This window comes from Janthinobacterium sp. JF4 (assembly GCF_059617925.1).
In genome coordinates, this window is the sequence record NZ_JCAQAV010000011.1 from 1 (window position 1) to 57,671 (window position 57,671).

Sequence of the window (57,671 nt, forward strand, 5' to 3'; positions counted from 1 at the left end):
GGTCGCGGGTTCGAGTCCCGTCCGCTCCGCCAATAAAAGAAAAGCCCTTTGGTTCTCTGAACCGAAGGGCTTTTCCCATTCTGGGGTCCGACACTCAACACCGCCAACGTCAAGCTCAAAGCTAACTTATCCGGGGGTCTGACCCCTGCTGTTAGAATCAGCGCTACCCTGACTCCGCCCCTGCCCTGATGCGCTTGCCCCGTAGCACGCCTCCCTACCTCGCCCTGCGCTTGCGTCTGGCCCATCATGCGTTGCTGCAATTTGCCGCCAGCCTGGCCAGTTCCATGGAAATTCTTGTGTTCCTGGCCGGTCCCGTCGTGCTGGGCCTGCTCAGCGTCATCGCCCTGCCCGGCTTTCTCGCCATGAGCCTGCCCTGGCCTGCCGCGCTGGGCCTGCTGGGCGCGCAAGCCTTGCTCACTTGCCTGCCGGCCTGGTTGCTGCGTAAGCGGCTGCTGCCGGCCCCCATCGCCGCCTGGCTGCGCCAGCTGCCCTTGCCGCCGCGCCTGCGCTGGCAAGCGGACGTGGCCGTGGCCGGCCTGCTGATGCTGCCGCTGGGCCTCGCCTATGCCGTCTCGGCCACCATCTGGCTGGTGCAGTCGCCGCCCTGGCTACGCCCGATTGCCGCGCCCGGCATCGCCGCCACCATCGCCGTCTGGCTGCTGGCCTGGCTGCTGACGACGCGCATCGTGGCGCAGCGCCTGCGCGCGCCGCGGCCCGCACACAGGGCACGCCCGCCCACGATGACAACGTATATGCCGCAACGGCCCCGCTGGCGCAGCGTGTTTCTGTGGCGCCAGCTATTCTGGCTGCCGTTCTGGCGCAACGAGAATGTGATCGGCCTGCAGCAAAGCATGCTGCTGGCCACGGCTGGCGCCAGCATGCTGGCCTGGCTGCTGCGCGCGCCCCTGGTGCCCGCGCCGCTGCTCGGTTTGCTGGCCAGCGCCAGCCTGGTCATTGTGACGGACCGGGGCGACAAGGCCGTGCGCGAGCAGATCGCCGTACTGCGCCCCACGCTGGACGCCTGGCCCCTGGCCAGCACGGCCTTGACGCGCCTGGCCTGCGCCGCCAGCCTGCTGCCTCCATTTGCCGTGCTGCTGGCAGGCGCTGCCTTACTGTATTGCATCGATCCCGCCGCCTTGCAGCAGCGCGTGACCAGGGTCTACGCCGTCACCGCCAGCGCGGCCCTGCTGGCCATCGTCGGCCTGCCCCGCCTCACGGCCCGGGGCAGAGTAGTCCTCGTCGTCCTGTCCATCCTTGCCTTGAGCGCCATCGGAAGCGAATTATGGAATTGAACCTGTCTTCTCCCACCCTGCACATCGAGCACCTCGATTTTCACTTCTCCACGCACAGCGTCTTCCAGGGCTGCAATCTGCAATTCGGCCCCGGCGTCACCTGGCTGCGCGGCGCGAACGGGGCCGGCAAGACGACCCTGCTGAAGCTGGCGGGCGGCGCCCTGCTGCCCGCGCGCGGCGCCATCCGCCTCGATGACGTCGACAGCGGCGCCATGCCGCTGGCCTACCGCGCGCTCGCCTTCTATTGCGGCGGCGACCTACCCGCCCTGGCCTGGCTGCAAGTGCACGAGTTTCTCGACCTGCACCTGGCCCTGTACCCGGGCAGCGACCAGTCCCTGCTGAACGACGAGCTGAGCGCGTTTGCCCTGACGTCCAGCTTGCAGCAAAGCATCACCGCCCTCTCGCTGGGCCAGCACAAAAAACTGCAACTGGCGCTGGCCCTGGCCTTGCCCGTGCGCCTGCTGCTGATCGATGAACCGTTCAACGGCCTCGACTCGGCAGCCATGGCGCACCTGCGCGCGCGCCTTGCCGATCCCGTTCGCCTGGCGCGCCAGTGCATCGTGCTGACCAGCCACCTGGAACCGCAACTGCCCTTGGCCGCCACGGTAGAAATATAGACAGAAAATACAGCTTTGCAGATCGACCAAGGACAGCTTACGATGCCGTGTTGCAAAATCCGGCGATCCCGGTGCAGCCACTACCCATAAAACGGCGCGCTTATTCACCGCGCCGGGCCTATTCTTGGAGATTAATATGTTGAACACCCACCGCAGCGCCCTGGCCATCCTGTGCGCCATCCTTGCCGGCAACGTCATTGCGGCCGGCCCCACGGGCACGGCCGCCGACTATGGCAGCAGCGCCCCGCACGCCGCCGCCCAGCGCAGCATCGAGCTGCAGCCCGACACGCGCCACATCAACGTCACGCGCGGCGAAACCGTCACCATCGCGCGCGCCGGCCAGCGTTTTACGTGGCATGTGCAAACGTTCAGCAACAAGACCGTCTTCGCCCTGAGCGACATCGCGCCGAAGGACATGCCCGTCGATGGCATCGCCGTGTATGTAGCCGGCAATCCCCTGTACGCGGGCAGCTGATTTGCTCCACGCATAAAAAAACCGGAACCACCTTGCGGCGTTCCGGTTTTTTTACGGCGGGACAGCTTATGCCGTCAGCGCTTCTTTCGCTGCGGCTTCATCGACCACTTCCTCGTCATCCGAGCGGATCAGGTGGTCAAAGGCGGACAGGGCTGCCTTGGCGCCTTCGCCAGTGGCGATGATGATCTGCTTGTACGGCACCGTGGTAACGTCGCCGGCCGCAAATACGCCGGGGATCGAGGTCTGGCCGCGGGCGTCCACTTCGATTTCGCCGTGGCGCGACAGTGCCACCGTCCCCTTCAGCCACTCCGTGTTCGGCACCAGGCCGATCTGCACGAAGACGCCTTCCAGCTCGACCTTCTTCGATTCGCCGCTGTTGCGGTCCGTATAGCTCAGGCCATTGACGATCTTGCCGTCACCGTGGATCTCGGTGGTTTGCGCCGAGGTGATCACGGTCACGTTGGCAAGGCTGTGCAGCTTGCGTTGCAGCACCGCATCGGCACGCAATTCCGCGCCGAACTCGATCAGGGTCACATGTTTTACGAGGCCGGCCAGGTCGATCGCCGCTTCCACGCCCGAATTGCCGCCGCCGATCACGGCCACGCGCTTGCCCTTGAACAGCGGGCCATCGCAGTGCGGGCAGTAGGCGACACCGTGGTTGCGGTATTCCTTCTCGCCCGGCACGTTGATTTCGCGCCAGCGGGCACCGGTGGCCAGGATGACGGTCTTGGCTTTCAAGATGGCGCCATTCGCCGTTTCAATCTCGATCAGCTTGCCTGGCGTCAGCTTGCTGGCGCGCTGGGTGTTCATGATGTCGACGTCATAGGTCTTGACGTGCTGTTCCAGCGCCATGGCAAACTTCGGACCATCCGTTTCTTTGACGGAAATAAAATTCTCGATGGCCATGGTGTCGAGGGTCTGGCCGCCGAAACGCTCGGCCAGCACGCCCGTCTTGATGCCTTTGCGGGCCGCGTAGATGGCCGCTGCCGCGCCGGCAGGACCGCCGCCGACGATCAGGACATCAAAGACGTCTTTCTTGCTCAACGCTGCCGCCTGGCGTGCGCCGGCGTTGGTGTCGAGCTTGGCGAGGATTTCCTCGACATTCGTGCGTCCCTGGCCAAAATGCTGGCCATTCAGGAACATCATCGGCACGGCCATGATCTGGCGTGCTTCCACTTCTTGCGGGAATACGCCGCCATCGATGGTGGTGACCTTGATGCGCGGATTGATCACGGCCATGGCATTCAATGCCTGCACCACTTCCGGGCAGTTATGGCAGGAGAGCGAAATAAACGTTTCAAACTCGTAATCGCCGTCGAGATTGCGGATCTGCTCGATCACGGCCTCGTCGAACTTGATGGTGTGGCCGCCCACTTGCAGCAGCGCCAGCACCAGCGAGGTAAATTCGTGGCCCAGCGGCACGCCGGCGAAACGCACGCCGATATCGGAGCCGGTACGGTTGATGCTGAACGACGGGACCCGTACGCCAGCGTCCATGCGCTCGACCAGCGTGATCTTGTCGCTCAACAGGACTATCTCCTGGAGCAATTCCTTCATCTCGCGGGCTTTTGCGCTGTCATCGAGAGAAGCGACCAGCTCAAGCGGATACACCACTTTTTCCAGGTAGGATTTCAGTTGGGTTTTGAGGGTTGCATCTAACATGATTTTTTCTTCCTTTACAAATATTTAGGCGAATGCCGGGCCGGACGCCCGGTCCGGCATCGCGGTAACTACTTGTTTGCTACGTGCTGCATCGAGACTTAGATCTTGCCAACCAGGTCCAGCGATGGGGTCAGGGTTGCTGCGCCTTCCGTCCATTTGGCTGGGCAAACTTCGCCTGGGTGAGCGGCAACGTATTGGGCTGCCTTAACTTTGCGCAACAGTTCCGATGCGTCACGGCCGATGCCGTTGTCATGCACTTCCAGCACTTTGATGAAGCCATCTGGATTGATGACGAAGGTACCGCGCAGTGCCATGCCTTCTTCTTCGATCATGACTTCGAAATTGCGCGACAGGGTACCGGTTGGGTCGCCGATCAGTGCGTATTGCACTTTCTTGATCGCGTCCGAGGTGTCGTGCCAGGCTTTATGCGCGAAGTGCGAATCGGTCGAGATGCCATAGACATCGACGCCCAGCTTCTGGAATTCAGCGTGGTGATCGGCCAGATCTTCCAGTTCGGTTGGGCAAACGAAGGTGAAGTCGGCTGGGTAGAACACGAATACCGACCACTTGCCTTTCAGCGACGCTTCCGTCAGGTCGACGAATTTGCCATTGTGGAATGCGGTTGCCTTGAATGGTTTAACTTGGGTATTGATGAGCGACATAGTCATTTCCTCTCGTGTGGTGAATCAGTAAGACTCTAGTGTAAGGGGTTTTAACCCATAAGCAAAATTGATTATCGCAATAGTTTCAATTTATTTTAGCTATCGCGACACTATGGGAACTCCATGATAGGCAGTTCCCATAGGATTGGATAGCGGCAGCAGTGGATACCCCTGCCGCCGCCAGGTGTTTAATTCTTGAGTTCTTCAGGGACCTTGCCGCCGTTTTCCGCCAGCTTGATCATCACCTGGCGGTGCAGCCAGATATTCATGCTGGCCGAATCATTGGTGTCGCCCGTGAAGTGCAGCTCTTGCGCCAGTTCCTTGCGCGAAGCCAGGCTGCTGTCGAGTTGAAGCAGTTTCATCAGGTCGACGATGGACGTGCGCCAATTGAGTTTTTCCGCGTTCTTGCTGGCCAGATCGACCAGCACCACTTCCACGTCCACCACCGGCACGGCAGCCGCTGGTGCAGCTGCAGGTGCGGCTGCCGGTGCTGCGGCAGGTGCGGTCGTGGCGGCGGCCGGCGTGGCAGCCGGTGCGGCGTCGGACGAATGGTGGAAGATCTTGTTGTAGATATTGCTGAAAATGCCCATGAGGTCACCTCGCGTTGAGTGAATGGAAGAAGAATTGCCTGCGCACCCGGTGTAAGTACCGGTGACAGCAAAGCCGGGCGCAGGCGCCAGCCTGTCGAGTATAAGCCCGTTCAAGCCGCAAGCCCTGTCCCGCAGGCTTGCGTCAGATCTGGTGGCAGGCGACGCCTGTTTCAAGGATGCAAGGGCCGCTGGGCGTGCAGCAGCGCATCGAACGCTTCGATGGCCAGCGGCGGCGCAAACAGCTCGCCTTGCGCAAAATCGCAGCCGATCTCCAGCAGCCGCGCGCGCTGCTCTTCGGTCTCCACGCCTTCGGCGATAACCTGCAAACCCAGCTTGTGGGCCATGGTGACGATGGCTTCGCACAGCACCAGTTCGCTGGCACCCTCCGCCAGCTTGCGCACCAGCACGCCGTCGAGCTTCAGGTAATCGATGCCACATTGCTGCAATTGCGTCAGCGAGGCCTGGCCGCTGCCGAAATCGTCGAGGGCGATCTGCAAGCCCGCTTCGCGCAAGTGCTGCAGGCGCGGCGCCATGCTGGTACCGCCTGGTAAAAGTACATCTTCGCGCAGGTCGAGCACGATGGCCGAGGCCGGCACACCGAGCGCCATCAGCTGGCGCAGCCAGGTGCCGGGCGCCTCCACTTCGCGCTGCAGCTCCAGCGGCGACTGGTTCAGGCATAGCTGCAGCCCCGGCAAGCCGATGGCCTGGCCCTGCGCGCGCCAGCGCAGCAGTTGCGCGGCCGCCGTGCGCAGCACCCAGTCGCCGATCTCCACGATCAGGCCGCTGCTTTCGGCCAGCGCCAGGAAATCCGGCGGGCATACCACACCCCGTTGCGGATGGTGCCAGCGCAGCAAGGCTTCCGCCTTGGCAAGTTTTCCACTATGCAGCTCGACGATGGGCTGGAAATACAGCTGCATCTGCTGTTCGCGCAGGGCCGTGCGCAAGTCCGCCCCCATGCGCATGCGGTTGACGGCCGCCACCTGCATCGCGGGCGTGAAATAACTGTAGCGGTTGCGCCCCGCGCCTTTCGAGACATACATGGCCTGGTCCGCATGCTTGAGCAAGTCCTCGATATTGCCCGCGTCGTCCGGATACAGGGTGATGCCGATCGAGGCCGAGACGAAGGCCTGTTCCTGACCCAGCAAGAACGGCGCCAGCAAGCCGTCGAGTATCTGCCGCGCGATGCGGTCGACTTGCTGCAGATCGTCGAGGTCGGACAGGATCACCGTGAATTCATCGCCACCCAGGCGCGCCACCGTGTCCGTCTCGCGCACGCCCACGCGGATGCGCCGCGCCGCTTCGATCAGCAAAATATCGCCCTGGTGGTGGCCCAGGGTGTCGTTGACTTCCTTGAAATGGTCGAGGTCGATGAACAGGATGGCCACGCGGCTCGTATCACGCCGGCCCTGGGCCAGCGCCTGGCGCAAGCGTTCGTGGAACATGCGCCGGTTCGGCAATTGCGTCAGCGTATCGAAATTGGCTTGCTGCCAGATCAGCGCTTCCGTTTGACGCTTGTCCGTCACGTCTTCCAGCATGCACAGGTGATGCGGGCCGCCATGGCGCGCCGTGGCGATGGCTGTCACCGAGGCATCGACCCACACCACGCCGCCATCGGGACGCACGATGCGCTTGGCGTGGCGAAAGCCCGGCATGCGCCGCGCCAGCAGCTGCGCCACCTGCTCCTGCTCACCGGCCACATCGTCGGGATGGCTGATCTCCATCCAGCTCGTTTGCTTCATGTGTTCCAGGCTGCGCCCGCTGATGGCCAGGTAGCGCGGATTGATGTCGAGAAATTTCCCGCTCACGGTATCGATCAGGGCAATACCCATGGGCGCTTCCTCGAACATGGTGCGAAAGCGCAATTCCCCCTGGCGGATGGTTTCCTCCGTGCGGCGGCGCTCGCGTGCCAGGTTGTTGAAGTGAAAGGCGGCCGACACGGCCAGCAAGCTGCCCGCCACGCCCAGCGACAGGTACAGCCAGCCCAGGTCGGCGCCCGGCACGGGGCGGTACAGGAAACCCTGGTAGGCGCGGCTGTCCGTGGCATTGCGCGGCAGCACGCCCATCGCCACATACGTGTCGGCGATATGCTGCCAGCGCTGGGGATTCATGTAGCCGAGCTCCACCAGCACGGGCTGCAGCAGCAATTCCATCTGCTGCGCCTCGTACAGCAGATGCGCGTGGTCATGGCGCTGGCTGTATTTGGCATGGATCAGACGCGCCATTTCCTCGCGGTGCGCCATCGCGTATTGCCAGCCGCGCAGGCTGGCCGCGCGGAACGCCTTCACGCGCTCGGGATGGCGACGCAGCTCATACTCGCTGGTAAACAGGTTGTCGCCATAGAAATCGATGCCAGCCGTGCGCGGCGTAAACTGGTAATAGGAAAAGCCCGCCCGGTCCAGATAGTCCGGTTCGTTGGTGGAATACGCGGCAATCGCATCGACCTTGCCATCGATCAAATCCTCGATCCGGTAGCTGGGCGGCAAGTGGCGCATCTGCTGCGGCGCGACGCCCATCTTTCGCAAGAACAGCGATACTTCATCGGAGGCAAGGGCCACATCGTCGGCCGCGCCTATCATCACGGGCGCCCCCACCAGCTTGCGCACGTCCGGCGCGCCGCCATGCTGGCGCATCAGCAGCACGCTGGGCGAATGCTGGAACACCACGGCCAGCACCACCAGGGGCTTGCCCGCCAGGCGGCTGAGCAACAAGGTGCTGTTGCCCACGCCATATTCGGCCTGGCCCGTCAGCACCGCCTCCTCGGCACGCGGCACGCCGCTTCCTTCGACCAGCTGGACCTCCAGTCCCGCCTCGCGGTAATAGCCTTGCTCGATGGCCGCGTAATAGCCGGCAAACTGGAACTGATGCGTGAAATTGAGGTGCAGGGAGACGGTTTCCAGCGCCCGGGCAGGCGTGGCCAGGCACAGCAGCAGGAAGAAAAAGCAGCACCAGCCATGCGCCAGCCTGCCGGCGAGCGGCGAGGCAAAGCGGAAAGCGTCGGGGGCTTTCATCGGCATGGCGGAATACCACAGGAAGCTGCCGAGCTGGCAGGGTACGGCTATTGTAGCCGCCCCTTTTGCCGATGGATAATTATTTCAGTGAGGGCAATAGCGTTGATGTTTTTGGCAAACAATTTCGCGTTTGTTTGCGCTAGAACACGACGCCAGCCACCAAAATGACGTTGGCGTACGGACTGCACTCGCCCGTACGCACGATGGCGCGCGCGCCCTTGCTCAATTGCTTGAACTCGTCGTGCGTCACCTGGCGCGCATCGGGCAAGGCCAGGGCCGCCACCTGCGCCGCCATGGCCGGGTTGTGCTGCGGCAACTCGCTGGCGAGCAAATGGTATTCCACTTGCATTTCGCTCAATACCGTGTTGACGGTATCGATGAAGCCAGGGATGCCGCGCGTCAGGGCCAGGTCGATCAGGGGCACGCCCGGCTGCGACGGCAGGCCCGCGTCGCCGATGACGAGCATGTCGCCATGGCCGAGCGAAGCGATCATTTGCGACAGGGCAATATTGAGCAGCGGATTCTTTTTCATGGTCTCAGAACAGCTCGTGCAAATGGGGGATCGAGGTTTGCGCGCCAGGCTTGGTGACGCTCCAGGCGGCCGCGCGCTGGCCTTGCTGGATCGCTTCGGCCTCGTCCATCCCGGACGCCAGGCCCGCCACAAAACCGCCGATGAAGGTATCGCCGGCGGCCGTCGTGTCGACGGCTTGCACCACTTCGGCAGGGAAGTCGTAATCGCCGCCGTACAGGGCCGCGTGCACGCCCTTGGAACCCAAGGTGATGATGACGTTGTCGCTGCCCAGCTTTTGCAGCGCGGCGGCCAGCGCCTTGGCATCCGCGCCATCCTGGCTGACGCCGGCCAGCATGGCCGCTTCGATTTCATTCGGGATCAGGTAGTCGACCAGTTCCAGCACGCCGTCCGGCAAGCTGGCGGCCGGCGCCGGGTTCAGCACCACGGTCTTGCCCAGGGAGCGGGCCAGCTTGATCGCGTGCACGACGGTGGCCATCGGCGTTTCCAGCTGCAGCACGACAATATCGGCCTGTTCGATCAGCTCTTTTGCCGCGTCGATATGCGCGGGGCTGAGTAAATCGTTGGCGCCGCCGGCAATCACGATGCTGTTCTGGCCATGGTCGTCCACCAGGATGGAGGCGATGCCGGACGCGACACCGGGCAAGGTGGTGATGTGGCTGTCGATGATGCCGTCGCCCACCAGCGCGGAGCGCAACGTCGCGCCGAACGCGTCGTCGCCCACGCAGCCGACCATGGCCACTTGCTGGGCTCCCGCCACTTTGCCGCTCAGGCGCGCGCAGGCCACGGCCTGGTTGGCGCCCTTGCCGCCAGGAATCGTACGGAAAGCGCCTCCCGTCAGGGTTTCGCCGGGGAGGGGCATGCGCGGCACGCGCAAGACCAGGTCCATATTGATGCTGCCGATAACCACGATCATGATGTCATTCCCATCGGTTCAGTTGCAGGTAAAGAAAAAGGGGCTGGCGCGGCGGCCACGCTGGAGCCGCGCACGTGCAGCTCTGGTGCGATGCTGCGCTGCTGGCGCGGCAAGGCGGGGTCGGCGATGCGCGCCAGCAGGCAGGCGGCCGTGATGTGCCCCAGCTCGCGCGTATTTTGCGCCACACTGGTCAAGGCCGGATGCACGAAGCTGGCCAGGTCGATATCGTCAAAGCCGACGACAGCCAGCTCGCCCGGCACGGCAATCCCGCGCTCGGCGGCGGCGCGCAGGGCGCCAAAGGCCATCAAGTCATTGCAGCAGAACAGGGCGTTGGGGCGCTGGCCTGGCGGCAGCGCCAGCAAGTCCAGCGCGGCCGCATAGCCGCCCGCACTCGTGAAATCGCTATGGCGGCACAGGCCATCGGCCAGGGTCACGCCCGCGTCCGCCATGGCGCCGCGCGCGCCATCGATGCGCTCGTTGGAAATGCTCACTTCGCGCGGACCGGCGATGCAGGCGAGGCGCCGGCGTCCCAGGCCCAGCAGGTGGCGCGCGGCCAGCACGCCGCCGGCGCGGTTGTCGACGGCCACGGCGTCGATGGACAGGTCGCTGGGCGCGCGGTCGAGCAGCACGGCCGGCACCTTCATCTTGCGCAGCAATTCGCCGTCGCTGTCGGCCAGCGCGGACAAAATCAGGCCGTCGCAGCGCTTGGTCAGCAGCACGTTCAGGTAGTCGCGCTGCTTGACGGGGTCGTCATCGGAATTGCACAAAATGACGCTGTAGCCGGCCGCGTAGCAGCTGTCCTCGATGCCGCGCGCCACTTCCGAAAAATACGGGTTCGTATTGTTGGGAATGATCAGGCCGATGGTACCCGTGCTGCGGCTGCGCAGGGAACGCGCCAGCGCGCTGGGCACGTAATGCAATTGCTCCGCCGCCGCCAGCACGGCGCGGCGCGCCTCGTCGCTGACGGGGCGGGTATTGTTGAGGACGTGCGAGACGGTGGTAAACGACACCCCCGCCGCCTGCGCCACTTGCTTGATGGTTGCCATGGGCGGTGCCTTCTGTTGCGATTAGGCGCGCTCGCCGCGGCGGCGGTAGGTGTCGAGCACGACGGCGGCAACGATCACCAGGCCCGTGACGATGCGTTTCACGGGTTCGGACACGCCCACCTGCGCCAGGCCCGCTTCCAGCACGGAAATGATCAACACGCCAATGAAGGTGCTGATGACGGAACCGCGTCCACCCATCAGGCTCGTGCCGCCGATCACCACGGCGGCGATCACTTGCAGCTCCATGCCCACGCCGCCGTTCGGGTCGGCCGCTTCCAGGCGCGAGACCTGGAACAGCGCGCCCACGCCGGCGAGGAAACCCATCAAGGCAAACACCAGCACTTTCGACGGCTTCGTGTCAATACCGGACAGCCGCACGGCTTCTTCATTCGTGCCGATGCCGATCCAGTGGCGGCCCAGCACCGTGCGCGTGAGCACCAGGTGGCCGATGACGACGATGGCGATCGAGGCGATGAAGGCGGGCGACAGGCCGAACGCGATCGGCGAGCTGATGCCATCGACGGCGCTGCCGATGTATTCCGTGCGCGAATTGGTTACCTGATACGCCATGCCGCGCGCCATTTCCAGCACGCCCAGCGAGACGATGAACGAGGGTATGCGCCAGCCGACTGAAATCAAGCCCGTGGTGGCGCCGCACAGGGCGGCGACGAACATGCCCAGCAGGGCCGCGCTCCACACGGGCCAGCCCCAGTGCACGACGGCCAAGGACAGCACGGAAGCGGCCAGGGCCATCACGGAGCCGACGGACAGGTCAATGCCGCCGATGATCAGGACAAACGTCATGCCGACGGCCATCACGACCAGGGTCGGGATGTTGTTCGACAGGGTACTCAAGGTCGCCAGGGTAAAGAAGTTTTCGCTGGCAAACGAGAACAGCACGCACATGGCGACCAGGGCGCCGATCAGGCCCGCATAGTTTTTCAGGTCGGCCAGGCTGCGCTGCAGATACGAGGGAGAGGAATGGGTGGTCATGGGAATCTTTCGGCGGATCAGGCCGCAGCTGGGGTGGAAGTGGGGGTCAAATAGCCGGAGAAGGCGGCCGACAGCAGCGCGTCCTGGCTCCAGGCGCCGCGCTCGAAGGTGTCGACGATGCTGCCGGCGCTCATGACGGCGATGCGGTCGCAGATCAGCATCAGTTCGCGCAAGTCGCTGGACACAATCACGAGGCCCTTGCCCTGGCGCGCCTGTTCGGCCAGCACCTGATAAATATCAAACTTGGCGCCGATATCGATGCCGCGCGTGGGCTCGTCGAACAGCATCACGGGGCAGTCGCGGTACAGCCAGCGGGCGATCACCACCTTTTGCTGGTTGCCGCCGGACAGCTCGGCCACCGTTTGCGCGCTGTTGCGCGAGCGGATGCCCAGGCGCTCGATGTAATCGTCGGCCACCGACGCTTCGGCCGCATCGTTGAGCCAACCGGCGCCACTGACGGTGTCGAGCGAGGCCAGGGTCGTGTTGACGGCGATGGACTGGCGCAGCAACAAGCCCTGTCCCTTGCGGTCTTCCGTGATCATGGCGATGCCGGCTTTCACGGCTGCCTGCGGCGAGTGCAAGGCGGCGGGTACCTCGCTGTCGCCGAGGAACACGTCACCGGCGTCGGCGCGGTCGGCGCCGAAGATCAGGCGCAGCAATTCCGTGCGGCCCGAGCCGATCAGGCCGGCGATGCCGAGGATTTCGCCGGCGCGCAAGTCGAACGAGGTCGGGTTGACCACCTTGCCGCGCGCCAGGCCACGCACGCGCAGCAACGGCGCGCCGATGGTGCGCCCGCTCAGGTCGACGGCATCGTCTGCCGAACGGCCCACCATCAGGCTGACCAGGTCGGCGGCGGAGTGGCCCGCGATGTCGTCGTCGCACACGAGCTGGCCGTCGCGCAGCACGGCGATGCGGTCGGCCACGCGCTTGAGTTCTTCCAGGCGGTGCGAAATATAGATGATGCACACGCCTTCCGCTTTCAGGCGTTCGATCTGCAGGAACAGCAATTCCACTTCGCGGTGCGTCAGCATGGCTGTCGGCTCATCTAGCACCAGCAAACGGCAGGCGCCGATCAGGTTGCGCGCGATCTCGATCATTTGCTGGTGGCCGATGCCGAGTTCGCCCACGAGTGTCCACGGGTCGAGGCCGCCCAAGCCCACTTTCTCCATCTGTACACGCGCGTCGCGCTCGAGACGGCTACGGTCGATGAAGCCGAAGCGCTGCGGCAAATTCTTCAGGTACAGGTTTTCCGCGATCGACAGGGTGGGAATCAGATTGAGTTCCTGCATCACCATGCGGATGCCCAGCGCCTCGGCGGCGCCACGCGACGCGGGCTGGTAGGGCTTGCCGTCGAGCAGCATCGTGCCCGTGGTGGCTTGCTCCAGGCCGCAGATGATCTTCGACAGGGTACTCTTGCCCGCGCCGTTCTCTCCCGTCAGCGCCAGCACCTGGCCAGGGGCAAAGCGCAGGCCCACGCCACCGAGGACGGGGCCGACATAGGACTTGCCGATGTTGTCGAGCGTTAACAAAGGGATGGCGGCTGGCGCCGGTGGAATGTCGGTGGGCATGATAAAACTCCGCGGTAGTGGCGGCGGGGCCGGCACCGCCTGCTCGGTGAGCAAGCAGGCGCCGGCCCCGGCGGGATCAAACGATCAGGACTTGGCGCCCTTGGCGACCAGTTCGACCTTGGTTTCGATGACGCCACCAAGCTCGGCCTGTTTCTTCTTCTGCGCCAGGGCTTTCAGCACGGTCTCGATGCCGAACACGGCTTGCTGCGAACCGAACTGGTCGGCGGTGGCCAGTACGCGGCCATCGGCCAGCATCGGCTTGATGGCGTTGATGTTGTCGTAGCCAACGACGACGACTTTACCCGTCTTGCCGGCCGCCTTGATGGCGGAAATGGCGCCGATGGCCATGTTGTCGTTACCACACAGCAAAGCCTTGATATTCGGATTGGCGTTCAGCATGGCGGCCGCCACCGTGTTGGCAGGGGCGATTTCCCACTGGCCCGACTGCACGCTGACGACCTTGGCGCCGGCCGCGTTCATGGCGTCCTGGAAGCCCAGAGTGCGCTGCTGCGCATTGTAGGTGGTGGAGACGCCTTCGATGATGCCGACGGGGTCGCCCTTCTTGATCTGCTTGGCCAGGAAGTCACCGACCACCTTGGCGCCCTTGCGGTTGTCCGGACCGACGAACGGTACAGTAATGCCCTTCTCTTTCAGGGCGCCTTCATCGAGCTTGTTGTCGATATTGACGACGATGATGCCCGCGTCGATGGCTTTTTTCAGCACCGGCACCAGCGCTTTCGAATCGGCCGGCGCGATCACCAGCGCGTTGACGCGCGAGACGATCATTTGCTCGACCAGCTTGATCTGGCTCGACGTGTCCGTTTCATCCTTGATGCCGTTCGACAGCAGGTCGTACTTGGCAGCATTCGCCTTCTGATGCGCCTTGGCGCCATTTTCCATGGTCAGGAAGAATTCATTGGCGAGCGACTTCATCACCAGTGCCACCTTTGGTTTGGCTGGCGTCTGCGCCATCGCCGGCACGGCGGGCAAGGCACACACGAGGACAGCGGCGGCAATCATTTTCAGGCGAATACGGGATGTCATGGGCGTCTCCAGAGTTGTTGGTCAAGCACGTGTACTGCATGCTTTTTAGGAAATTCGTTGCGCGCAAACGTTTGCGCGAAGCGAATAGTGCCTCAATGCCACACATCAGTGCAAGCAAAACTGTATGTGCGGTGCAGCAAAAAGAGAACGCCCAGAGGAGAACAGGCAGGCCGATGCGATCAGCCTGCCGGGGAGAAATGCGCAAAAGTCAGGGATTTGTTGCGGGGCGGGCACTGGCCCACTGCACGGCCAGTACGCTGGCCAGCACCAGCAGCAAGCCCAGCATCGACCAGCCCGTCATGGCCTGTCCCAGCAAGGCCCAGCCCAGCACGACGGCCATCAGGGGACTGAGCAGTCCCAGCGAGGATACGGCCACGGGCGACAGCCTGGCGATGCCGCGGAACCACAGCGCATACGCCAGCAGGGCGCCGGCCAGGCACAGGTAGGCGTAGGCGAATACTTGCTGCAGCGACAAGGCCGGCAGCGGTGCGTCGGCCAGCCAGGCGACGGGCGCCAGCATCAGGCCGCCGAGCAGCAATTGCCAGCCCGTCAGCGCCAGCACGGGCAAGTCCGGCTTCCAGCGCCGCGTCAGATACGTGCCGGCCGCCATGCACGCCGTGCCGCCCAGCGCAGCGGCGATGCCGACGGGTTCCCACACCGTGCGCGGTGACAACAACAAGACGCCCATGCCGGCCACGCCCAGCACGCTGGCCAGCAGCGCCAGACGGGCCGGACGGCGCCCTTCCACGCCCCAGGCCAGGCCCATCACCAAGAGCGGCTGGATGGCGCCTACCACGGCCGCCAGGCCGCCCGGCAAGCGGTAGGCGGCCACGAACAGCAGGGCCTGGAACACGCCGATATTCAGCGCGGAGAGTATTAGCACGCGGCCCCAGTCGCGCCGCGCGGGCAGGCGCCGCATGACCAGCAGCAAGAGCAGGCCGGCCGGCAGCACGCGGATCAGCGCCGCCGTGAAAGGACGGTCGGGCGGCAGCAGTTCGGACGTGACGATATACGTGGAGCCCCAGATCAGGGGCGCCAGCGCCGTGAGCAGAATATCGCCCCAGGCGGGGCGGACGGAGGAGGAGGCGGCCATGAACTATCTCGACGTTAAGACAATCCCAGTGTGGGCACAAACTATCTTGATGTCAAGATAAATGCGGCGACACGCGGACAATAAAAAAACCCGGCGCACAGGCCGGGTTCTGGATGCAGCAGCAAGACTTAGCGGCGCCCGCTGCGGGCCGGTGTGCCGCCCTTGGCTGGCGGTTTGGCGCCACGGCCCATCGGCGCGGCGGCCGGCTTGGCCTTCGTCTTGATGGTTGACAAGATCGAGGGACGCACCTTCGACTCGGCGGCCGAGGCTTTGGGCGCGGCGGCCGTGCCGCCCAGGGCGATGCGGTTCTTGCCCGGCGTGACCTTGAACTTGTCCGGCGTGCCGGCGCCATGCGTCTGGCGGCTGCGTTCGCCTGCGGCCAAGCCGCCCGACTCCGACGATGTCCAGGCCGGTATCAAATGCTTGTCGCCATTGCCGATCAAGTCGCCACGGCCCATGTTGACCAGCGCTTCGCGCAGGATCGGCCAGTTGGCCGGGTCCTGGTAGCGCAGGAAAGCTTTATGCGTGCGGCGGATCTTGCCGCTGCGCGCCGTTTCCACCACTTCCGAATCCGCCGTGACCTTGCGCAAGGGATTCTTGCGCGTGTGGTACATGGTCGTCGCCATGGCCATCGGCGTGGGCATGAAGGTTTGCACCTGGTCCAGCTTGAAATTGTTTTTCTTCAGCCACAGGGCCAGGTTCAGCATGTCCAGGTCCGTCGTGCCCGGATGGGCGGCGATGAAGTAGGGAATCAAATACTGCTTCTTGCCCGCTTCCAGCGAGAAACGGTCGAACATTTCCTTGAACTCGTCATACGCGCCGATGCCGGGCTTCATCATCTTCGACAAGGTGCCCTCTTCCGTATGCTCGGGCGCGATTTTCAAGAGGCCGCCGACGTGGTGCGTCACCAGTTCCTTGACGTACTCGGGCGAACGCACGGCCAGGTCGTAGCGCAAGCCTGAGCTGATCAGCACTTTCTTGATGCCGGGAATGGCACGTGCCTTGCGGTACAGGGAAATGAGCTTGCTGTGATCCGTGCCCAGGTTCACGCAGATGGACGGATACACGCAGGACAGGCGGCGGCACGAGACTTCGATCTCTTTTTCCTTGCAAGCGAGGCGGTACATATTCGCCGTCGGGCCGCCCATATCGGAAATGGTACCCGTAAAGCCTTTGGTTTTATCGCGGATATGCTCGATTTCACGCAGGATAGACGGCTCCGAACGGCTCTGGATGATGCGCCCTTCGTGTTCCGTGATCGAACAGAAGGTGCAGCCGCCGAAGCAGCCGCGCATGATGTTGACGGAAAAGCGGATCATTTCCCAGGCGGGGATATGCGCCTTGCCATAGCTCGGGTGCGGCGCGCGCGCGTAATTCATGTCGTACACGCCATCCATCTCGTCCATGGCCAGCGGCAGCGGCGGCGGATTGAGCCACACGTCGCGTTCGCCGTGCGCCTGCACCATGGCGCGCGCATTGCCGGGATTCGATTCCAGGTGGAATACGCGCGACGCGTGCGCATACATGACGGGGTCATCCTTGACGACGTCATACGCAGGCAGGCGCACCACCGTCTTGTCATGCTTTTCCTTGGCCATGGCCAGGCGTTCTTCGCGGCTCATGATGCGGATCGGCTTGATGACTTCGGCCGATTTCGACGCATTTTCCGTGGCGCAGGCGGTCTTGTCTTCCTGCACCATCTCGTACGGGCTGTAGTGCGGGTCGATCTTGCCGGGCACGTCGACGCGGGTGGAATTGTGCACGCCCCAGTCGTCGCCAGGCAGCCAGCCGGCCGGCACCATGAAGGCCGTGCCGCGCAAGTCGCGGATATCCTTGATCGATTCGCCGGCCGCCAGGCGGTGCGTCAGGTCGACCAGCGCCCGTTCGGCATTGCCGAAGATCAACAAATCAGCCTTGGAATCGGGCAAGACGGAACGGCGGACCTTGTCCGACCAGTAATCGTAATGGGCGATGCGGCGCAGCGACGCCTCGATGCTGCCGATGACGATGGGCACGTCGGAATACGCTTCGCGCGCGCGCTGGGCGTACACGGTGACGGCGCGGTCCGGGCGCTTGTTTGGTTCCGCGTTGGCCGTGTAGGCGTCGTCGGAGCGGATCTTGCGGTCGGCCGTGTACTGGTTGACCATGGAATCCATGTTGCCGGCGGTAATGCCATAGTACAAACGCGGCTTGCCGAGGATGCGGAAGGCGTCGGCCGACAGCCAGTCCGGCTGGCTGATGATGCCGACGCGATAACCCTGCGCTTCGAGCAGGCGGCCCACCAGGGCCATGCCGAAACTCGGATGGTCGATGTAGGCGTCGCCCGTGACGAGGATGACGTCGCACTGGTCCCAGCCCAGCGCGTCCATCTCGGCACGCGACATCGGCAGGAAAGGCGCCACGGCAGCGCGGGCAGACCGCTTGGGAACGGTCGCAAATAAATTGGTAGGGGAGCTCATAGGGTACGGATTGTACCGGAATTGGCCATTTCCAACCTGACGGCCTGTTTTTTACTGTTGGATTTTCGTATAAAAAACGTTTATTTTTCAATTACTTGGGGTCAGACCCTTTGGGTCTGCCTCCAGAATTTAAGGTCTTGGGGGGAGACGTTGGCATTTAACCCAACACCTTGACTGCTGGGGTACGACCCGAAGGGTCGGACCCCGATCAGCGCACAGCGATCGACTCCGATCAAATCCCCATATTCGCTAAAATTTCACCCAATTCGCGTAAGGCAGGCTCCAGTTTCGGGTGCTTGACGGCAAACCTGGCCGACAATTCCTGGCTGCGCTCGGCCAGACCATAGGTCGTCGACTCTTCTTCCTGTTCCTGCGCGGCGCGCTTTTCCAGCAGCTGCTGAATATCGCCATTGAGCTTTTGCAGCAAACCATGCGTTTCTTCATCCACAGGATCGCCAGATGCGATGGTCGATTGCAGTTGTTGCAACGATTCCTTGAGTTTGCTATCCATGTTTTTTCCTGTCAGTCAGTAAATTGCGTGTCCAGGTACAGCTGTTCCACCTTGCTCCTGGCCCACGGGGTCTTGCGCAAAAACTTCAGGCTCGACTTGATGCTGGGATCGCTGATGAAGCAATTGATATCGATGTGCTTGGCCAGGCCGTCCCAGCCGTAGTGGGCGTGCAGGCGCGTCACGATACCTTCCAGGGTAATGCCATTCAAATCTTGCTGACTCATATACTCTTTCAACTGCCTTCTTGTTTACATCTTACTCAATTCTACGCCGCCAGCACGGAAAGCTTGCGTGCGCCATGTCAACGCAACGCAAGCTTCTGATGAGGACGGCTTTTACTTGGCGTTCAAGCCGCGGCGTTCCAGCAATGGTTCCACGGTGGCATCGCGACCGCGGAAGTCGCGGAACAGTTGCAGCGCATCGACGCTGCCGCCGCGCGACAGCAATTTGCTGCGGAACCAGTCGCCATTCTTGCGCGTCAGGCCGCCGTTTTCCTTGAACCAGTTGACCGATTCCGCATCCAGCTTTTCCGACCACAGGTAGGCATAGTATGCCGCCGAGTAACCGCCCGAGAAGCTGTGCGAGAAGTAGCTGGTGCGGTAGCGCGGCGGCACGGGTGCGTAGTCGACGCCCGCCTCCTTCAGCGATGCCGCTTCAAAGGCCAGCACGTCGGTCGGGATCTGGCTCGGCGCCAGCTGGTGCCAGCGCTGGTCCAGCAGGGCCGCCGACAGGTATTCGGTGGTCATGAAGCCCTGGTTGAATTTCTTCGCCGCCGTGACCTTGTCGAGCAATTCCTGCGGCATGGCCGCGCCGCTCTGGTAGTGCTTGGCGTAGTTTTGCAGCACTTCCGGCCACACGGCCCACATTTCATTGACTTGCGATGGATACTCGACGAAGTCGCTCGGCACGCTGGTGCCGGCAAAGCGCGGGTATTTCACGTTCGAAAACATGCCGTGCAGCGCATGGCCGAATTCGTGGAACATGGTCGTCACTTCATCGAACGTCAGCAAAGTCGGCTGGCCGGCCGGCGGCTTCGGAATATTCAATTGGTTGGCGACGACAGGATGCGTGCCCATCAGCATTGACTGCGACACGTATTCATTCATCCACGCGCCGCCATGCTTGTTGCCGCGCGCATAGAAGTCGGCGATGAACAGGGCCAGCGGCTTGCCGTTGGCGTCCGTCACATCGTAGACGCGCACGTCCGGGTTATACACCGGTAGGTCAGTACGCTGTTTGAAGCTGATGCCGTAGAGTTTATTGGCGGCAAAGAAGACGCCATTGTTCAGCACGCTGTTGAGTTCCAGGTACGGCTTCAGCTCGTTTTCATCAAAGTTGAAACGCTGCTTGCGCAGCTTGTCCGTGTAGATGGCCCAGTCGGCCGCTGCCACCTGGAAGCCGCCTTTTTCCCCATCGACCACTTGCTGCAGGTCGGCCGCTTCGCGGCGCGCGTTGGCGACGGCCGGCTTCGCCAGTTCCGACAGCAGGGTATTGACGGCCGTCGTGGTCTTGGCCGTCTGGTCTTCCAGCGAATACGCAGCGTAGTTGGCGTATCCGAGCAGGGTGGCCCGTTCAGCGCGCAGCTTGGCCAGCTTCAGCACGATGGCGCGGTTGTCGAACTCGCCGCCCTGGCTGCCCCGGTTCAGCGACGCATCCATCAGGCGCTGGCGTGTCTTGCGATCCGTCAATACCGCCAATGGCGGCTGGCCGCTGGTGTTGACCAGGGCGATGAGGAACTTGCCCGTCAAGCCGCGTTCCTTGGCAGCGGCGGCGGCCGTATCGATATCGCTGTCCGTCATGCCGGCCAGCTCGGCACGGTTGTCGACGACGATACTCCTGGCATTCGTTTCCTTCAGCACGTTTTGCGCGAAGGCCGTTTCCAGGCCCGCCTGCTCGGCGTTGTAGGCTTTCAATTTTTCCTTGTCCGCATCCGACAGCTTGGCGCCGGCGCGCACAAAATCCGTGTGATAGCGGGCCAAGAGGCGCAAGGATTCGGCATCGAGGCCCAGCTTGTCGCGCTTGGCGTACAGGGTGTCGATGCGGGTGAACAGCTTAGGATTCAAGGTGATCGCGTCGCCATGCGCGGCCAGTTTCGGCGACACGTCCACCTCCACCGCTTCCAGCACGGCATTCGTATTGGTCGACGTCATGTTGCTGAAGATGCTCTGCACGCGGTGCAGCAGCTGCCCCGTGCGCTCGAGGGCCACGATGGTGTTCTCGAACGTGGGCGCCTGGCGGTTATTGGCAATGGCGTTGACTTCGGCCAGCTGGCGTTTCATGCCTTCGGCAAACGCCGGCGCATAGTGCGCGTCCTTGATCAGGCCGAACTGCGGCATCTGGAATGGCAGCGGACTGGCCTTGAGCAGGGGATTCTGGGCGCTGACGGCGGCGGCAGGCGCGGATCGTGCGGTGGTGGCAGCCATGGCGGACGGAGCGGCGTGGGCCAGCATGACGCTGGCGGCGATGACGAGCAGTTGTGGACGGATCATGACATCTTTCAGGAAGCGCGGGAAGAACCGCGATCGCGTCGCGGGCCAGTGGCAGATCATAGCAGTCTGTCACACAGGCGTCATCCAACATGGGCGATCCTGTGGTGCATCACGCCAACTGCGCGGTTTACCACGGTTTACGAGCAGAATCGCCAAATAAAAATGGCCGCCCGTTGCGGGGCGGCCATTGATGTTCAGCACCGGCCAAGCCGGTGACGGGGGATTACTTGCCGTTCAAGCCACGGCGTTCCAGCAGCGGCTCGATCTTCGCATCGCGGCCGCGGAAGTTGCGGTAGATGTCGAGCGCATCGGCGCTGCCGCCGCGCGACAGCAATTTACTGCGGAACCAGTCGCCATTCTTGCGCGTCAGGCCGCCGTTTTCCTTGAACCACTCGACCGTGTCGGCGTCGAGCTTTTCCGACCACAGATACGCGTAATAGCCGGCCGAATAGCCGCCCGCGAACGCGTGCGAGAAGTAGGTGGTGCGGTAGCGTGGCGGCGCCGGGGCGAAATCGACGCCGGCTTCCGTCAAGGCAGCTTTCTCAAACGCCAGCACGTCGGTGGGGATCTGTGCCGGGGTCAGCTGGTGCCAGCGCTGGTCCAGCAGGGCCGACGCCAGATACTCCGTGGTCTTGTAGCCCTGGTTGAAATTGTCGGCCGCCGTCACTTTGGCCAGCAGCTCGGCCGGGATGGCCGCGCCCGTCTGGTAGTGCTTGGCATAGTTTTGCAGCACTTCCGGCCACAGCGCCCACATTTCATTGACTTGCGACGGGTATTCCACGAAGTCGCGCGGCACGCTGGTGCCGGCGAAACGCGGGTATTTCACGTTCGAAAACATGCCGTGCAGCGCATGGCCGAATTCGTGGAACATGGTGTTGACTTCGTCAAACGTCATCAGGGTCGGCTGGCCCGCTTCCGGCTTTGGAATATTGAGGTTATTCGCAATCACCGGCTTGCGGTTCAGCAAGGTCGACTGGCCCACGTAGGCATTTGCCCAGGCGCCGCCGCGCTTGTTGCTGCGCGCGTAAGGGTCGAGCGTAAAGATGGCCAGCTGCGTGCCGTCTTCATTGAAGACGTCGTACACCAGCATGTCGGACGTGTAGACGGGCAAGTCGGTGCGCTGCTTGAAGGTGAGGCCGTACAACTTGCCAGCGGCAAAGAACACGCCTTTGGTCAATACGCTGTGCATTTCAAAGTACGGTTTGAGTTGATTCTCGTCAAAGTTGTAGCGTTCGGCGCGTACCTTGTCGCTATAGAAAGCCCAGTCGGCGGCGCCGACCTTGAAGCCGCCTTTGCCTGCATCGATGACCTTCTGGATATCGTCCGCTTCACGCCGCGCATTGACGACGGCCGGCTTCGCCAGCTCGCCCAGCAGGGCGTTCACGGCGGTGGTGTCGTGCGCCGTCTGGTCTTCCAGCGAATATGCCGCATAGTTCGGGTAGCCCATCAGCGCGGCACGTTCGGCGCGCAGTTTTGCCAGTTCCAGCACTTCGGCTGTGTTGTCGAACTCGCCGCCACGGCTGCCGCGCGCTTGCGATGCGGCCATGATGCGTTCGCGCACGGCGCGGTTGGTCAGCAGCGACAGCGGCGCCTGGCCCGTCGTGTTGACGAGGGCGATCACGTATTTGCCATCCAGGCCGCGCTTCTTGGCCAGGCCGGCGGCCACTTCGATGGCGGCCGGCGACAGGCCGTCCAGTTCTTCGCGCGTATCGACGACGACCGCCGAAGCGTTCAACTCCTTCAGCACGTTCTGTGCGAACTTGGTCGACAGGGCCGCCAGCTGGCCGTTGTAGGCACGCAGCTTTTGTTTGTCCGCCGCCGACAGCTTGGCGCCGGCGCGCACGAAGTCCGTGTGATAGCGTTCGAGCAGGCGTTTCGATTCGGCATCGAGGCCCAGCTTGTCGCGCTTGGCGTACAGGCTGTCGATGCGCTTGAACAACTTGTCGTTGAGCATGACCGCGTCGCTGTGGGCCGCCATTTTCGGCGCCAGCTCGCGTTCCAGGCCCTGGATCGTCTCATTCGTGTTGGAGCCGGACATCACGGAAAACACGGTGCGCACGCGGCTCAGCAGCTGGCCCGAGCGTTCCATGGCGACGATGGTGTTGTCGAACGTGGCTGGCTTCTTGTTATTTGCAATCGCGTTGATTTCCGCCAGGTTGGCGGCCATGCCGGCCGTAAAGGCGGGCGCGTAGTCGGCGTCCTGCACCTTGTCGAACGGTGGATAGTGGAACGGCAGGCTGCTCGCTTGCGCGAACGGGTTCGAGGCGGGCAAGGCTGCCGCCGCGGTAGCGGCAGTGGCAGGCGCAGTGGCGGCGGTGGCAGCAAAGGCGGCGGCTGGCGCCAGCATCAGGCTGGCGGCGATGACGAGCATTGTAGGACGGGTCATGTCTTCTTTCAAGAAACGCAAGAGAGCCGCGATTGTGTCGCGGGCCAGCCTGAAATAATAACAGCCTGAAACACTTGCGTCACCAGCAACTACTGACCTTAGCAGGTCGGCGGGTAATGAATGGTTTTCATGCGTCCCGCTTCACGACGCCGATTTAGTAATGCGGCGGACGTTCGTTGACCAGCCCGCCATTTGCCTGCTGCGCCCCATCGCGCACGTGTTCGCCCAGCTTGTGCAGCATCGCTTCGAGCTGGTCGATGCGCTTGCCCTGCTGGTACACCATCTGGTTCAGCGACTCGACCAGGTCTTCCTGCTGCGCCAGCTTGATTTCGATATCGACGAAACGTGTTTCCATCTGTTCTGCATTGTCCATGGTGCTCTCGGTGACTCCTGACTGAAAGCGGCATTCTACCGCCGCAGCGGCGTGAGCCAGCACAAACCTCGTCCATTCCCCATCGGTCAGGCGGCCATTTCTGCCTATTCTTCCCTGATGGCTGGATCAAATCGCTTGACGAATGAGAACAAACGATTACAATGGACTTATCCACTTTGCCTGTTTTGATCGAGACGCGCAAGACGGCCGAACACCGCCGCTGGGAAGACGCCCTGCATGACGTGGCAGCCGCCGCCATCGATGCGCGCATCAAGCATTTGCAGCACGGTAAGAAGGGCGACTGGCGGCCAGTGGGCGAAGGCGTGTGCGAGCTGCGTTTTTTTCAGACGGGACCCGGCTGGCGCGTGTATTTTCACGAAACGAATCGGGGCACCCTGATCTTGCTGCTGCTGGGTGGCAATAAATCGAGCCAGCAACGCGACATCAAGCAGGCGCAAGCGATACTCAAGGACTTGAAAGCCTGGCAGGCGGCCCTGAAGAAAGCGGCGGCGGCATCCACAGGAGCACGAAAGAAATGAACCAAGACATCCATAGCGACACCTTCGACCTCGACGACCTGGAAGCATTAGGCCTGAGCAAATTTGACCCGACGCAACACCTGACCAGCAAGGCCGCCGTGGCCGCCTACATGAGCGAAATCGTCGCCACAGGCAACGCCGAACTGTTCCAGTCGGCCATGAACGACGTGGTGCGCGCCTACGGCATGGGCAAGGTGGCGGCCAGGGCCGACATCACGCGCGAAGGCGCGTATAAAGCCTTGCGCGAAGGCAGCAAGCCGCGCTTTGAAACCATCTTGAAGATGCTCGATGCGCTGGGCATGCAGCTGGCCATCGTGCCGAAAACCACGCCAGACGTCGCCGTGGAAGTCTGAACGCCGCTTAAGCCTTCGGCGTGGCCAGCAAGGCCTTCATGCGCGCCAGACGTTCTTTCGGCGAAATGATTTCCGCCTCCGTGGGCACGGCGTCGCCCACGTCGAGTTGCATTTCCTTGATGAAGCGCGACGGGTCGCAATGGACTTGCTCACCGGCCCGCTTGCGCTTCTTGCACCAGGTGACGTGCAAGGTGCGCTGGGCCCGCGTGATGCCTACATACATCAGCCGGCGCTCTTCCTGGATGCGCGCGGCGATGGTTTCGGCCGGCGCGTCAGGGTCGCCCTTGTGCGGCAAGATCCCCTCTTCCACGCCCACCAGGAACACGTGCGGAAACTCGAGACCTTTCGACGCGTGCAGGGTGGACATGCGCACGGCGTCCTGCTCCTCGTCCTTGCCCTCCAGCATGGTCATCAGGGCCACCATCTGCGTCAATTCCAGCACGTTCTTTTCTTCGCCGTCGCGGTCCTTGCCGCCCCGGCCCCGTTCCTTCAGCCAGTTGACGAATTCCAGCACGTTCTGCCACTTGCTTTGCGCTTGCCGTTCCTCGAAGGCATCGTACAGATACGATTCGTAGTGGATTTCCTTCATCATGTCGTCCAGCACTTCGGCCGCGTTGTCGCCGCTGCCGGCCGCGCCCGGACGGCTGGCGCGCGATTCGAGGTCGTTGATGAAGTTACAGAAGTCGCGCAGCGGCCCCAGCTGGCGGTCCGTCAGCTTGGCCTCGATACCGCCCTTGAACACGGCCTGGAACAGCGAGCACTGCCACTGCCCCGAGAATGCGCCCAGCACCTCCAGCGTCGACTGGCCCACGCCACGGCGCGGCGTCGTCACGGCGCGAATGAAGGCCGGGTCGTCGTCTTCATTGGCCAGCAGACGCAGGTAGCTGATGATGTCCTTGATCTCGGCCTTGTCGAAGAAGCTCTGGCCGCCCGAAATCGTGTACGGGATGCGTTCCTTGCGCAAGCATTGCTCGATGATCCGTGCCTGGTGGTTGCCACGGTACAAAATCGCGTAGTCGGAAAACTTGTTCTTGCGCTCGAAATGGTCGGCCGAAATCATGATGGCGACCTGCTCCGCCTCCTGCTCGTCCGTCTGCATGCCCAGCACCTTGATCGGCTCGCCCAGGCCGTGTTCCGACCACAGCGACTTTTCAAACAGTTTAGGATTGTTGCCGATGACGGCATTGGCCGCGTTGAGCACGCGCATGGTGGAGCGGTAATTCTGCTCGAGCTTGATCACGCGCAAATCGGGGAAATCCGTCTCCAGGGTCTTCAGGTTTTCCACGGTGGCGCCGCGCCACGCATAGATCGCCTGATCGTCGTCGCCCACGGCCGTAAACATCGGCTTCTTGCCGATGCCCGTCACCATCAGTTTCACCAGTTCATACTGGCAAGTATTCGTATCCTGGTATTCATCGACGAGCAGATAGCGCAGGCGGCGCTGCCACTTGTCGCGCACGGGGCCGTTGTTGCGGAACAGTTCCACGGGCAAGCGGATCAAGTCATCAAAATCGACGGCCTGGTAGGCCGACAAGGTGGCCACATAGCTGCGGTAGATGCGCGCCGCGTTCGCTTCGTCCTCGTCCTTGGCTTGCGCCAGGGCCATGTCCGGGTCGATCAAACCATTTTTCCACAGCGACATGGCGTTCTGGATGCCGCGTATCACCTGTTTATCGGTGGTAATGGCGAGGTCTTGCACAAGGGAAAAACAGTCATCGCTGTCCATGATGGAAAAGCGGTCCTTCAGCCCCACGCCATTGGCTTCCTGGCGCAGGATTTTCACGCCCAGCGAGTGGAAGGTCGACACCGTCAACTGCTTGGCCTGGCGTGGCTGTTTCAACAGTTTGGCGATGCGCTCCTGCATTTCCAGCGCCGCCTTGTTGGTGAAGGTCAGCGCGGCGATGGTGCGCGGGTCATAGCCCCGGTCTTCGATCAGGTGGGCAATCTTTTGCGTGATCACGCGCGTCTTGCCCGAGCCGGCGCCCGCCAGCACCAAGCAAGGGCCGTCGAGGTAGGTAACCGCTTCGCTTTGGGGCGCATTCAGACCGAACTGTGGTGCTTTGGACATCAGGGTATTTCCGCAGGGAACAGCAGCCCATTGTAACAGCGTCGCGCCCGCCATTTGCATGCCAAGATCCGCGTGAAAAACAGGCAATGGCATTGATATCTCGCCAATTGCCGCCATCTCGGCCCATGCAATGCGTGCGGCGATGCCACGCCTGGAGTACCATTCCGCCTATATCGCCCGTGCGCGCCCACTTACCGAATGGCAGTCCCATGAAATTTGAACATCTGATTGAAATCAACGATCCGCTGAACCCGCTGATCGACACCTTGAGCCTGGAGCAAGTCTGGCGCGGCCTCGTCTTGCGCGCCGAGTCGCCCAAGCTGTTCGTGCCGCACCTGGACGAGTGCCAGATCAGCGAGCGCAGCGACGCCGGTTTCGCGCGCAGCCTGCGCTATGGCGAACTGGTCATCAACGACAAGGTGGTGCTGGTGCCGCAACTGCAGGTGCGCTACGAAGTGCCGGCGCAACAGGACATCAGCGCCTCTTCATTGATCATGACCATCGAGATGCCCGACGAGGCCAGCCTGTGGGTGCGCTTCCAGTACGACGACGGCCACGACGCGGCCACCGATGCGGCCAACGCCCTGTACGACGACTTCCGCCGCTCCGCCTACAAGGAGTCCGACATCGACACGGTGCGCATCATGCGCGAACTGGCGCTCGAGGGACGGCTCGATGCGGGTCTGTTGAATTAAACGCCTGCGCTAAACTCTTGCGCTGCGGCCCCATAGCTGATCAGGGCGAAACTGCAATCCCGCCTGCTCTGCGCTGAGCACTTCGCGGATGGCGTGCAAGTCCACGCGCGTATCGCGCCGCAGCGGCACGTCCAGGCGCGCGCCACGCGGGCCGATCAGCGATTGCACGTGGGGCGTGGTGGCATTCAAGCCCTTGCGCGTGACGACGCCGATTTCCCCATTGAGCAGTTTGACGAAGGTGCCGACGGGGTAGATGCCCAGCTCGCGCACCAGCAGCGATGCCAGCGGCGCATCCAGGGTGGCCTTGTCGGCCATCAGCATTTCGCGCAGGGCCACGTTCGGCAGCAAGGGCTGGCGGTAGCTGCGCTTCGACACGCGCGCGCAATAGCGGTCGGCCAGCATGATCAGGCGGGCGCCGATGCCGATCGCCTCGCCTTGCGTGCCCAGCGGATAGCCGCTGCCATCGATATTTTCATGGTGCTGCAACACGGCTTGCAGCCAGACCGCGTCCGTCACGCCCGCCGCGCGCAGCAAGTCGACACCGGCTTGCGGATGGGCGCGCAAATAGGCGCGCTCCTGCGCGTCAAGCGGCCCCGCCTTGTGCTGGAAATCCGCATGGCGTTCCAGCATGCCCACGTTCATGCTCAGCGCGGCCAGCACCACGCTGCGCACGACCTCATCATCGAGTTTCAACGCGCGCGCCAGCAAGGCCGTGATGACGGCCGTGTCGACGCTGTGGCGCACGGCGAAATCGCCCGCGCCCTGGTTGTGCAGGATGCAGGCCAGCGCCACGTCGGCGTCCAGAACAACGGCCTCTTCCACCAGCTGCGCCAGCGGCCCCAGCGTCAGGTGGCTGCCCGCCTGCCCGGCGGCAATGACCGGCAAGACGAGGGCCAGGCCAGTCGTGACGAGGTTCAGCATGCGCAGGGCCGACGGCGCTTCCGTTGCCGTGCGCGGCACGTCGGCACTGGTATCGGCGATGACGCCGCGCGCCAGCAGCAAGGCGATCTGGTTCTCGCTGCTGATGACATGGCCCAGCCTGGCCAGCAAGCCGCCCGTCTCGCCATGCACGTCCCAGGGCAGGGCCACGCCCAGGGCGAGTTCTCCCGCGTAAATGCGCCGAATTTTCACATCGTCTCCGTCATCGCTAGCCGCTGCCCTTTTTACCATCAGGAAGTCGTCGGCATGAACCATTTGAAATGTTTTTTGCTTTTAATCAATATTTCAATGTGGCAGCGATGATCGCGCAATCATGTGCGCTTGTCTACAAAATTGTTTAAATATAAAAATTGCATCAGACGCCAGGCGAACAATCGGCGCAGCCGGGCGCGTGTTCCGGGTCTTTGTCCAGGTGCAGCGCCAGTTCGCGCAGGGCCGTGCGCACGCCTTCCTCGATGACGGGGTGGTAGAACGGCATGTCGAGCATGGCCGGCACCGTCAGCTGCGCCTGGCACGCCCAGGCCAGCAAATGGCCCAGGTGTTCCGCCCTCGGGCCGATCAGCTCGGCGCCGAGAAAGCGCTTGCTGCCAAATTCCCCATACACGCGCAGCAAGCCCTGGTTTTGCAGCATGACGCGGCTGCGGCCCTGGTTGCCGAACGACACGGCGCCCACGGCGAAGCGGCCCGCGTGGCTCACGCACAATTGCTGGTAGGTGGCGCCCAGGGTGGCGATCTGCGGCTCCGTGAAGGCGATGGTCAACGGCGTGCGGCGCAAGCCCGGTTTGACGTCAGGAAAGCGCGCCGCGTTCTCGCCCGCGATGCGGCCCTCGTCGGCCGCCTCGGGCAGCAGCGGCAAGGCGTTGTCGGCATCCCCGGCGATGAAGATGGCGCTCTTGCCGCACTGCATGGTGTGCCGGTCATGCACGGGAATGCCATGGCCGTCGAGTTCGATTTGCGCCGTTTCCAGGCCGATCTGGTCCACGTTCGGACGGCGGCCGATGGCGGCCAGCAGATACTCGAACTGCTCGGTTTTTTCCACGCCCGCATCATCGCGGCTGGTGAGCAGAATGCCGCTGCCGTCCGGCGTTTTTGCCACGTGCGCGACGCCGGTCTGGAAACGGATATCGAGTTCGCGCGCCAGCACGGCGTCCGCCTCGCGCAGCACCAGCGGGTCCGTCAGCTGCGCGATCTTTTTGCCGCGCGCAAACACGGTCACGCGCACGCCCAGCCGCGCCAGCGCCTGGCCCAGCTCCAGGCCGATGACGCCGCTGCCGACCACGGCGACCGATTGCGGCAAATCCGTCCATTCGAACACGGCATCGCTGGTGATGACCCTGTCCCCCGCCGCCTGCCACTCGGGCGGCACGATGGGCGTGGAACCGGTGGCGATCACCACGCTGCCAGCTTCAACGATGGTATGTTCATCCACCTGCAATTTATTGGGGGAAATAAAACGCGCATGGCCGCGCAGTTTTTCTCCGTCGGGGATGGCGTTGACGCCGTCGAGCACGAAGCCGACAAAGCGGTCGCGCTCGCTGCGCACCCTGGCCATCACTTGCCGGCCATCGATGCGCACGGGGCCAGCATGCACGCCAAAAGCGGGCGCGGCGGCCACGGCATGGGCCGCCTCGGCCGCCGCGATCAGAAGTTTGCTGGGCATGCAGCCGACCCTGGCGCAGGTCGTGCCGTACGGCCCGCTTTCGATCATCAACACGCGCTTGCCCTGCATGCGCGCCGCCTTGTGCGCCGTCATGCCGGCCGTGCCGCTGCCGATCACGGCCACATCCACTTGTATCGTCTTCATGCTGCCCATCCACTGAGGTTGCTCACAGCGTTCGATACTACCCGTTTGGTGAAAATAAGGTTTTACTTTGCAGCAATATATGCATTAGTATAACTAATCATTTTCAAAATTTATAAGCTGAGCTAATGGGATCACTCGATTATCGCGCGCTGGCCGTGCTGGATGCCGTCGCCAGCCATGGCAGTTTCGACAAGGCCGCCCTGGCGCTGGGCATCACCCAGTCGGCCGTCTCGCAGCGCATCAAGGCGCTGGAAGACGCCAGCGGGCGCTTGCTGATCATCCGTGGCCAGCCAGCCGTGCCGACGGGCCTGGGCCAGCGCCTGATCGTGCACCACCGCAACGTCAAGCTGATGGAAGCATCGCTCGACATCGACCTGGGCAACAGCGTCAGCATGCCGGAAATCGCCATCGCCATCGATGCCGACAGCCTGGCCACGTGGTTCCCCCACACCTTGTCCGCCCTGCTGGCGCCGCCGCGCTGCCAGCTCGACGTGCGCCTGGCCGACAGCGACAGCGCCCTGCAGATGGTGCGCGACGGCTCCGTGTTTGGCTGCGTGTCGGCCGCGGCCGGCACAGCGCTCGACGCAGCGGCGGCCACCAGCGTCACGCCGCTGGGCACCTTGCGCTATGTCTGCGTGGCCACGCCCATGTTCGCGGGGCACTGGTTCGGCGACGGTTTGATTGCCGAAGCGGTGCAACTGGCGCCCGCCGTCGTGGGCCAGCACGGCTTGCTGGCGCGCTTCCTCGCTGAACAACTGAATCTGCGCGAAGCGTTTCCGCACCACACTTTACCGGTGGAAGCGGCGCGCCGCGGTTGCGTGCTCGACGGCCTTGCTTACGGCCTGATGCCGCAGCGCCTGGCCGCGCCGGCGCTGGCGACGGACCGTCTCGTGGATCTGCTGCCGGGCAGCACCCTGGACGTACCGCTAAGCTGGCATGCGTGGACCCTGGACACGCCGTTTACCAAGCTGCTGTCCGAGCAGATCGTCAAGTCGGCGCGCGCATATCTGAGCTAATTCAGTGAATTAATTTAAATATCCAGCGGGTCCACTTCCAGCGACCATTTCACGCGCGTCTTCATGGCGCGCAATTCCGCCAGCCATTCTTTTAAAAATGCCTGCAAGACGGGGCGCGAGGGCGATTCCAGCAGCAGCTGGGCGCGGTCCACGTTGTACACGCGCGTCATGCTCATGGGAATCGGGTCATTGATGGTCACCTGCGGGTGTTCCATGCATTCCTTGGCCGCCTGCAGGAATTCGATGGCCGTGGCCAGCTCGGGCGCTTCGGCGCGCAGCAGGGCCTGGAACAGATACGGCGGCAGCGCCGCCTGGGCCCGCTCTTCCAGCAAGGTCGTGGCGAAGTGGTCGTAATCGTGGTTGACGACGGCGTCGTACAGGGGATGGCGCGCATAGCGCGTCTGGATCAGCACCTCGGACACGCTGCCGCCTTCCGTCTGCGCGGCGCGCCCGGCCCGCCCCGCCACCTGCATGAGCTGGGCGAACAGGCGTTCGCTGGCCCGGTAATCCTGCGAAAACAGGGCCGTGTCCGGATTCAAAATGCCCACCAGGGTCAGCTTTTTGAAGTCGTGGCCCTTGGCCACCATCTGCGTGCCGATCAGGATATCCACTTCGCCCCGGTGCACGGTGTCGAACGCCTCCTGCGCGCTGCCCTTCTTGCGCGTGGAATCGGCGTCGATGCGCAAAATGCGCGCCTCGGGAAACAATTGCTGCAAGCCCTCTTCCACCCGCTGCGTGCCGCGTCCCAGCGGCTGCAAGTCGACGTTGCCGCACGTGGGGCAATGGCGGGGAATGCGCAATTCCAGGCTGCAATGGTGGCAGCGCAAGCGGTGTTCCGGCTTGTGCAGCACCATGAACGAGGTGCAGCGCGTGCAATTGCTGATCCAGCCGCACGATTCGCAGCAGATCACGGGCGAATAGCCGCGCCGGTTCAGGAACAGCAGCGACTGCTCGCCCCGCTCCATGCGCAGTTTCAAGGCGGCTACCAAGTGCGAAGTCAGGCCGTCTTTCGGCTTGTCGCGCTCCATGTCGAGTATCTTTACGCGCGGCAGCACCGCATTCCTGACGGCCCGCTCGCGCAATTCCAGCTTGCGGTAGCGCCCCGTCTGCGCGTGGTGCCAGCTTTCCAACGAGGGCGTGGCCGAACCGAGCACGATGGGTATCTGCAATTGCCAGGCGCGCCACACGGCCAGGTCGCGCGCCGAATAGCGCAAGCCTTCCTGCTGCTTGTAGGAAGGATCATGCTCTTCGTCGATGACGATCAGCTTGAGTTGCGGCAAGGACGCCAGGATGGCCAGCCGCGTGCCGAGCACGATGCGCGCCTGGCCCTGGTGGGCGGCCAGCCAGTGCAGCATGCGCTCGCCTTCGGACAGGCTGCTGTGCAGGGTGGCCAGCATGACGCCGGGAAAGCGCGCGCGGATATTGCCTTCCAGTTGGGGCGTCAAATTGATCTCCGGCACCAGAATGAGGATTTGCGCCGCCTCGTCGCACGCCAGCACCTGGGCGCAGGCCTGCAGATACACTTCCGTCTTGCCGCTGCCCGTCACGCCGTACAGCAGGGTCGGCTTGAAACCCTGGGCGCCGCCGATGGCGTCCGCCGCTTCCTGCTGGGCGGCATTCAGGGCCGGCATGTTCAGCGGCGTGCCGTCGTGCGTGTCCTTGAGCTTGGCCAGCTTCTTGATGGCCCGGTCGAGCGCCACGGTGGTGAGCACGCGCAAATTCTTCGGCAAGCCCGGCAGCGCCACTTCACCGAGCGGGCGCTGGTAGTAATCGGCGGCGAAGGCGGCCAGCGCCAGCCACTGTTCCGACAGGGGCGCCAGTTGGCTGCGCACGGCCAGCACGTCCTTCAATTTCGCGGCGGGCACGTCGGTGCTGTCGGACACGCCGACGATCAGCCCCATCACTTCGCGCCGGCCGAACGGCACCAGCGCCAACTGCCCCACTTGCGGCAGCGGCGCGTCCGCGCCGGCGTCCGCATCCGCGTTCCAGCGGTAGTCGAACAGGGCGTTCAGGGGCGTGTCGAGCGCGATGTTCAGGATGCACGACGTCAAAATGCACTGCGACATGGGGGTAGGGCCTATCTCAATAAAAAAGCGCGCCGCAGGGGGAGATGGCGCGCGGGATGTCAGGCATCAAGCCAGCGGGTCATGATACTTGTTTCACCCATCAAACGCCTAACGGCAGACAGGACTGCATGCCATCTTGCCTGAAGAAAATTCTGTGGATAACTTTGTGGACAAAGCAAAATTAACTTTCAGAAAAATGTGGACAGAAAATTTCGATCGCCGTCAAGAGCGGCACGCAAGAAAAATTAACTATTTAAAATCAATGACTTAAAAATTGACGCCCGGGAGGCGACAAATCCACAGGACATTTCCGCCGCTGTGCATAACTGAACCATTTGTAATGTATTCAGACAGAAATCAGCGCCATTTTGAGGGGCCCGATTGGGAGAAGCGGGGGCGGCACGCGGCAAAGTTGACAATTGCCGGGCAAGCGTTCGTTTTTACCTGCCGGGCGGCGAAACATTGTTCAATGATCATGCAGTGCAACATGCACTTCAGGTGAAACCTGAACATCGACGCTAAGTATCGGTTAACAAATTACTTTTCAATTTTATCCACAGAATCTGTTGATAACTTTGTGGACAATGAAGGAATAAGGCAGGCGAACGAAAGAATAACCTTATCAATAGCAACAAAGTCTGCCGAGCAAGGTATTTTTTATCCCTTAATAATCAAGTACTTGCGGAGAGTTCCCGGGCATGGATTTTCCACTGCCTCTTATTTCCGCAGCAAAAAAAATTGTGCATAAGTCGGTATTTCTTGCTAAGGCGCAGCAAAGAAAAAGGCAGGCTTTCGCTGGAAAGCCTGCCTCTCTGCCCCTGCGCCGGGGGAAGCGGGGAATTACTGGCCGCTGCGCATGGCGCGGCTCATGCTGTGCACGGCTTCCACCATGGCTGCCACGGATTCCGGCGGCGTGAACTGGGAAATGCCATGGCCCAGGTTGAACACGTGGCCCGTGCCGGCCGATGGCGCGCCAAACGCGTTGAGCACTTTCGCCACTTCGGCGCGGATCTGCTCGGGGCTGGCGAACAGGATGGCCGGGTCGAGATTGCCCTGCAAGCCCACTTTATGGCCCACCAGCTGGCGCGCGCGCGTCAGGTTGACGGTCCAGTCCAGACCCACGGCATCGGCGCCGATGTCGGCGATCTGCTCGATCCACTGGCCGCCGCCCTTGGTAAACACGATGGCGGGAATCTTGACGCCATCCTTGTCGCGTTTCAATTGCGCCACCACTTGCTGCATGTAGGCCAGCGAGAATTCCTGGTAGGCGCCGTCGGCCAGCGCACCGCCCCAGGAATCGAAAATCATCACGGCTTGCGCGCCGGCATCGATTTGCGCATTCAGGTACTGCGCCACGGAAGTGGCGTTAATCGCCAGGATGTGGTGCATCAGGTCCGGGCGGTTGTACAGCATTTTCTTGATGGTATGGAACTCTTTCGAGCCGCCGCCTTCCACCATGTAGCACGCCAGGGTCCACGGGCTGCCGGAAAAACCGATCAGCGGCACGCGGCCATTGAGTTCCGTGCGGATTTGCGTGACGGCCTTGAAGACGTAGTCGAGCGACTCCAGGTCCGGCACCTGCAGCGCCTTGACGTCCTGTTCCGTGCGCAGCGGGCGCTCGAACTTCGGGCCTTCGCCATCGGCGAAATACAGACCCAGGCCCATGGCGTCTGGCACTGTCAGGATGTCGGAAAACAGGATGGCCGCGTCGAGCGGGAATCGCTCCAGGGGCTGCAAGGTCACTTCCGTGGCGTAATCGGGATTCTTTGCCAGGCCCAGGAAAGAGCCGGCCCGCTCGCGCGTGGCGCGGTATTCGGGCAGGTAGCGGCCCGCCTGGCGCATCAGCCAGACAGGGGTGTGCTCAGTCGGCTGGCGCAACAGGGCGCGCAGGAAAGTGTCATTCTGAAGCGGAGCAAATTGTGGCATGGCAGGCAATCGAGCTTGGAGAAGCGGTATTATCGCATCCAATCGCCGCCATTTCATTGATTCCGGTGCCGCTTTGCAGCATTTGCCGCGCACAGCGATGACTTTCGTTGTGCCTGCCCTTCCATTATGATGATGCCAGCCGCCGCGCGCCCTGACCCTGCCTGGCGGCCCTTGATCCCCTCACTATACGGAGCCCGCATGACCTCGACCGCATCCAGCACCCCTTATGGCATCTGGCCATCGCCGATCAGCGCGGCCATCGTCGCCGCCGGCGCCTCGCCGCTGACGCAGCTGGCCCTGGGGGGGGCGGATGGCGCCGACGTGTACTGGCTGGCCGGGCGCGCCAGCGAGGCGGGCCGCAACACCCTGCTGCGCCAGCGCGGCGCGCGCATCGATGAACTGACGCCGGCACCGTTCAATGTGCGTACCCGCGTGCATGAATACGGCGGCGGCGCGTATGCCGTCGCCGGCGATACCGTCTACTTTTCGCATTTCGCCGACAATTGCCTGTACCGCGTGAGCGGCGATGGCGCGCCCGAAGCGTTCACCACGGGCGGCAACACGCGCCATGCGGACTTCGTCGTCGATGCGGCCCGTTCCCGCCTGATCGCCGTGCGCGAGCAGCATCCGGAAGAGGGCCATGCGCAGCCGGAAAACAACCTGGCCGCCGTCGGCTTCGACGGACGCGAAACGGTGCTGGCGCGCGGCCACGATTTTTATGCGGCGCCGCGTTTGTCGCCGGACGGCAGCCAGCTGGCGTGGATCAGCTGGGATCACCCGCGCCTGCCGTGGCAAGGCACGGAACTGTGGCTGGCCGACGTGCAGGCGGATGGCAGCCTGGGGTCGCCGCGCCTGATCGCCGGTGGCGCGCGCGAGTCGATTTGCCAGCCGGAATGGTCGCCCGGCGGCTTGCTGCACTTCGTTTCCGACAGCAGCGGCTGGTGGAATCTGTACCGCCTGCACGGCGCCGACATCGAGGCGCTGTGCCCGATGGAAGCGGAATTTGCCACGCCGCACTGGACCTTCGGCGGCAGCATGTACGGTTTCCTTTCCGACGACGAGATCGTCTGCACGTACATCCAGGCCGGCATCAGCTATCTGGCGCAATTGAGCGTGGCGGCAGCCAAGCTCGAGCCGATTCCCCACCCGTACCAGGAAATCCGCGAACTGCGCGTGGGACCGGGCTTCGTCGCGCTCTTGGGCGGCAGCCCCACCATCGCGCTGGAACTGGCGCGCATCGATTTGTCTAACCATGAGCTGGAAGTGCTGGCGCAGTCGATCGCACACTTGCCCCCGCTCGGCTACCTGTCCGTGCCGCGCAGCTTGAGTTTCCCTAGCAATAATGGCCGCACGGCTTACGCCTTCTTTTATGCGCCCACGAATGCCGACGTGCAGGCACCGGCGGGAACCTTGCCGCCCGTCATCGTCATCAGCCATGGCGGCCCCACCAGCATGGCCAGCAATACCTTGAAACTGGCGACGCAGTTCTGGACCAGCCGCGGCATCGGCGTGCTCGACGTCAACTATGGCGGCAGCAGCGGTTTCGGCCGCGAATACCGCGACGCCTTGCGCGGACAATGGGGCATCGTCGACGTGGAAGACTGCATCGCCGGCGCCCGTTACCTGGCCGCCAACGGCCTGGCCGACCCCGAGCGCCTGATCATCCGCGGCGGCAGCGCCGGCGGCCTGACGACCCTGTGCGCATTGACGTTCCACGACGTCTTCAAGGCGGGCGCCAGCTACTATGGCGTGTCCGACCTGAAGGGCCTGGACGACGATTCGCACAAGTTCGAATCGCGCTACACCGATTACCTGATCGCCTCGCAGCCGCAAGCCGAGGCGCTGTACCGCGAGCGCTCGCCCATCCACCACACGGATAAATTGTCGCGCCCGATGATTTTCTTCCAGGGCCTCGACGACAAGGTGGTGCCGCCGCAACAGTCGCAGCTGATGGTCGACGCCCTGCAGGCGCGCGGCGTGCCCGTCGCCTACGTGCCCCTGGAAGGCGAGGGACACGGCTTCCGCAAGGCGGAAAACATCGTGCGCACGCTGGACGCGGAACTGTATTTCTACCAGCGCGTGTTCGGCCTGCCCGTGGCGGCCGGCGCGCCACCCGTGCAGATCGCCAACTTGCCCGCATGAACGACCTGCATCTAGACCAACATCTGCTGGACGAGTTCGCCGCCCTGGAGCTGCATGCGCAAATGATCCTGGCCTTGCTGGCGATCACGGGCGAGCCGGTGGGCAAGCATGCCGTGTATGAACACTTGCAGCGCGCCAATGTCGTCGAGCCGGACGGCACGCCGTTTTCCCTGCTGGTGGTAACGCACACGCTGCAGCGGCTGACGCGTCTGGCGCTGGCCAGCGAAGTGGTGGGGCGCGGCTTTGCCTGCGAAGCGAGGCTGCGCTGGCCCGCCATGCGCGCCGCCATCGAGCACCTGGTGTTTCGCGACCTGTGCCAGGCCATCGAGCTGATCAACCCGGTGCGCCGCAACTGGGATGGCTATGTGGAATTGCGCAGCTACCGGCAAGGCGTGGCGCGCCTGCGCATCGCCCTGCTGCGCAACGACGAGGTGCGCCACGTGGCCGCCATCCTGGCCGCCTGCATGGCGTGCTATGAAGCGCAGCAGCTGCATCCGCTGATCGAGATTTTCGGGCGGCCGTTCGAGCCCGAGATGTTGTCTTTCGTCATGCCGCAACTGCAGGATGACATCCTCGCCGTGCTGCTGGGCAACGCCCCGCGCGAGCCGGCCACGGCGCACGCCATCCGTACCTACGCGCGCGCGCACCACGCGCGCCAGGCGGCGGCCGGCGACCATATCGGCCCCGCCCTGCCGCTGGCCTTGGCCGAAGACGCCCTGCTATGCGGCGAACTCGACACGGCCGCGCGCTACCTGGCGGGCCAGCAGGGGCCGCAGGTGCTGTTTATCGACAGCAGCATCGCCCTGTTGCGCGGTGAACATGCGCACGCCGTGGCGGGCTTCGAGACGGCCCTGAAGGGGTTGCGCAAGGACGCGGGCAAGCGCAAGCTGTGCTTTACGGGCATCGGCGGCCACCTGTACGTGCTGGCCCTGCTGCGCGGCAATGATGCCAAACTGCTGAAAAGCGCGGAAACCTACCTCGATATCGCGCTGCACGCGCAGCCTAACCACGACAGCATCGTCTACCAGCAGTTGAACACCTTGCGCCTGGTGCGCGCCGGCGTGCAACTGGCGGAAAGCATCCCCACGCGCAGCTGGGAAACGGCACTGCAGGCGCAGCTGTTCCAGGCCTTGCTGTACTACTGGCTGGCCCTGCCGCAATTAAGCGAACGCAAGGATCAACTAGGCGTGCTGGTGCAACACGCGGACGCGGCCGGCTACGATTTGATCGCCGCGCAGGCGGCCGGCCTGCTGGGCTTGATGGGCGAGCCGCAGCAGGAGCGCTATGCCACGGCCAAGCGGGCGCAACACGGCTTGACGGACATGGCGCCATGGTTCGAGCGCCAGGAGGCGTGGCAGCGCCAGCTGAGCGCGCTGATCAACCTGCAGCAGAATGCGCCCGCCGAAGCGCTGGGCGGCGTCTCGCGCCTCGTGTGGCTGGTGGCATTCGACCCGCGTTTCGGCTTGACGGCAGTGGAAGTGCGCGAGCAGAAGCGCGACGCGCGGGGCGGCTGGAGCAAGGGCCGCGCCATGGGCTTGAAACGCCTGGCCGAAGAGGCCGGCGACATCGATTTCCTCACGCCGCAAGACGCCCGCGCGGCGGGCAGCATCGCGCCTTTTAAACAATATTATTCGTCGGCGCCGCGCTATGAAGTCGAGCTGGACAAGGCCGCCGTCTTGCTGGTGGGCCATCCGCTCGTCTTCTGGCTCGATCATCCCGACACGCGCGTGGAACTGATCGCCGGCGCGCCCGAGCTCCTGATCAAGTCGCACGAGGGGCAGCTGTGGCTGGGCATGCAGCCGCCATTACCCGACAACGGCAGCAATGTCGTGGTGCAGCGCGAGACGCCGACCCGCCTGCGCGTGGTGCACATCCTCGACGAGCACCGGCGCATCGGCGCCATCGTGGGCCTGGGCCTGTCCGTGCCCCTGCATGCGGAAAAACAGGTGATGCAGGCGATCGGCGCCATTTCGTCGATGGTCACCGTGCAATCCGATATCGGCGGCGGCGCAGGGGACGCGGAAGCGATCACGGCAGACCACCGCCTGCACGTGCACCTGCTGCCCTACCAGCAGGGCCTCAAGATGCAGATACTGGTGCGCCCCCTGCTCGACAACGGCGCCTATTACGCGCCCGGCAGCGGCGCCGAAAGCGTGTTTGCCGACGTGGCGGGCCGGGCCGTGCAAGCGCGGCGCGACCTGAACGCGGAACGCGAAGCGCAGCGCCAGCTCATCGGAAAATGCCTGGTGCTGGAAGAGGCGGAAGAAGAGCATGGCGAGTGGCTGCTGGGCCAGCCTGCGCTGGGCCTGCAATTGCTGGTGGAACTGCAGGCGCTGGAGCCAGACGGCATGGTGCTGGCGTGGCCCGAGGGCGAGACCATGCGCGTGTCGAAACGCATCGACAGCGGCCAGATGCGCCTGAACATCAAAAGTGAAAAAGACTGGTTTGCCGCCAGCGGCGAAGTGCAGATCGATGAAGACAAGGTGATGGACTTGCGCGCCCTGCTCGATTTGATGCAGAACAATAAGAACCGCTTCGTGGCCCTGGGCGACAATCAGTTCCTGGCCCTCAGCGATGAGTTGCATCGCCGGCTGTCGGAGCTGGCCGCGTATGGCGAAGCGCATGCCGATGGCGTGCACATCCACCCGCTGGCCGCCTTCGCGCTGGAAGAGCTGGCCAACGACGCGGGCGGCGTGCAGGCCGACAAACTGTGGCGCGAACACTTGCTGCGCCTGCGCGCCCTCGACGATTATCAACCGCAGCTGCCCAGCACCTTGCAGGCGGACTTGCGCGACTACCAGCTGGCCGGTTTTAACTGGCTGGCGCGTCTGGCGCACTGGGGCGTGGGCGCCTGCCTGGCCGACGACATGGGACTCGGCAAGACCTTGCAGGCGCTGGCGCTGATCCTGGCGCGCGCGCCGAACGGCCCCACCCTCGTCGTCGCGCCCACGTCCGTGTGCATGAACTGGATCAGCGAAGCGACGCGCTTCGCCCCCACGTTAACAGTCAAGCTGTTCGGCAGCGGCGACCGCGCCGACATGCTGGGCACCTTGCAACCGTTCGACGTGGTGGTGGCCAGCTACGGCTTGCTGCAGCAGGAAGCGGCGATGTTTGCCGGCGTGCATTGGCATACGATCGTGCTCGACGAGGCGCAAGCGATCAAGAATGGCGCCACCAAGCGCTCGCAAGCCGTGATGGCCTTGCAGGGCGACTTCCGCATGGTGGCCAGCGGCACGCCGCTGGAAAACCACCTGGGTGAATTGTGGAATCTGTTCCGCTTCATCAATCCCGGCTTACTGGGCACCCTCGACCAGTTTAATTTGCGCTTTGCCGGTCCCATTGAGAAAGATCAAGACAAGCGGGCGGCGGCCGGCGCGCGATTGCGCTTGCGCCGCCTGATCGCGCCATTCATCTTGCGCCGCACGAAGACGCAAGTGCTGTCGGAATTGCCATCGCGCACGGAAATCGTGCTGGAAGTGGAATTGTCGCCGCCGGAAACGGCGCTGTACGAATCCTTGCGCCGCGAAGCGCTGGAAAAGCTGGCCATGGTGGAAGGGCCGGCGTCGAAGAAAGCCATCCAGATCCTGGCGGAAATCATGAAACTGCGCCGCGCCTGCTGCAATCCGCAACTGGTGGCGCCCGAGCTGGGCCTGGCCAGCAGCAAGCTGGCGGCCTTCGCCCAGTTACTGTCGGGCTTGCTGGAAAACCGCCACAAGGTGCTCGTCTTCAGCCAGTTCGTCGACCATCTGACCCTGATCCGCCGGCACCTGGAGCAGCATGGCGTCAGCTACCAGTATCTCGACGGCAGCACGCCCATGCAGGAACGCAAGCGCCGGGTCGACGCTTTCCAGGCGGGCGAAGGCGATGTCTTCCTGATCAGCCTGAAGGCGGGCGGCATGGGCATCAATTTGACGGCGGCCGACTACGTGATCCACATGGACCCGTGGTGGAACCCGGCCGTGGAAGACCAGGCTTCGGACCGCGCCCACCGCATGGGGCAATTGCGCCCCGTCACCATTTACCGGCTGGTGGCCAGGCACACGATCGAGGAAGGCATCGTCGAATTGCACCAGCACAAGCGCGACCTGGCCGACAGCTTGCTGGAAGGCAGCGACGCGGCCGCGCGCATGTCGGCCAACGACATGCTGGGCATGCTGCAGGAAGGGTTAAAACGATGAGCTTGAAAAAATGAACGGCGAAGCCGCGTTCCATGCGATGATCGTTTTTCCCTGTTTCTCTGCGACGCCATGACCGACTATATCGCCACCAGCGCCGGCCAGCGCGCCACCTTTTTGTGCGGCAAATCCTGGACCGCCTACGTCAGCACCTTCCTCATTGCCGTGCTGCTGTTTTTTGCCGCCCTGCCGCTGGCCTTCAAGTACAACGCGCGCGCCGCCTTCGTGGTGATGATCGGCTCGGCCCTGATCGTCGGCTACCGCCTGCTGACCATCCGCAGCTACCAGCTGTACTACGATGAAGCGGGCGTGTGGTTGGCGTCCGGCATCTTGCCGTGGAAAAAGAAACTCACGGGCGTCAAGTGGCGCGACATGGATGAAGCCGTCTATGAAACGAACTTCTGGAGCTGGCTGTTCCAGTCCTACACGGTCAGAGTCAGCCAGCGCTACACGCAGGACATCGAAATCCACGCCACCGGCATGGCGCGGGGCAAGGATGCCGTGGCGGCCATCAATGCGCGCCACCAGGAACTGCTGCACGGCAGCGCCATCGTCGTCTAGCGACGCGCTCCCGCCGCAAAAAACTGCGCAGCGGCGGCAATTAATGCTAATCTTTGGGCCGCCCAGGCAAGCAAGGCCAACCTTTCAATAGTTGTTTGTTACTTACATTATCAGTTTATTATTTTCTGATTAAAACAAACAGCAAAATATTCAAGAGATAAACTATGCTGATAAAAAATAAAGTTGCGCTCGCCGCATTGATGATGGCCTTTACCCTGACACCGGCCAGCGCCGCCAAGAAGCCGCAGAAGAACGGCAAGGCCAGCACAAGCAGCAGCAAGAAAAAAACCGTCGCCAAGAAAGCGGCCGTCGTCAGTGCCGCCACGGCAGCCACGGTAGCGGCCGTCGCCAGCGAGAACAGCAGCGACCGTTCCATGAATAACCTCAGCGGCCAGTTCCTCACGGCCCTGTGGCGCCTGGACCCGGAAAGCGCGATTTCCGTCGGCAAGTACGATGGCGCCGCCAACCTAAGCATTCCCGACGCGGCCAGCCGCCAGAAGCAACTGGCCTTCATCGAAGAATGGCTGGGCAAGTTCGGTAAACTCAATGCCGGAAAAATGTCGGACAAGCAACGTACCGACCTGGCCTTGCTGACGAATAAACTGCAATCGGATCGCTGGTATCTGACCACCTTCCGCGAATTCGAATGGAATCCCGCCCAGTACAACGTGGCAGGCTCGATCGACTTCATCCTGAATACGGAATACGCCTCGCAGCCGCAGCGCCTGCGCACCTTGCTCAAGCGCATCGCCACCGTGCCGCAGTACTATGCGGCCGCGCGCGCCAGTATCAATCACCCCACGCGCGAACACACGCAGCTGGCCATCGCCCAGAGCGCCGGCGTACTCAGCGTGCTTGACGACCTGAACAAGACGGCACAGGGCTCCATCCTGACGCCGGCGGAAAAGCAGCTGTACAACGCGCGCATCGCCGCGGCCCGCACGGCCGTGCAAGGCTATGCGGCCTGGCTGACGGAACAGGATGCCGCGCTGGCGCAGAATGGCAATGCGCGCTCCTTCCGCATCGGCAAGGATGTATATGAGCAGAAATTTGCCTATGATATCCAGGCCAGCGTGAGCGCCGAGCAAATGTACCAGAAAGCCCTGGCCGCGCGCGAAAAGCTGCTCGAGCACATGGATAGCCTGTCCGATGAACTGTGGCTGAAAACCATGGGCGCCACGGCCAAGCCGGCGGACCGCACGGCGAAGATCGGCATGGTGATCGACAAGCTGTCCAGCAACCACGTGGCGGCCGCCGATTTCGTGCCGGAAATCCGCCGCCAGATTCCCGAGCTGCAGGCATGGGTGACCAGCCACAACCTGCTGACGATGGATCCGAAAAAGCCCCTGGTCGTGCGTGAAACGCCCGCCTACCAGCGCGGCGTGGCCGGCGCCAGCATCGAAGCGCCCGGCCCGTACCGCCCGCAGGACCGTACCTATTACAACGTGACGCCGCTCGATGGCGAAACGCCGGAACAGGCGGAAAGCAGCTTGCGCGAGTACAACCACTGGATCTTGCAGATCCTGAATATCCACGAAGCCATCCCCGGCCACTACACGCAGCTCGTCTACGCCAACAAGTCGCCGTCGCTGGTCAAGTCCATCTTCGGCAATGGCGCCATGATCGAAGGCTGGGCCGTATATGGCGAACGCATGATGCTCGAATCGGGCTATGGCAATAACGCACCGGAAATGTGGCTGATGTATTCGAAGTGGAACTTGCGCAGCGTCACCAACACCATCCTCGACTACAGCGTGCACGTGCTGGGCATGACGGAAGCGCAGGCGCTCGACCTGCTGACGCGCCAGGCCTTCCAGACCAAGCGGGAAGCGACGGAAAAATGGCGCCGCGTGCAGCTGAGCTCGGTGCAACTGACCAGCTATTTCAGCGGCTATAGCGAAATCATGGAATTGCGCGAACAGCGCAAGCAAGCGCTGGGCAACAAGTTCGTGCTGAAGGATTTCCATGAGCAATTCCTCAGCTACGGCAGCGCGCCCGTGAAAGTCATCAAGGAATTGATGAATTAAGCGGTACGCAGCTTCACCTTGCAAAGGGCGCTGCGGCGCTGCATGTGTTTGCGCCGCCGCAAGCCACTGGCGCACCTGTCCATTAAGCTGATGGGAAGGCAGGCGCCACCGCACTCCTCACTGGCAATTGCCGATTTTTCTGCTAGGCTGGATTTCAGGAGCGTCCATGCATCTGCCCATCCAGTTTGACACCCTCGATTACGCCAAACGCCTCGCCTCGGCAGGCGTGCCCACACAGCAAGCGGAAGCCCATGCAGCGGCCCTGGGCGATGTGCTCGGTTCGGCCGTGGTCGTGCATAGTGAACTGGCGGCGCTGGAGCGCAATCTGCTGGGAGAAATCAAACTGGTGGCGCAAAAAGTCGACACCAGGGTGGGGGCTCTTGATGTGAAAATCGATGCGCTGGAACACAAATTCGATACCAAGTTAGATGCATTAGACCAAAAATTCGATAGCAAGTTGGATGCATTGGACCAAAAATTCGATAACAAGTTAGATGCATTGGATCAAAAATTCGATAGCAGAATAGATGCACTGGAACAGAAGTTCGATGCCAGATTCGATAACTCCGAGCAAAAATTCGATGCGCGCCTGGAACGCCTGGACTTGCGCCATGGCGCGGACATGAAACACGTCTACTGGATGATGAGCACCCTGATCCTGCTCAACCTGGGCATCCTCAGCAAACTGATGCTGCAGTAGATACCTAAACTTTCCTGGCGATAAAAAAGCCGCTGTTCCCGAGGGAAATCAGCGGCTTGTGCCTGTGTGCCTGCTCGTTAGGACGCTTCTTCCGGCGCCTGGGTGGCCTTGACGAAGATGGGCGCCACCAGCAGGCCCAGCTCGAACAGCAGGCACATCGGGATGGCCAGCGAGAACTGGCTGACCACGTCCGGCGGCGTGACGATGGCGGCAATCACGAAAGCGCCGACGATGATGTAGGGACGCACTTCCTTGAGTTTGGCGACAGAAACCAGACCCATGCGCACAAGGATCACCACCACCACGGGCACCTCGAAGGTCGCGCCAAAGGCCAGGCACATCGACATGACGAAATCGAGGTAGTTTTCGATATCGGGCGTGACGGCGATCGACGATGGCGAAAAATCGCTGATGAAGTGGAAGACGCGGCCAAACACAAAGAAATAGCAGAAGGCCACGCCAGCGATGAACAGCAGGGAAGACGAGATGACCAGCGGCGCGATCAGGCGCTTTTCATGCGTGTACAGGCCGGGGGCGATGAAGGCCCACATCTGGTACAGCACCCAGGGCAAGGCGACGATGAAGGCGATGACCAGCGTCACTTTCATCGGCACCAGGAACGGGGAGATGACGCCGGTGGCGATCATTTTCGAGCCGGCCGGCAGCGAGGCGATCATCGGCTCGGCAATAAAATCGTAGATTTGCGAGGGGCCGGGCCAGTAAAACAGCACGGCACAGACGACGGCGATGCCGATCGAGGCCTTGACCAGGCGGTTGCGCAGCTCGACCAGATGCGAGATAAAAGTTTCTTCCACCGGGGATTTGCTACTCATGAGTAAAAGGAGGAGGAACTGGCGCGCGGACGGAAGCGCGCCACGCGGGCGGCCGCCGACTGCACGTGCAGCTTGCCGCCATGGCGCTGCTTGTACCAGCCAGGGATGGCGGAATTACGCACCAGCTTCTTGCGGCGGAATTCGCGCGCCTTGCGGGCCAGGTCATCGTTGGTGGCGCGCAGCATGGCTTCATGGGCATCGTGATGCCCCTCATGCGAGCCTGCATCGCCGCGCCAGGCGTTTTCCACCTCGGCCAGGTTGCCGGAGATCGAGTTTTCCACGCCATGCATGGAGTTTTCCACGCTGTGCTTGACGGAATGGGCTGCATCCTGCACTTCCTTCTGCAGGTTTTTCAGCTCTTCCATTTCAATTTCGCGCGAGACTTCGGATTTCACCTGGTTCAGATAGCGTTGCGCGCGGCCATACAGGGTACCGGCCATGCGCGCCACTTTCGGCAACTTTTCAGGGCCGATGACTATCAACGCAACCACGCCGATGATGGCGATTTTAGAGAGACCGAGATCGATCATAAGCGGACAAGGGCTGTTACCGGACGAGGCAAGCGCCCCGCCACGCTATCAGAACTTGCTTTTCTCTTTCGTCTCGACGTCGATGGTGCTTTTGTCGGCCACTTGCGATGGCGCAGCAGGAGGGGTATTGGCTGCCGGAGCGTCATCGTCACCCTTGACGCCATCCTTGAAGCCTTTGACGGCCTTGCCGATATCACCGCCGATATTGCCCAGTTTCTTGGTGCCGAAGACCAGCATCACAATGACCAGAACGATCACCCAGTGCCAAATACTCAATGAACCCATCACATTCTCCTTGCGGGACGGTGCCCGAATAGCGTCAACCAATGCCGGTAGTATACACGTGAACCCGGCGCGTAGCGAAATCAGTGTTGGCCGCGCCAGGGACGGGGACCGCCGTACACATGCATGTGCAGGTGATACACCTCTTGCCCACCGTTCGGGCCGCTGTTGATCATGGTCTTGAAGCCGCCGGAGGGCGTGCCATCGGCATCATAGCTGACGGCGCAGCCGAACTCGGCAGCGAGCTTCGGCGCCAGGCGCAGCAGCTTGCCCAGCATCTCCGTATGGCTGTCGTCGCAGTCGGACAGGCTGGCCACGTGGCGCTTCGGGATCAGCAGCAAGTGCACGGGGGCGGCCGGGTTGATGTCCTTGAAGGCCAGCAAGTCCTCGTCTTCATACACGATGGACGAAGGAATTTGTTTTGCAGCAATCTTGCAGAAAATACAGTTATCCACGCACGCTCCAGTCAGTCAGTGTTTGTCTGTTTCGCCAGCGTCGCGCAATTCATCCTTGCGGGCCGCCTTTTCTTCCAGGCCGGACAGGCCTTCGCGGCGCGCCAGCTCGTCGAGCACCTGCTGCGGCGTCAGGTCGAACTGCGCCAGCATCACCAAGCTGTGAAACCACAGGTCGGCGCATTCGTACAGGACTTTGGACGAGTCGTTGTCGCGGCGCGCATCCTTGGCGGCCATCACGGTTTCCGTCGCTTCCTCGCCGATTTTTTTCAAAATCGCATCGTCGCCCTTGGCAAACAGGCGCGCGACATACGAGGTGGCGGGGTCGCCGCCGTTGGCCAGCTTGCGCGATTCGATCACGGCGGCCAGGCGCTTCAAGGTTTCACTCATTTGCTCTTGCTTTCCGCGTAAATCGTCTCAGGGTCTTTCAGGACGGGGTCGGTGACTTGCCATTCTCCCGTTTTTTCGTCGCCTTCGAATTTCTGGAAGAAGCACGAGTGACGGCCCGTATGGCAGGCGATGCCGCCCGCTTGCTCGATTTTCAGCAAGACTACGTCTTCGTCGCAATCGAGGCGGATTTCCATCACCTTTTGCGTGTGGCCCGATTCTTCGCCCTTGTGCCACAGTTTCTTGCGCGACCGGCTCCAGTACACGGCTTCGCCCAGCTCCACCGTGCGCGCCAGCGCGTCGCGGTTCATCCAGGCGAACATCAGCACGTCATTGCTGCCCGCTTCCTGCGCGATCACGGGCACCAGGCCGTGCTCGTCCCATTTGACCTTTTTCAGCCACTTGGCATTGCTTGCTACGATGGTTCCGTTTTGCATGTTCTTCTATCCTGCTGATTTTACTGCTGCTATTTACGCCAGACGCATGGGAATGCCCTGCTGCGCCATGAAACGCTTGGCTTCCTGCACCGTGTGCTGGCCATAGTGGAAGATGCTGGCGGCCAGCACGGCGTCCGCGCGGCCCACCTTGATGCCATCGACCAGATCCTGCAAGCCGCCCACGCCGCCCGAGGCGATGACGGGGATGCTGACGGCGTCCGACACGCCGCGCGTCAGGCCCAGGTCGAAGCCCACCTTGGTGCCGTCGCGGTCCATGCTGGTGAGCAAGATTTCTCCGGCACCCAGGCTTTCCATCTTTTTGGCCCATGCAAACGCGTCCAGGCCCGTGGCCGTGCGTCCGCCATGGGTAAACACTTCCCACTTGCCTGGCGACACCTGCTTGGCGTCGATGGCGACGACGATGCATTGCGAGCCGTGCTTTTGCGATGCCTCGTACACCAGTTGGGGATTCGTCACGGCCGAAGTGTTGATGCTGACCTTGTCGGCGCCCGCGTTGAGCAGCCGGCGCACGTCTTCCACCACGCGCACGCCGCCGCCCACGGTCAGCGGAATGAACACTTGCGACGCCACCGCTTCGATGATGTCGAAGATCAGGCCGCGGTTGTCGCTGGATGCGGTAATGTCGAGGAAAGTGATTTCATCGGCGCCCTGCTCGTCATAACGGCGGGCAATTTCCACCGGGTCGCCGGCGTCGCGCAATTCCGTGAAGTTGACGCCTTTGACAACGCGACCATTCGTCACGTCGAGGCAGGGGATGATACGTTTTGCAAGCATGATGGTATCCAGATTGTCGCCAGGCCCGGGCATGCGCGTGCACGCCCGGGCCGGGCAGGCTTAAACGGCGGCGTCGGTCAGTTCGTCGGCGCGTTCCTGCGCCTGCGCCAGGTCGATCGTGCCCTCATAGATGGAACGGCCGCAGATCACGCCTTCGATGCCTTCGGCCTGAACGGCGCACAGCGCTTCCACGTCGCCGATATTGTGCAGGCCGCCCGAGGCGATGACGGGGATCTTGACGGCTTGCGCCAGCTTGACGGTGGCGTCGATGTTGATGCCGCCCATCATGCCGTCGCGGCCGATATCCGTGTAGATGATCGATTCGACGCCGTAGGCTTCGAATTTTTTCGCCAGGTCGATCACTTCGTGGCCCGACATCTTGCTCCAGCCATCCGTTGCCACTTTGCCATCCTTGGCATCGAGGCCGACGATGATGTGGCCCGGGAAGGCGCTGCAGGCATCGTGCAGGAAGCCGGGGCTTTTTACGGCCGCCGTGCCGATGATGATGTAGGTGATGCCGGCGTCGAGGTAGCGCTCGATGGTGTCGAGATCGCGGATGCCGCCGCCCAGTTGCACGGGGATTTCCTCGATGTCGTTTTCCACGGCAAAATCTTGCACCGCCTTCAGGATGGCCTTGACGGCACCTTCGTTCTTCGGCTTGCCGGCAAAAGCGCCGTTCAGGTCGACCAGGTGCAGCCGGCGCGCGCCTTGCATCAGCCAATGGCGGGCCATGTCGGCCGGGTCTTCGGAAAATACGGTGGCAAGTTCCATATCGCCTTGTTTCAGGCGTACGCAGTGACCGTCTTTCAGGTCGATGGCGGGAATAAGCAGCATGGTCAGTGTGGTCTAAAGTGAGTGAGAGGCGGAAGCCGGAGAGCTAACGTTAAGGTTGCCAGTGAACAAAATTCTTGTACAGCTGCAAGCCAGCGGCAGCACTTTTTTCAGGATGAAACTGTGTCGCGAAAATATTATCACGGGCGACGGCGCAAGCGAACGGCGCACCATAGACAGTCTCGCCCACCGTGTGCGCCGCCTCTTGAGGTTGAGCAAAATAGCTGTGCACAAAGTAAAAATACGCGTTGTCGGCAATACCATCCCACATGACATGGGACGCCGTTTGCCGCACTTGGTTCCAGCCCATTTGCGGCACCTTGAAGCGCGAGCCGTCTTCCTGCACCTGGCCGTCGAGCTGGAAGCGCACGACTTTGCCAGGCAGCAAGCCCAAACCAGCCGCATTGCCCTCTTCGCTGCCGTCGAACAACATTTGCTCGCCGATGCACACGCCCAGCACGGGCTTGCTGTCGGCGGCGCGCAGCAGCGCTTCGAGCACGCCCGATTCGCGCAAGCTGCGCATGCAGTCAGGCATGGCGCCCTGGCCCGGCAAGACGATGCGGTCGGCGCTGTCGATGTCTTCCACCGCGCCGGAAATGCGCACGTCGGCTTCCGGCGCCACGGCACGCAGCGCTTGCGCCACCGAGCGCAGGTTGCCCATGCCGTAATCCACCACCACAATTTTATTCATGTTTGATCCCGGAATCTACAGTATAGCGAGAGCGGCGCCTACAGGCTGCCCTTGGTCGATGGAATGATGCCGGCCGCGCGTTCGTCGAGTTCGGCAGCCATGCGCAGCGCGCGGCCAAAGGCCTTGAACACGGTTTCGCACTGATGGTGGGCATTCGTGCCGCGCAAGTTGTCGATATGCAATGTCACGCCCGCATGGTTGACGAAGCCGCGGAAAAATTCCAGGGTCAGGTCGACGTCGAAGCCGGCGATCATGGCGCGCGTAAACGGGATGTGGTATTCGATGCCCGGGCGGCCCGAGAAATCGAGCACCACGCGCGACAGCGCCTCGTCCAGCGGCACATACGCATGGCCATAGCGGCGGATGCCCTTCTTGTCGCCGATGGCCTTGGCCACCGCCATACCCAGCGTGATGCCCACGTCTTCCACCGTGTGGTGGTTGTCGATATGCACGTCGCCCGTCGCTTCGATATCCAGGTCGATCAGGCCGTGGCGGGCGATCTGGTCCAGCATATGGTCGAGGAAGGGCACGCCGGTATTGAGCTTTTGCTGGCCGGTACCATCCAGGTTGAGGGCGACGCGAACTTGCGTCTCATTGGTGTTGCGCGTGATTTCTGCGGTGCGGTTCATGGGAGGCTCTGGCGATAGGCTAAACGAGGGATGCCTTGAAGGCATCGTAAAAAAGGGAATTTTCTTCCGGGGTGCTGACGCTGATGCGCAGGCAATTGGCCAGCGCAGCATGCATTTTACTCATATTTTTAATTAAAACCCTGCGGGCAAGCAGTTTTGCACAAACATCGTCGGAATCAGCCACACGAATCAGAAGAAAATTTGCCTTCGAGGGGAATACCGTCACGCCCGGCAGTTCCGCCAGGCGCAGCGCCAGGTCGTCGCGCGCGCTATTGAGCAGGTCCGCCTGGGCATTCAGCACGTCGAGGTGCTCGAGCGCGAATTCGGCCGCCGCCTGCGTCAGCACATTCACATTGTACGGCGGGCGCACTTTCTCGAACTGCGCCAAGAGGGCCGGCGCGGCCGACATGTAGCCGAGGCGAATGCCGGCCAGGCCCAGTTTCGACACGGTGCGCATCACCACCAGGTTCTCGAACTCGGGCAGGCGGCCCATGAAGCTGCGCTGCGCGAACGGCTCGTACGCCTCGTCGACGACGGCGATGCCCGTGTCACCGAGGGCGGCGAGGATACGCTCGATATCGGCGCTGGCAAACAGGTTGCCCGTCGGGTTGTTCGGATAGGCGAGGAAAACCAGCGCCGGGCGGTGCGCTTCGATGGCCGCCAGCATGGCCGGCATATCCAGGCTGAAGTCCGGGTTCAACGGCACGCCGACGAAATCCATGCCGGCAAACTGCGCCGAACGGGCATACATGACGAAGGCCGGCACGGGTGCCAGCAGCACGGCGCGCTTGCCCGGCTCCTGGTGGGCGCAAGCCATGGCCAGGATGGAAATGAGTTCATCGGAGCCGTTGCCCAGCATGACGTCAAAGCCGGCGGGCACGCCGAGTCTGGCGCAGATGGCCGCCTGCAGGCTGGCGTACGACGGCGGATAGCGGTTCAGCGCCACGCCGGCCAGGCGCGCGCCCAGTTCCTCGCGCAGATGCGGCGGCAGCGGATACGGGTTTTCCATCGCATCGAGTTTGATGTAACCGCTGGCATCGGCTACCTGGTAGCTGTTGACGGCCCGCACATCGGAGCGCACGGTGTTGCTGATTAGCTGATCGAGGAAAGACATGCTGCAAACACTCCTGATGAAATTAAATGGAGACTAAATGACGACGTCGTCCGGCACGGCGGCGCTGCGCGCCTTGCGGGCCGGCGCTTTTTTCACGGCGGGCGGCTTCTTCACTGCAGCCGGTTTTTTGACAGCCGCCGGCTTCTTCGCTGCCGCCTTGGCGGGCTTGGTCGCGGGCGGCGCGGCCAGCTCCTGCGTCAACGCCGCCAATCGCTGTTCGATGATGGCGCAATAATCGGGGTTCAGTTCAAAGCCGACGAAATCGCGCCCGCAGCGCTTCGCCGCCAGGGCCGTGGTGCCGCTGCCCATGAACAGGTCGAGCACCACGCCGCCGGGCGGGCACGAAGCCTTGAGCATGCGCTCGATGATTTCGAGCGGCTTTTGCGTCGGGTGGTCGGCCCGTTCCGGGTGTTCCTTGTGCAGGCGCGACACGCTCCACAAGTCTTTCGGGTTGTAGCCCACTTCCAGCCATTTGGCGCCGATGAAGATCGAGCGCGAACGGGCTTTCTTGGTGGCCGCGTCGTAGGCGATGCGCACCGCGTCAAGGTCGAAGTAGTAATCCTTGCGCTTGACGAAGAAGCCGATGGTGTCGTGCACCGATGAAAAGCTGCGCACGCTGCCGCCCATGGACGGCACGCGGCGGTCCCAGATGATTTCATTCATCATCGCCATGCGCTGCTTCAGCATGACGAAGATCTCCGGCGAATAACGCCAGGTAAGAAAGATATACAGGCTGCCGTTGGCTTTCAGCTTGGGCAGCGCTGCATCGATCCACTGCTCCGTCCAGCGCAGGTAGTCGGCCACCGACTGCTGGTCCGAGGCGTTGCCGTAATCCTTGCCCAGGTTGTATGGCGGATCCGTCAGGATCAGGTCCACCGAGCCATCGGGAATGCGCGCCAGCCCCGCCAGCGCATCCTCGCAATAGACCCGGTTGACCCAGTCCGGCTGCTCCGCCATATTCGTCATGGCTGCGGCTTCAGACGCAGCTCGGCGCTGCGCGCGTGCGCCTGCAAGCCTTCGCCATACGCCAGCGTGGCGGCGACGCGGCCCAGGGTTTGCGCGCCCGCTTCGCTGACGTGAATGATGGACGAGCGCTTCTGGAAGTCGTACACGCCCAGCGGCGAGGAAAAGCGCGCCGTGCGCGACGTTGGCAGCACGTGATTGGGACCGCAGCAATAGTCGCCCAGCGATTCGGACGAGTAGCGGCCCAGGAACATGGCGCCCGCATGGCGGATCTGCTCGGCCCACTGCTGCGGGTTTTCCGCCGAGATTTCCAGGTGTTCGGCCGCGATGGCATTGGCGATCTCGCACGCTTCTGCCATGCTGCGCACCTTGATCAGCGCGCCCCTGTCCTGCAGCGACGTGCTGATGGTGGCCTGGCGCGGCATCGTCGGCAGCAGCCTGGCGATGCTCTCTTCGACTTGCGCGATGTAATCTGCGTCGGGGCACAGCAGGATCGCCTGCGCCAGTTCGTCATGCTCGGCCTGCGAAAACAGGTCCATCGCGACCCAGTCGGGGTCCGTCGTGCCGTCGCACAGCACCAGGATTTCCGATGGTCCGGCAATCATGTCGATGCCGACGATGCCGAACACGCGGCGCTTGGCGGCGGCTACATAGGCGTTGCCGGGACCGACGATTTTATCGACGGCGGCGATCGTCTGCGTGCCATAGGCGAGCGCGCCGACGGCTTGCGCGCCACCGATGGTGATCACGCGCGTCACGCCGGCAATCGCCGCAGCGGCCAGCACCATCTGGTTTTTCACGCCATCGGGCGTCGGCACCACCATGATGATCTCGCCCACGCCCGCCACGTGCGCGGGAATGGCGTTCATCAGCACGGACGACGGATACGCTGCCTTGCCGCCCGGGACGTAGATGCCGACCCGGTCCAGCGGCGTGATCTTCTGGCCCAGCACCGTGCCATCGGGTTCGGTGTAGGTAAAGCCGCGCAATTCCTCGCGCTGGCGTTCGTGGAAGGCGCGGATGCGCTGGGCGGCGATCTGCAGCGCCTCGCGCTGGGCCGACGGCAAGCCGTTCAGGGCTGCCTGCAGTTCGGCTTGCGAAATATCGAAGGCCGCCATTTCCGCCGCGCCGCCATGCGGGATGCGGTCGAAACGGTTGGTGTATTCCAGTACCGCGGCGTCGCCGCGCGTTTTCACGTCGGCCAGGATTTTCGCGACCGACGTTTCAATCGCCGCATCGGTGCCCGCCTCGAACGCCAGCAAGGTGTCGAGCGATTGTTGGAAACCATCCTGGCTTGAATCGAGCTTGCGTATCTGTATCGGCATAATCGGCTTTCTGCTACTGAGTGTCTAGGCTTGCGAGGCGCGTTCAAACGCCTCGATAATCGGCTGCAAGCGCTCGCGCTTGAGTTTTAATGCCGCCTGGTTGACCACCAGGCGCGACGAAATTTCCATGATGTGCTCGACCTCGACGAGGTTGTTCGCGCGCAAAGTGCTACCCGTGCTGACCAGGTCGACGATGGCGTCGGACAGGCCCACCAAAGGCGCCAGCTCCATCGAGCCATACAGCTTGATCAGGTCGACGTGCACGCCCTTGGCGGCGAAATGCTCGCGCGCCGTGTGCACGAACTTGGTGGCCACGCGCAGGCGCGCGCCCTGCTGCACCGCCTTTTCGTAATCAAAACCGGCCTGCACCGCCACCGACATGCGGCAGGCGGCGATATTCAGGTCGATCGGCTGGTACAGGCCTTCGCCGCCGTGTTCCAGCAAGACATCCTTGCCCGCCACGCCGAAATCGGCCGCGCCGTACTGCACGTAGGTCGGCACGTCGCTGGCGCGCACGATGATGACGCGCACGTTCGGATCGTTGGTGGCCAAAATCAGCTTGCGCGAGGTCTCCGGGTTTTCCAGCACCCGGATGCCGGCCGCTTCCAGCAGCGGCATGGTGTCCTCAAAAATGCGGCCTTTCGAGAGCGCCAAAATCAGCTGGGAGCTGTCACCGTTATTCGATCCGTTCATGCTCGTTCCTTTTCTTGTTTTTACTTGATGCGCACGATGTTCGCGCCGACGGCGGAGAGCTTCACTTCCATGCGGTCGTAGCCGCGGTCGAGGTGATAGATGCGGTCGATCAGGGTTTCGCCATCGGCCGCCAGGGCGGCGATCACCAGCGACGCCGAGGCGCGCAGGTCGGTCGCCATCACGGGCGCGCCGCGCAGCTGCTTGACGCCGGCAATGATGGCCGTGTTGCCCTCGATGGTGATGTCGGCGCCCAGGCGGTTCATTTCCTGCACGTGCATGAAACGGTTCTCGAAAATCGTCTCGGTGACGCGGCTGGCGCCATTGGCGATGGTGTTGACGGCCATGAACTGCGCCTGCATGTCGGTCGGGAAGCCCGGGTATTCCGTGGTGCGGAAGCTGACGGGGTTCGGACGGGCCGACATCTCGGCGCGGATCCAGTCGGCGCCGAACGTCATCGTCAGGCCCATGGCGCGCAGCTTGTCGAGCGCCGCATCGAGGATATCGGTGCGCACATTGCGCAGGGTAATGTCGCCGCCGGTGGCTGCCACGGCGCACAGGAAGGTGCCCGTCTCGATACGGTCAGCGATGACCGCATGCGAGGCGCCGTGCAGCGCGTCCACGCCCTGGATCACCAGGCGGCTGGTGCCGATACCGTCGATCTTCGCGCCCATGGCCACCAGCAGGTGGGCCAGGTCGGTCACTTCCGGTTCGCAGGCGGCGTTTTCCAGGATGGTCTCGCCTTCGGCCAGGGTCGCGGCCATCAAGAGGTTTTCGGTGCCGGTGACGGTGATCATGTCGGTGACGATGCGCGCGCCTTTGAGCTTGGCGCACTTGGCGTAGATGTAGCCCGCCTCGATGCGGATCTCGGCGCCCAGCGCTTCCAGGCCCTTGATGTGCTGGTCGACGGGGCGCGAACCGATGGCGCAGCCGCCCGGCAGCGAGACCTTGGCTTCGCCGAAGCGCGCCAGCATGGGGCCCAGCACGAGGATCGAGGCGCGCATGGTTTTCACCAGTTCATACGGCGCTTCCAGGGTGTCGATGGCGCTGCCGTTGAGAACGACGCGGTCGCCGTCCTGCTGCACTTTCAGGCCTGTCTGGCCCAGCAGCTTCAACATGGTGGCCACGTCGTGCAAATGCGGCACGTTGGTCAGGTCCAGGTCGCCCGCAGTCAGGAGACCGGCGCACAGGATGGGCAGGGCGGCATTTTTCGCGCCGGAGATGGCGATGTCGCCGTTCAGGCGGTTGCCGCCGTTGATGAGGAGCTTGTCCATGTGCTTATCCTTGGAATTCTTCAGGTGTCAGGGTTTTCATCGACAGCGCGTGGATTTCCTCGCGCATGCGGTCGCCCAGCGCCGCGTAGACGATCTGGTGGCGGGCGATCAAACGCTTGCCGGCAAACGCGGGCGAGACGATCACGGCCTGGAAGTGCTGGCCATCGCCCGCCACTTCGAGGTGCGTGCATTCGAGGCCGGCCGACAGATAGCCATGGATCAGTTCTGGAGTGGTGGTCACGATAAGTCCTTGATATTGAATAGTGTAGTGATGTGATGTGCCGTAATCAATGGCGCAATGAATAACGTAATTAATGACGCAAACGATAGCCGCTTTTCAGCAGGCGGATCGACGCCAGCGCCAGGATCACGAGGAAGCCGGCGACGATGGATAGGCTGAGCCACGGGCTGACGTCGGACACGCCGAAGAAGCCGTAGCGGAAGCCGTCGATCATGTAAAAGAAGGGATTCAAATGCGATACCGTCTGCCAGAAGGCGGGCAGCGAATGGATCGAATAGAACACGCCCGACAAAAAGGTGGCTGGCATGATCAGGAAGTTCTGGAAGGCGGCCAGCTGGTCGAATTTTTCGGCCCAGATGCCGGCGATCAGGCCCATGGTGCCCAGCATGGCGGCGCCGAGAAACGCGAAGACGACGATCCACAGCGGTGCGACAAACGACAGGTCGGCGAACCAGCAGGTGATGGCAAACACGCCAAAGCCCACGGCCAGGCCGCGCGCGACGGAAGCGAGTACATACGCCGAGAAGATTTCCCAGTGCGACAAAGGCGTCAGCAGCACGAACACCAGGTTGCCCGTGATCTTCGACTGGATCAGCGAGGACGAGGAATTGGCAAACGCGTTTTGCAGCACGCTCATCATCACCAGGCCGGGAATCAGGAAGGCCGTGTAGCTGACGCCGGGGCTCGGCTCCACGCGGCCGTCGAGCACATGGCCGAACACCAGCAGGTACAGCATCGACGTGAGCACGGGCGCGGCCACGGTTTGCGTCGCCACCTTCCAGAAGCGCAGCGTCTCTTTGTAGACGAGGGTGCGAAATCCTGTCGAAATCATACGGTACCTTTATCCATGATCTGCAAGAAGATATCTTCCAGGTCGGCTTGTTGCAATTGCATTTCATCGATCTCGGCGCCCGCTTCGCGCAGGCGGGCGAGGATTTTTTCGACTTCGCTGTATTCGTTGACGCGCAGGCTGAACTTGTTCGGCGCCTGCTGTTCTTCCGGGTGCAGCACCAGGTGCTGCAGGTCGGCCGGCAGGCTGCCATTCTTGAGGTGCAGCTGCAGCTGCGAGCCGGCGATGCGGCGGATCAGGGCCGACATGGTGTCGAGCGCCACCACCTTGCCGGTTTTCAGCATGGCCACGCGCTGGCACATGGCTTGCGCCTCTTCCAGATAGTGGGTGGTCAGGACGACCGTGTGGCCGCCTTCGCGGTTCAGACGCGAGATGAACTTCCACAGGGTCTGGCGCAGTTCCACGTCGACGCCGGCGGTCGGCTCATCGAGCACGATGACGGGCGGCTTGTGCACCAGCGCTTGCGCCACCAGCACGCGGCGTTTCATGCCGCCGGACAGGGCGCGCATATTCGTGTCGGCCTTGCCGGTCAGGTCAAGGTTTTCCATGACCTCGTCGATCCACTTGTCGTTGTTCGGCAGGCCGAAGTAACCGGACTGCAAACGCAGGGTTTCGCGCACGGT

The 57,671-nt window shown here is 62.8% G+C and carries 52 protein-coding genes (1 of these 52 running past the window's edge); 12 read left to right on the forward strand and 40 right to left on the reverse strand.

The features are described from left to right. The first annotated feature begins 194 nt into the window (after positions 1-194). The 3 genes from AC54AF_RS11335 to AC54AF_RS11345 all read left to right on the forward strand — a co-directional run bounded on the left by AC54AF_RS11335 (position 195) and on the right by AC54AF_RS11345 (position 2,384). A complete protein-coding gene (locus tag AC54AF_RS11335) occupies positions 195-1,292 on the forward strand; it encodes a hypothetical protein (protein ID WP_496636630.1) in 1,098 nt (365 codons plus the stop codon). Beyond that, on the forward strand, positions 1,283-1,909 hold the full coding sequence (locus AC54AF_RS11340; RefSeq protein WP_496636631.1) for an ABC transporter ATP-binding protein: 627 nt from the start codon (positions 1,283-1,285) through the stop codon (positions 1,907-1,909). Before AC54AF_RS11335 ends, AC54AF_RS11340 begins: the two co-directional genes overlap by 10 nt. Before the next feature lie 136 nt (positions 1,910-2,045). Then, positions 2,046-2,384, forward strand: coding sequence for a CzcE family metal-binding protein (locus AC54AF_RS11345; protein ID WP_496636632.1), 339 nt, complete (start codon positions 2,046-2,048; stop codon positions 2,382-2,384). Positions 2,385-2,450: 66 nt separating this feature from the next. Here the strand turns inward: AC54AF_RS11345 and ahpF are convergent, their stop codons facing one another. From ahpF to AC54AF_RS11430, 17 genes are all read right to left on the reverse strand, one after another. Beyond that, complete coding sequence (gene ahpF, locus AC54AF_RS11350) at positions 2,451-4,046, reverse strand: alkyl hydroperoxide reductase subunit F (RefSeq protein ID WP_496636633.1); 1,596 nt, start codon at positions 4,044-4,046, stop codon at positions 2,451-2,453. 98 nt (positions 4,047-4,144) lie between these two features. Continuing rightward, positions 4,145-4,708, reverse strand: coding sequence for an alkyl hydroperoxide reductase subunit C (ahpC, locus tag AC54AF_RS11355; protein ID WP_034780873.1), 564 nt, complete (start codon positions 4,706-4,708; stop codon positions 4,145-4,147). Between the two features lie 188 nt (positions 4,709-4,896). Further along, on the reverse strand, positions 4,897-5,298 hold the full coding sequence (locus AC54AF_RS11360) for a DUF3597 family protein (RefSeq protein WP_131688142.1): 402 nt from the start codon (positions 5,296-5,298) through the stop codon (positions 4,897-4,899). 170 nt (positions 5,299-5,468) lie between these two features. Further along, complete coding sequence (locus AC54AF_RS11365; RefSeq protein ID WP_496636634.1) at positions 5,469-8,312, reverse strand: EAL domain-containing protein; 2,844 nt, start codon at positions 8,310-8,312, stop codon at positions 5,469-5,471. A gap of 133 nt (positions 8,313-8,445) precedes the next feature. Continuing rightward, entirely contained in the window at positions 8,446-8,838 is a 393-nt protein-coding gene (gene rbsD, locus AC54AF_RS11370; protein WP_496636635.1) for a D-ribose pyranase, read from the reverse strand. Between the two features lie 4 nt (positions 8,839-8,842). Next, entirely contained in the window at positions 8,843-9,751 is a 909-nt protein-coding gene (gene rbsK / locus AC54AF_RS11375) for a ribokinase (RefSeq protein ID WP_496636636.1), read from the reverse strand. After that, positions 9,748-10,797: a LacI family DNA-binding transcriptional regulator gene (locus AC54AF_RS11380; RefSeq protein WP_496636637.1), complete on the reverse strand. Its 1,050-nt coding sequence runs from the start codon at positions 10,795-10,797 to the stop codon at positions 9,748-9,750. Before AC54AF_RS11380 ends, rbsK begins: the two co-directional genes overlap by 4 nt. 21 nt (positions 10,798-10,818) lie before the next feature. Next, positions 10,819-11,790 (reverse strand): ABC transporter permease, encoded by a 972-nt coding sequence (locus AC54AF_RS11385; protein ID WP_496636638.1) that lies wholly within the window; start codon positions 11,788-11,790, stop codon positions 10,819-10,821. A gap of 17 nt (positions 11,791-11,807) precedes the next feature. Next, complete coding sequence (locus tag AC54AF_RS11390) at positions 11,808-13,358, reverse strand: sugar ABC transporter ATP-binding protein (protein ID WP_496636639.1); 1,551 nt, start codon at positions 13,356-13,358, stop codon at positions 11,808-11,810. 84 nt (positions 13,359-13,442) lie between these two features. Then, the gene (locus AC54AF_RS11395) at positions 13,443-14,402 is read right to left on the reverse strand and encodes a sugar ABC transporter substrate-binding protein (protein WP_496636640.1); all 960 of its coding nucleotides are present in this window, start codon (positions 14,400-14,402) and stop codon (positions 13,443-13,445) included. Between the two features lie 208 nt (positions 14,403-14,610). Next, a complete protein-coding gene (locus AC54AF_RS11400; protein ID WP_496636641.1) occupies positions 14,611-15,495 on the reverse strand; it encodes an EamA family transporter in 885 nt (294 codons plus the stop codon). Positions 15,496-15,623: 128 nt separating this feature from the next. Further along, the gene (locus AC54AF_RS11405; protein ID WP_496636642.1) at positions 15,624-17,954 is read right to left on the reverse strand and encodes a YgiQ family radical SAM protein; all 2,331 of its coding nucleotides are present in this window, start codon (positions 17,952-17,954) and stop codon (positions 15,624-15,626) included. A 232-nt stretch (positions 17,955-18,186) separates the two neighbouring features. Beyond that, positions 18,187-18,465: a DUF4404 family protein gene (locus AC54AF_RS11410; protein ID WP_131387509.1), complete on the reverse strand. Its 279-nt coding sequence runs from the start codon at positions 18,463-18,465 to the stop codon at positions 18,187-18,189. A gap of 11 nt (positions 18,466-18,476) precedes the next feature. Then, a complete protein-coding gene (locus AC54AF_RS11415; RefSeq protein WP_071326083.1) occupies positions 18,477-18,689 on the reverse strand; it encodes a VF530 family protein in 213 nt (70 codons plus the stop codon). A gap of 111 nt (positions 18,690-18,800) precedes the next feature. Beyond that, positions 18,801-20,954 (reverse strand): M3 family metallopeptidase, encoded by a 2,154-nt coding sequence (locus tag AC54AF_RS11420; protein ID WP_496636643.1) that lies wholly within the window; start codon positions 20,952-20,954, stop codon positions 18,801-18,803. 223 nt (positions 20,955-21,177) lie between these two features. After that, positions 21,178-23,340: a M3 family metallopeptidase gene (locus AC54AF_RS11425; protein ID WP_496636644.1), complete on the reverse strand. Its 2,163-nt coding sequence runs from the start codon at positions 23,338-23,340 to the stop codon at positions 21,178-21,180. Positions 23,341-23,494: 154 nt separating this feature from the next. After that, the gene (locus AC54AF_RS11430; RefSeq protein ID WP_070290273.1) at positions 23,495-23,713 is read right to left on the reverse strand and encodes a SlyX family protein; all 219 of its coding nucleotides are present in this window, start codon (positions 23,711-23,713) and stop codon (positions 23,495-23,497) included. Between the two features lie 161 nt (positions 23,714-23,874). On the opposite strand from AC54AF_RS11430, the gene AC54AF_RS11435 reads away from it, so the two are divergent. Next, positions 23,875-24,252, forward strand: a complete 378-nt coding sequence (locus AC54AF_RS11435; protein ID WP_496636645.1) for a type II toxin-antitoxin system RelE/ParE family toxin — start codon at positions 23,875-23,877, stop codon at positions 24,250-24,252. Then, on the forward strand, positions 24,249-24,605 hold the full coding sequence (locus tag AC54AF_RS11440; protein WP_496636646.1) for an addiction module antidote protein: 357 nt from the start codon (positions 24,249-24,251) through the stop codon (positions 24,603-24,605). The genes AC54AF_RS11435 and AC54AF_RS11440 overlap by 4 nt, the downstream gene beginning before the upstream one ends. 7 nt (positions 24,606-24,612) lie before the next feature. On the opposite strand, the gene AC54AF_RS11445 is transcribed toward AC54AF_RS11440, so the two are convergent. Then, positions 24,613-26,673, reverse strand: a complete 2,061-nt coding sequence (locus AC54AF_RS11445; protein WP_496636647.1) for a UvrD-helicase domain-containing protein — start codon at positions 26,671-26,673, stop codon at positions 24,613-24,615. 209 nt (positions 26,674-26,882) lie between these two features. On the opposite strand from AC54AF_RS11445, the gene AC54AF_RS11450 reads away from it, so the two are divergent. Continuing rightward, on the forward strand, positions 26,883-27,368 hold the full coding sequence (locus tag AC54AF_RS11450) for an SRPBCC family protein (protein WP_496636648.1): 486 nt from the start codon (positions 26,883-26,885) through the stop codon (positions 27,366-27,368). Between the two features lie 9 nt (positions 27,369-27,377). Here AC54AF_RS11450 and AC54AF_RS11455 read toward each other — a convergent pair whose 3' ends face one another. Both AC54AF_RS11455 and AC54AF_RS11460 read right to left on the reverse strand, forming a co-directional pair. Then, the gene (locus AC54AF_RS11455) at positions 27,378-28,499 is read right to left on the reverse strand and encodes an HD-GYP domain-containing protein (protein WP_496636649.1); all 1,122 of its coding nucleotides are present in this window, start codon (positions 28,497-28,499) and stop codon (positions 27,378-27,380) included. 163 nt (positions 28,500-28,662) lie between these two features. Continuing rightward, positions 28,663-30,111 (reverse strand): dihydrolipoyl dehydrogenase, encoded by a 1,449-nt coding sequence (locus AC54AF_RS11460; RefSeq protein WP_496636650.1) that lies wholly within the window; start codon positions 30,109-30,111, stop codon positions 28,663-28,665. A 125-nt stretch (positions 30,112-30,236) separates the two neighbouring features. On the opposite strand from AC54AF_RS11460, the gene AC54AF_RS11465 reads away from it, so the two are divergent. Beyond that, positions 30,237-31,127 carry an ArgP/LysG family DNA-binding transcriptional regulator gene (locus AC54AF_RS11465; protein ID WP_496636651.1) on the forward strand — a complete coding sequence of 297 codons (891 nt, stop codon included), beginning with the start codon at positions 30,237-30,239 and terminating at the stop codon, positions 31,125-31,127. A gap of 14 nt (positions 31,128-31,141) precedes the next feature. Here the strand turns inward: AC54AF_RS11465 and AC54AF_RS11470 are convergent, their stop codons facing one another. Continuing rightward, positions 31,142-33,193, reverse strand: a complete 2,052-nt coding sequence (locus AC54AF_RS11470) for a primosomal protein N' (RefSeq protein ID WP_496636652.1) — start codon at positions 33,191-33,193, stop codon at positions 31,142-31,144. Positions 33,194-34,033: 840 nt separating this feature from the next. Further along, positions 34,034-35,119 (reverse strand): uroporphyrinogen decarboxylase, encoded by a 1,086-nt coding sequence (gene hemE, locus AC54AF_RS11475; protein WP_071075009.1) that lies wholly within the window; start codon positions 35,117-35,119, stop codon positions 34,034-34,036. A gap of 198 nt (positions 35,120-35,317) precedes the next feature. Here hemE and AC54AF_RS11480 point away from each other — a divergent pair, with 198 nt between their 5' ends. The 5 genes from AC54AF_RS11480 to AC54AF_RS11500 all read left to right on the forward strand — a co-directional run bounded on the left by AC54AF_RS11480 (position 35,318) and on the right by AC54AF_RS11500 (position 44,724). Beyond that, positions 35,318-37,261 (forward strand): dipeptidyl-peptidase 5, encoded by a 1,944-nt coding sequence (locus AC54AF_RS11480; protein WP_496636653.1) that lies wholly within the window; start codon positions 35,318-35,320, stop codon positions 37,259-37,261. Then, positions 37,258-41,439 (forward strand): DEAD/DEAH box helicase, encoded by a 4,182-nt coding sequence (locus AC54AF_RS11485; RefSeq protein WP_496636654.1) that lies wholly within the window; start codon positions 37,258-37,260, stop codon positions 41,437-41,439. Before AC54AF_RS11480 ends, AC54AF_RS11485 begins: the two co-directional genes overlap by 4 nt. Before the next feature lie 69 nt (positions 41,440-41,508). Continuing rightward, positions 41,509-41,997, forward strand: coding sequence for a hypothetical protein (locus AC54AF_RS11490; RefSeq protein ID WP_496636655.1), 489 nt, complete (start codon positions 41,509-41,511; stop codon positions 41,995-41,997). 167 nt (positions 41,998-42,164) lie between these two features. After that, positions 42,165-44,024 carry a DUF885 domain-containing protein gene (locus AC54AF_RS11495; RefSeq protein ID WP_496636691.1) on the forward strand — a complete coding sequence of 620 codons (1,860 nt, stop codon included), beginning with the start codon at positions 42,165-42,167 and terminating at the stop codon, positions 44,022-44,024. Between the two features lie 166 nt (positions 44,025-44,190). Continuing rightward, positions 44,191-44,724, forward strand: coding sequence for a hypothetical protein (locus AC54AF_RS11500; protein ID WP_496636656.1), 534 nt, complete (start codon positions 44,191-44,193; stop codon positions 44,722-44,724). A 77-nt stretch (positions 44,725-44,801) separates the two neighbouring features. Here the strand turns inward: AC54AF_RS11500 and tatC are convergent, their stop codons facing one another. From tatC to AC54AF_RS11590, 18 genes are all read right to left on the reverse strand, one after another. Next, a complete protein-coding gene (gene tatC, locus AC54AF_RS11505; RefSeq protein ID WP_496636657.1) occupies positions 44,802-45,557 on the reverse strand; it encodes a twin-arginine translocase subunit TatC in 756 nt (251 codons plus the stop codon). After that, positions 45,554-46,087: a Sec-independent protein translocase protein TatB gene (gene tatB / locus AC54AF_RS11510; protein ID WP_131688120.1), complete on the reverse strand. Its 534-nt coding sequence runs from the start codon at positions 46,085-46,087 to the stop codon at positions 45,554-45,556. The genes tatC and tatB overlap by 4 nt, the downstream gene beginning before the upstream one ends. A 48-nt stretch (positions 46,088-46,135) precedes the next feature. Further along, complete coding sequence (gene tatA, locus AC54AF_RS11515; protein ID WP_071075001.1) at positions 46,136-46,372, reverse strand: Sec-independent protein translocase subunit TatA; 237 nt, start codon at positions 46,370-46,372, stop codon at positions 46,136-46,138. An 80-nt stretch (positions 46,373-46,452) separates the two neighbouring features. Then, positions 46,453-46,824 (reverse strand): histidine triad nucleotide-binding protein, encoded by a 372-nt coding sequence (locus AC54AF_RS11520; protein ID WP_496636658.1) that lies wholly within the window; start codon positions 46,822-46,824, stop codon positions 46,453-46,455. 15 nt (positions 46,825-46,839) lie between these two features. Next, positions 46,840-47,211, reverse strand: coding sequence for a phosphoribosyl-ATP diphosphatase (locus AC54AF_RS11525; protein WP_070257793.1), 372 nt, complete (start codon positions 47,209-47,211; stop codon positions 46,840-46,842). After that, a complete protein-coding gene (hisI, locus tag AC54AF_RS11530) occupies positions 47,208-47,645 on the reverse strand; it encodes a phosphoribosyl-AMP cyclohydrolase (RefSeq protein ID WP_496636659.1) in 438 nt (145 codons plus the stop codon). Before hisI ends, AC54AF_RS11525 begins: the two co-directional genes overlap by 4 nt. A gap of 33 nt (positions 47,646-47,678) precedes the next feature. Continuing rightward, positions 47,679-48,440 carry an imidazole glycerol phosphate synthase subunit HisF gene (gene hisF, locus AC54AF_RS11535; protein ID WP_035823098.1) on the reverse strand — a complete coding sequence of 254 codons (762 nt, stop codon included), beginning with the start codon at positions 48,438-48,440 and terminating at the stop codon, positions 47,679-47,681. A 60-nt stretch (positions 48,441-48,500) separates the two neighbouring features. Then, a complete protein-coding gene (gene hisA / locus AC54AF_RS11540) occupies positions 48,501-49,274 on the reverse strand; it encodes a 1-(5-phosphoribosyl)-5-[(5-phosphoribosylamino)methylideneamino]imidazole-4-carboxamide isomerase (protein ID WP_034753842.1) in 774 nt (257 codons plus the stop codon). Between the two features lie 49 nt (positions 49,275-49,323). After that, entirely contained in the window at positions 49,324-49,962 is a 639-nt protein-coding gene (gene hisH / locus AC54AF_RS11545; protein ID WP_071653704.1) for an imidazole glycerol phosphate synthase subunit HisH, read from the reverse strand. Positions 49,963-50,000: 38 nt separating this feature from the next. Continuing rightward, positions 50,001-50,591 carry an imidazoleglycerol-phosphate dehydratase HisB gene (hisB, locus tag AC54AF_RS11550; protein ID WP_010402123.1) on the reverse strand — a complete coding sequence of 197 codons (591 nt, stop codon included), beginning with the start codon at positions 50,589-50,591 and terminating at the stop codon, positions 50,001-50,003. Between the two features lie 19 nt (positions 50,592-50,610). Beyond that, positions 50,611-51,705, reverse strand: a complete 1,095-nt coding sequence (gene hisC / locus AC54AF_RS11555; protein ID WP_131688116.1) for a histidinol-phosphate transaminase — start codon at positions 51,703-51,705, stop codon at positions 50,611-50,613. Positions 51,706-51,738: 33 nt separating this feature from the next. Further along, the gene (locus AC54AF_RS11560; RefSeq protein ID WP_496636692.1) at positions 51,739-52,662 is read right to left on the reverse strand and encodes a DNA-methyltransferase; all 924 of its coding nucleotides are present in this window, start codon (positions 52,660-52,662) and stop codon (positions 51,739-51,741) included. A 5-nt stretch (positions 52,663-52,667) separates the two neighbouring features. Next, positions 52,668-53,993, reverse strand: a complete 1,326-nt coding sequence (hisD, locus tag AC54AF_RS11565; protein WP_131688114.1) for a histidinol dehydrogenase — start codon at positions 53,991-53,993, stop codon at positions 52,668-52,670. Positions 53,994-54,017: 24 nt separating this feature from the next. Beyond that, positions 54,018-54,686 carry an ATP phosphoribosyltransferase gene (hisG, locus tag AC54AF_RS11570; RefSeq protein ID WP_131688113.1) on the reverse strand — a complete coding sequence of 223 codons (669 nt, stop codon included), beginning with the start codon at positions 54,684-54,686 and terminating at the stop codon, positions 54,018-54,020. Between the two features lie 20 nt (positions 54,687-54,706). Further along, on the reverse strand, positions 54,707-55,957 hold the full coding sequence (murA, locus tag AC54AF_RS11575; RefSeq protein ID WP_070257789.1) for a UDP-N-acetylglucosamine 1-carboxyvinyltransferase: 1,251 nt from the start codon (positions 55,955-55,957) through the stop codon (positions 54,707-54,709). 4 nt (positions 55,958-55,961) lie between these two features. After that, positions 55,962-56,198: a BolA family protein gene (locus AC54AF_RS11580; protein WP_496636660.1), complete on the reverse strand. Its 237-nt coding sequence runs from the start codon at positions 56,196-56,198 to the stop codon at positions 55,962-55,964. Between the two features lie 70 nt (positions 56,199-56,268). Continuing rightward, entirely contained in the window at positions 56,269-57,030 is a 762-nt protein-coding gene (locus AC54AF_RS11585; protein ID WP_034753822.1) for an ABC transporter permease, read from the reverse strand. Further along, positions 57,027-57,671: the 3' portion of an ABC transporter ATP-binding protein gene (locus AC54AF_RS11590; protein ID WP_077398228.1), read on the reverse strand. Its footprint extends 273 nt past the window's final position; only the last 645 of its 918 coding nucleotides appear in the window; the start codon falls outside the window, past its right edge — the gene reads right to left on this strand; its stop codon occupies positions 57,027-57,029. The genes AC54AF_RS11585 and AC54AF_RS11590 overlap by 4 nt, the downstream gene beginning before the upstream one ends.

Bases quoted from the DNA above. Each gene is read 5' to 3' on its own strand.
- AC54AF_RS11340 (WP_496636631.1), top strand. From the start codon at position 1,283: ATGGAATTGAACCTGTCTTCTCCCACCCTGCACATCGAGCACCTCGAT.
- AC54AF_RS11345 (WP_496636632.1), top strand. From the start codon at position 2,046: ATGTTGAACACCCACCGCAGCGCCCTGGCCATCCTGTGCGCCATCCTT.
- ahpF (WP_496636633.1), bottom strand. From the start codon at position 4,046: ATGTTAGATGCAACCCTCAAAACCCAACTGAAATCCTACCTGGAAAAA.
- ahpC (WP_034780873.1), bottom strand. From the start codon at position 4,708: ATGTCGCTCATCAATACCCAAGTTAAACCATTCAAGGCAACCGCATTC.
- AC54AF_RS11360 (WP_131688142.1), bottom strand. From the start codon at position 5,298: ATGGGCATTTTCAGCAATATCTACAACAAGATCTTCCACCATTCGTCC.
- AC54AF_RS11365 (WP_496636634.1), bottom strand. From the start codon at position 8,312: ATGCCGATGAAAGCCCCCGACGCTTTCCGCTTTGCCTCGCCGCTCGCC.
- rbsD (WP_496636635.1), bottom strand. From the start codon at position 8,838: ATGAAAAAGAATCCGCTGCTCAATATTGCCCTGTCGCAAATGATCGCT.
- rbsK (WP_496636636.1), bottom strand. From the start codon at position 9,751: ATGATCGTGGTTATCGGCAGCATCAATATGGACCTGGTCTTGCGCGTG.
- AC54AF_RS11380 (WP_496636637.1), bottom strand. From the start codon at position 10,797: ATGGCAACCATCAAGCAAGTGGCGCAGGCGGCGGGGGTGTCGTTTACC.
- AC54AF_RS11385 (WP_496636638.1), bottom strand. From the start codon at position 11,790: ATGACCACCCATTCCTCTCCCTCGTATCTGCAGCGCAGCCTGGCCGAC.
- AC54AF_RS11390 (WP_496636639.1), bottom strand. From the start codon at position 13,358: ATGCCCACCGACATTCCACCGGCGCCAGCCGCCATCCCTTTGTTAACG.
- AC54AF_RS11395 (WP_496636640.1), bottom strand. From the start codon at position 14,402: ATGACATCCCGTATTCGCCTGAAAATGATTGCCGCCGCTGTCCTCGTG.
- AC54AF_RS11400 (WP_496636641.1), bottom strand. From the start codon at position 15,495: ATGGCCGCCTCCTCCTCCGTCCGCCCCGCCTGGGGCGATATTCTGCTC.
- AC54AF_RS11405 (WP_496636642.1), bottom strand. From the start codon at position 17,954: ATGAGCTCCCCTACCAATTTATTTGCGACCGTTCCCAAGCGGTCTGCC.
- AC54AF_RS11410 (WP_131387509.1), bottom strand. From the start codon at position 18,465: ATGGATAGCAAACTCAAGGAATCGTTGCAACAACTGCAATCGACCATC.
- AC54AF_RS11415 (WP_071326083.1), bottom strand. From the start codon at position 18,689: ATGAGTCAGCAAGATTTGAATGGCATTACCCTGGAAGGTATCGTGACG.
- AC54AF_RS11420 (WP_496636643.1), bottom strand. From the start codon at position 20,954: ATGATCCGTCCACAACTGCTCGTCATCGCCGCCAGCGTCATGCTGGCC.
- AC54AF_RS11425 (WP_496636644.1), bottom strand. From the start codon at position 23,340: ATGACCCGTCCTACAATGCTCGTCATCGCCGCCAGCCTGATGCTGGCG.
- AC54AF_RS11430 (WP_070290273.1), bottom strand. From the start codon at position 23,713: ATGGACAATGCAGAACAGATGGAAACACGTTTCGTCGATATCGAAATC.
- AC54AF_RS11435 (WP_496636645.1), top strand. From the start codon at position 23,875: ATGGACTTATCCACTTTGCCTGTTTTGATCGAGACGCGCAAGACGGCC.
- AC54AF_RS11440 (WP_496636646.1), top strand. From the start codon at position 24,249: ATGAACCAAGACATCCATAGCGACACCTTCGACCTCGACGACCTGGAA.
- AC54AF_RS11445 (WP_496636647.1), bottom strand. From the start codon at position 26,673: ATGTCCAAAGCACCACAGTTCGGTCTGAATGCGCCCCAAAGCGAAGCG.
- AC54AF_RS11450 (WP_496636648.1), top strand. From the start codon at position 26,883: ATGAAATTTGAACATCTGATTGAAATCAACGATCCGCTGAACCCGCTG.
- AC54AF_RS11460 (WP_496636650.1), bottom strand. From the start codon at position 30,111: ATGAAGACGATACAAGTGGATGTGGCCGTGATCGGCAGCGGCACGGCC.
- AC54AF_RS11465 (WP_496636651.1), top strand. From the start codon at position 30,237: ATGGGATCACTCGATTATCGCGCGCTGGCCGTGCTGGATGCCGTCGCC.
- AC54AF_RS11470 (WP_496636652.1), bottom strand. From the start codon at position 33,193: ATGTCGCAGTGCATTTTGACGTCGTGCATCCTGAACATCGCGCTCGAC.
- hemE (WP_071075009.1), bottom strand. From the start codon at position 35,119: ATGCCACAATTTGCTCCGCTTCAGAATGACACTTTCCTGCGCGCCCTG.
- AC54AF_RS11480 (WP_496636653.1), top strand. From the start codon at position 35,318: ATGACCTCGACCGCATCCAGCACCCCTTATGGCATCTGGCCATCGCCG.
- AC54AF_RS11485 (WP_496636654.1), top strand. From the start codon at position 37,258: ATGAACGACCTGCATCTAGACCAACATCTGCTGGACGAGTTCGCCGCC.
- AC54AF_RS11490 (WP_496636655.1), top strand. From the start codon at position 41,509: ATGACCGACTATATCGCCACCAGCGCCGGCCAGCGCGCCACCTTTTTG.
- AC54AF_RS11500 (WP_496636656.1), top strand. From the start codon at position 44,191: ATGCATCTGCCCATCCAGTTTGACACCCTCGATTACGCCAAACGCCTC.
- tatC (WP_496636657.1), bottom strand. From the start codon at position 45,557: ATGAGTAGCAAATCCCCGGTGGAAGAAACTTTTATCTCGCATCTGGTC.
- tatB (WP_131688120.1), bottom strand. From the start codon at position 46,087: ATGATCGATCTCGGTCTCTCTAAAATCGCCATCATCGGCGTGGTTGCG.
- tatA (WP_071075001.1), bottom strand. From the start codon at position 46,372: ATGGGTTCATTGAGTATTTGGCACTGGGTGATCGTTCTGGTCATTGTG.
- AC54AF_RS11525 (WP_070257793.1), bottom strand. From the start codon at position 47,211: ATGAGTGAAACCTTGAAGCGCCTGGCCGCCGTGATCGAATCGCGCAAG.
- hisI (WP_496636659.1), bottom strand. From the start codon at position 47,645: ATGCAAAACGGAACCATCGTAGCAAGCAATGCCAAGTGGCTGAAAAAG.
- hisF (WP_035823098.1), bottom strand. From the start codon at position 48,440: ATGCTTGCAAAACGTATCATCCCCTGCCTCGACGTGACGAATGGTCGC.
- hisA (WP_034753842.1), bottom strand. From the start codon at position 49,274: ATGCTGCTTATTCCCGCCATCGACCTGAAAGACGGTCACTGCGTACGC.
- hisH (WP_071653704.1), bottom strand. From the start codon at position 49,962: ATGAATAAAATTGTGGTGGTGGATTACGGCATGGGCAACCTGCGCTCG.
- hisB (WP_010402123.1), bottom strand. From the start codon at position 50,591: ATGAACCGCACCGCAGAAATCACGCGCAACACCAATGAGACGCAAGTT.
- hisC (WP_131688116.1), bottom strand. From the start codon at position 51,705: ATGTCTTTCCTCGATCAGCTAATCAGCAACACCGTGCGCTCCGATGTG.
- AC54AF_RS11560 (WP_496636692.1), bottom strand. From the start codon at position 52,662: ATGGCGGAGCAGCCGGACTGGGTCAACCGGGTCTATTGCGAGGATGCG.
- hisD (WP_131688114.1), bottom strand. From the start codon at position 53,993: ATGCCGATACAGATACGCAAGCTCGATTCAAGCCAGGATGGTTTCCAA.
- hisG (WP_131688113.1), bottom strand. From the start codon at position 54,686: ATGAACGGATCGAATAACGGTGACAGCTCCCAGCTGATTTTGGCGCTC.
- murA (WP_070257789.1), bottom strand. From the start codon at position 55,957: ATGGACAAGCTCCTCATCAACGGCGGCAACCGCCTGAACGGCGACATC.
- AC54AF_RS11585 (WP_034753822.1), bottom strand. From the start codon at position 57,030: ATGATTTCGACAGGATTTCGCACCCTCGTCTACAAAGAGACGCTGCGC.